The sequence below is a fragment of the Rubrivivax gelatinosus genome, from assembly GCF_004340905.1.
Taxonomy (GTDB): Bacteria; Pseudomonadota; Gammaproteobacteria; order Burkholderiales; family Burkholderiaceae_C; genus Rubrivivax; species Rubrivivax gelatinosus.
Genome location: NZ_SLXD01000002.1, coordinates 449,288 through 504,690, shown reverse-complemented (window position 1 = coordinate 504,690; position 55,403 = coordinate 449,288). Strand labels below are relative to the sequence as shown.

General features: G+C 72.4%; 50 protein-coding genes and 2 riboswitches (2 of these 52 running past the window's edge). Of the genes, 26 read left to right on the top strand and 24 right to left on the bottom strand.

What is annotated here, in order from left to right:
* Nucleotides 1–489 carry the 3' portion of a hypothetical protein gene (locus tag EV684_RS05490; RefSeq protein ID WP_132645187.1) on the top strand. Its footprint begins 216 nt before the window's first position, so the window shows 489 of its 705 coding nt (coding positions 217–705); its start codon lies beyond the left edge, outside the window; the stop codon is at nt 487–489.
* Here the strand turns inward: EV684_RS05490 and EV684_RS05485 are convergent.
* From EV684_RS05485 to EV684_RS05475, 3 genes are all read right to left on the bottom strand, one after another.
* Nucleotides 480–1,706, bottom strand: a complete 1,227-nt coding sequence (locus tag EV684_RS05485) for an acyl-CoA dehydrogenase family protein (protein WP_132645186.1) — start codon at nt 1,704–1,706, stop codon at nt 480–482. The genes EV684_RS05490 and EV684_RS05485 overlap by 10 nt on opposite strands.
* 14 nt (nt 1,707–1,720) lie before the next feature.
* The gene (locus EV684_RS05480) at nt 1,721–2,770 is read right to left on the bottom strand and encodes a phosphotransferase (protein WP_132645222.1); all 1,050 of its coding nucleotides are present in this window, start codon (nt 2,768–2,770) and stop codon (nt 1,721–1,723) included.
* Nucleotides 2,771–2,841: 71 nt separating this feature from the next.
* Nucleotides 2,842–3,546, bottom strand: a complete 705-nt coding sequence (locus tag EV684_RS05475; RefSeq protein WP_132645185.1) for a Crp/Fnr family transcriptional regulator — start codon at nt 3,544–3,546, stop codon at nt 2,842–2,844.
* A 371-nt stretch (nt 3,547–3,917) separates the two neighbouring features.
* Here EV684_RS05475 and EV684_RS23945 point away from each other — a divergent pair, with 371 nt between their 5' ends.
* On the top strand, nt 3,918–5,762 hold the full coding sequence (locus tag EV684_RS23945; RefSeq protein ID WP_165908403.1) for a hypothetical protein: 1,845 nt from the start codon (nt 3,918–3,920) through the stop codon (nt 5,760–5,762).
* A gap of 161 nt (nt 5,763–5,923) precedes the next feature.
* Here EV684_RS23945 and EV684_RS05460 read toward each other — a convergent pair whose 3' ends face one another.
* The 5 genes from EV684_RS05460 to lptF are packed head-to-tail and all read right to left on the bottom strand — an operon-like array spanning nt 5,924 to nt 10,622.
* Nucleotides 5,924–7,084, bottom strand: coding sequence for a pyridoxal phosphate-dependent aminotransferase (locus tag EV684_RS05460; RefSeq protein ID WP_132645183.1), 1,161 nt, complete (start codon nt 7,082–7,084; stop codon nt 5,924–5,926).
* Nucleotides 7,084–8,028, bottom strand: a complete 945-nt coding sequence (locus EV684_RS05455) for a CysB family HTH-type transcriptional regulator (protein WP_132645182.1) — start codon at nt 8,026–8,028, stop codon at nt 7,084–7,086. Before EV684_RS05455 ends, EV684_RS05460 begins: the two co-directional genes overlap by 1 nt.
* A gap of 16 nt (nt 8,029–8,044) precedes the next feature.
* Nucleotides 8,045–8,416, bottom strand: coding sequence for a sirohydrochlorin chelatase (locus EV684_RS05450; RefSeq protein WP_132645181.1), 372 nt, complete (start codon nt 8,414–8,416; stop codon nt 8,045–8,047).
* Nucleotides 8,413–9,531 (bottom strand): LPS export ABC transporter permease LptG, encoded by a 1,119-nt coding sequence (gene lptG / locus EV684_RS05445; RefSeq protein WP_132645180.1) that lies wholly within the window; start codon nt 9,529–9,531, stop codon nt 8,413–8,415. The genes EV684_RS05450 and lptG overlap by 4 nt, the downstream gene beginning before the upstream one ends.
* Entirely contained in the window at nt 9,528–10,622 is a 1,095-nt protein-coding gene (lptF, locus tag EV684_RS05440; RefSeq protein WP_132645179.1) for an LPS export ABC transporter permease LptF, read from the bottom strand. Before lptF ends, lptG begins: the two co-directional genes overlap by 4 nt.
* 27 nt (nt 10,623–10,649) lie before the next feature.
* On the opposite strand from lptF, the gene EV684_RS05435 reads away from it, so the two are divergent.
* From EV684_RS05435 to EV684_RS05425, 3 genes are all read left to right on the top strand, one after another.
* Nucleotides 10,650–12,119, top strand: a complete 1,470-nt coding sequence (locus tag EV684_RS05435; protein WP_132645178.1) for a leucyl aminopeptidase — start codon at nt 10,650–10,652, stop codon at nt 12,117–12,119.
* A 14-nt stretch (nt 12,120–12,133) separates the two neighbouring features.
* On the top strand, nt 12,134–12,568 hold the full coding sequence (locus EV684_RS05430; protein WP_132645177.1) for a DNA polymerase III subunit chi: 435 nt from the start codon (nt 12,134–12,136) through the stop codon (nt 12,566–12,568).
* A gap of 176 nt (nt 12,569–12,744) precedes the next feature.
* Nucleotides 12,745–13,887, top strand: a complete 1,143-nt coding sequence (locus tag EV684_RS05425) for a branched-chain amino acid ABC transporter substrate-binding protein (protein ID WP_132645176.1) — start codon at nt 12,745–12,747, stop codon at nt 13,885–13,887.
* Nucleotides 13,888–13,956: 69 nt separating this feature from the next.
* Here EV684_RS05425 and malQ read toward each other — a convergent pair whose 3' ends face one another.
* The 4 genes from malQ to EV684_RS05405 form a co-directional block, all read right to left on the bottom strand.
* A complete protein-coding gene (gene malQ, locus EV684_RS05420) occupies nt 13,957–15,456 on the bottom strand; it encodes a 4-alpha-glucanotransferase (protein WP_132645175.1) in 1,500 nt (499 codons plus the stop codon).
* A 13-nt stretch (nt 15,457–15,469) separates the two neighbouring features.
* Nucleotides 15,470–17,533, bottom strand: a complete 2,064-nt coding sequence (glgX, locus tag EV684_RS05415; protein WP_132645174.1) for a glycogen debranching protein GlgX — start codon at nt 17,531–17,533, stop codon at nt 15,470–15,472.
* Nucleotides 17,521–19,692 (bottom strand): 1,4-alpha-glucan branching protein GlgB, encoded by a 2,172-nt coding sequence (glgB, locus tag EV684_RS05410; protein WP_132645173.1) that lies wholly within the window; start codon nt 19,690–19,692, stop codon nt 17,521–17,523. The genes glgX and glgB overlap by 13 nt, the downstream gene beginning before the upstream one ends.
* Before the next feature lie 63 nt (nt 19,693–19,755).
* The gene (locus EV684_RS05405; RefSeq protein ID WP_132645172.1) at nt 19,756–22,200 is read right to left on the bottom strand and encodes a glycogen/starch/alpha-glucan phosphorylase; all 2,445 of its coding nucleotides are present in this window, start codon (nt 22,198–22,200) and stop codon (nt 19,756–19,758) included.
* A gap of 353 nt (nt 22,201–22,553) precedes the next feature.
* Here EV684_RS05405 and glgC point away from each other — a divergent pair, with 353 nt between their 5' ends.
* Both glgC and glgA read left to right on the top strand, forming a co-directional pair.
* The gene (gene glgC, locus EV684_RS05400) at nt 22,554–23,819 is read left to right on the top strand and encodes a glucose-1-phosphate adenylyltransferase (protein WP_132645171.1); all 1,266 of its coding nucleotides are present in this window, start codon (nt 22,554–22,556) and stop codon (nt 23,817–23,819) included.
* Between the two features lie 11 nt (nt 23,820–23,830).
* Complete coding sequence (glgA, locus tag EV684_RS05395) at nt 23,831–25,306, top strand: glycogen synthase GlgA (protein ID WP_132645221.1); 1,476 nt, start codon at nt 23,831–23,833, stop codon at nt 25,304–25,306.
* Between the two features lie 9 nt (nt 25,307–25,315).
* Here glgA and EV684_RS05390 read toward each other — a convergent pair whose 3' ends face one another.
* On the bottom strand, nt 25,316–25,618 hold the full coding sequence (locus tag EV684_RS05390) for an ATPase with chaperone activity (protein WP_132645170.1): 303 nt from the start codon (nt 25,616–25,618) through the stop codon (nt 25,316–25,318).
* Nucleotides 25,619–25,770: 152 nt separating this feature from the next.
* On the opposite strand from EV684_RS05390, the gene EV684_RS05385 reads away from it, so the two are divergent.
* A complete protein-coding gene (locus tag EV684_RS05385; protein WP_243651053.1) occupies nt 25,771–28,386 on the top strand; it encodes a PAS domain-containing hybrid sensor histidine kinase/response regulator in 2,616 nt (871 codons plus the stop codon).
* A 23-nt stretch (nt 28,387–28,409) separates the two neighbouring features.
* On the opposite strand, the gene EV684_RS05380 is transcribed toward EV684_RS05385, so the two are convergent.
* Nucleotides 28,410–29,027 carry a UPF0149 family protein gene (locus EV684_RS05380; protein ID WP_132645168.1) on the bottom strand — a complete coding sequence of 206 codons (618 nt, stop codon included), beginning with the start codon at nt 29,025–29,027 and terminating at the stop codon, nt 28,410–28,412.
* 183 nt (nt 29,028–29,210) lie between these two features.
* Between EV684_RS05380 and EV684_RS05375 the strand changes: the two genes are divergently transcribed.
* Genes EV684_RS05375 through EV684_RS05365 form a run of 3 tightly spaced genes read left to right on the top strand, consistent with a single transcriptional unit; the run spans nt 29,211 to nt 32,888 of the window.
* Nucleotides 29,211–30,884: a formate--tetrahydrofolate ligase gene (locus EV684_RS05375; protein WP_132645167.1), complete on the top strand. Its 1,674-nt coding sequence runs from the start codon at nt 29,211–29,213 to the stop codon at nt 30,882–30,884.
* 13 nt (nt 30,885–30,897) lie between these two features.
* Nucleotides 30,898–31,911, top strand: coding sequence for a helix-turn-helix transcriptional regulator (locus tag EV684_RS05370; protein ID WP_132645166.1), 1,014 nt, complete (start codon nt 30,898–30,900; stop codon nt 31,909–31,911).
* Nucleotides 31,908–32,888, top strand: coding sequence for a 2-dehydropantoate 2-reductase (locus tag EV684_RS05365; RefSeq protein ID WP_132645165.1), 981 nt, complete (start codon nt 31,908–31,910; stop codon nt 32,886–32,888). Before EV684_RS05370 ends, EV684_RS05365 begins: the two co-directional genes overlap by 4 nt.
* Before the next feature lie 61 nt (nt 32,889–32,949).
* On the opposite strand, the gene EV684_RS05360 is transcribed toward EV684_RS05365, so the two are convergent.
* Nucleotides 32,950–33,114 (bottom strand): DUF3149 domain-containing protein, encoded by a 165-nt coding sequence (locus EV684_RS05360; RefSeq protein WP_132645164.1) that lies wholly within the window; start codon nt 33,112–33,114, stop codon nt 32,950–32,952.
* 152 nt (nt 33,115–33,266) lie between these two features.
* Here EV684_RS05360 and EV684_RS05355 point away from each other — a divergent pair, with 152 nt between their 5' ends.
* The 3 genes from EV684_RS05355 to EV684_RS05345 all read left to right on the top strand — a co-directional run bounded on the left by EV684_RS05355 (nt 33,267) and on the right by EV684_RS05345 (nt 35,582).
* Nucleotides 33,267–33,743, top strand: a complete 477-nt coding sequence (locus EV684_RS05355; RefSeq protein WP_132645163.1) for a thiosulfate oxidation carrier protein SoxY — start codon at nt 33,267–33,269, stop codon at nt 33,741–33,743.
* 12 nt (nt 33,744–33,755) lie between these two features.
* The gene (gene soxZ / locus EV684_RS05350) at nt 33,756–34,070 is read left to right on the top strand and encodes a thiosulfate oxidation carrier complex protein SoxZ (protein ID WP_132645162.1); all 315 of its coding nucleotides are present in this window, start codon (nt 33,756–33,758) and stop codon (nt 34,068–34,070) included.
* A gap of 103 nt (nt 34,071–34,173) precedes the next feature.
* A riboswitch (glycine riboswitch) is annotated at nt 34,174–34,273 on the top strand.
* Between the two features lie 166 nt (nt 34,274–34,439).
* Nucleotides 34,440–35,582, top strand: coding sequence for a branched-chain amino acid ABC transporter substrate-binding protein (locus tag EV684_RS05345; RefSeq protein ID WP_132645161.1), 1,143 nt, complete (start codon nt 34,440–34,442; stop codon nt 35,580–35,582).
* A gap of 42 nt (nt 35,583–35,624) precedes the next feature.
* Here the strand turns inward: EV684_RS05345 and EV684_RS05340 are convergent, their stop codons facing one another.
* From EV684_RS05340 to EV684_RS05330, 3 genes are read right to left on the bottom strand one after another with little or no spacing between them, the layout of a single operon-like run.
* A complete protein-coding gene (locus EV684_RS05340; protein WP_132645160.1) occupies nt 35,625–36,911 on the bottom strand; it encodes an NAD(P)/FAD-dependent oxidoreductase in 1,287 nt (428 codons plus the stop codon).
* Nucleotides 36,912–36,921: 10 nt separating this feature from the next.
* Complete coding sequence (locus EV684_RS05335; protein WP_132645159.1) at nt 36,922–37,260, bottom strand: c-type cytochrome; 339 nt, start codon at nt 37,258–37,260, stop codon at nt 36,922–36,924.
* A gap of 38 nt (nt 37,261–37,298) precedes the next feature.
* Complete coding sequence (locus tag EV684_RS05330) at nt 37,299–38,414, bottom strand: YeeE/YedE family protein (protein ID WP_242478589.1); 1,116 nt, start codon at nt 38,412–38,414, stop codon at nt 37,299–37,301.
* A gap of 151 nt (nt 38,415–38,565) precedes the next feature.
* Nucleotides 38,566–38,800: riboswitch (cobalamin riboswitch) on the top strand.
* 70 nt (nt 38,801–38,870) lie between these two features.
* On the opposite strand from EV684_RS05330, the gene EV684_RS05325 reads away from it, so the two are divergent.
* The 7 genes from EV684_RS05325 to EV684_RS24515 all read left to right on the top strand — a co-directional run bounded on the left by EV684_RS05325 (nt 38,871) and on the right by EV684_RS24515 (nt 45,392).
* Entirely contained in the window at nt 38,871–40,712 is a 1,842-nt protein-coding gene (locus EV684_RS05325) for a TonB-dependent receptor domain-containing protein (protein ID WP_132645157.1), read from the top strand.
* Between the two features lie 11 nt (nt 40,713–40,723).
* Complete coding sequence (locus EV684_RS05320; RefSeq protein WP_132645156.1) at nt 40,724–42,040, top strand: cobyrinate a,c-diamide synthase; 1,317 nt, start codon at nt 40,724–40,726, stop codon at nt 42,038–42,040.
* Entirely contained in the window at nt 42,040–42,921 is an 882-nt protein-coding gene (locus EV684_RS05315) for an ABC transporter substrate-binding protein (protein ID WP_132645155.1), read from the top strand. Before EV684_RS05320 ends, EV684_RS05315 begins: the two co-directional genes overlap by 1 nt.
* Nucleotides 42,918–43,838, top strand: coding sequence for an adenosylcobinamide-phosphate synthase CbiB (cbiB, locus tag EV684_RS05310; protein ID WP_132645154.1), 921 nt, complete (start codon nt 42,918–42,920; stop codon nt 43,836–43,838). The genes EV684_RS05315 and cbiB overlap by 4 nt, the downstream gene beginning before the upstream one ends.
* A complete protein-coding gene (locus EV684_RS05305) occupies nt 43,826–44,830 on the top strand; it encodes an aminotransferase class I/II-fold pyridoxal phosphate-dependent enzyme (RefSeq protein WP_132645153.1) in 1,005 nt (334 codons plus the stop codon). Before cbiB ends, EV684_RS05305 begins: the two co-directional genes overlap by 13 nt.
* A 103-nt stretch (nt 44,831–44,933) precedes the next feature.
* A complete protein-coding gene (locus EV684_RS05300; protein WP_132645152.1) occupies nt 44,934–45,245 on the top strand; it encodes a hypothetical protein in 312 nt (103 codons plus the stop codon).
* 12 nt (nt 45,246–45,257) lie between these two features.
* A complete protein-coding gene (locus tag EV684_RS24515; RefSeq protein ID WP_259375513.1) occupies nt 45,258–45,392 on the top strand; it encodes a hypothetical protein in 135 nt (44 codons plus the stop codon).
* A 13-nt stretch (nt 45,393–45,405) separates the two neighbouring features.
* Here the strand turns inward: EV684_RS24515 and EV684_RS05295 are convergent, their stop codons facing one another.
* Both EV684_RS05295 and murI read right to left on the bottom strand, forming a co-directional pair.
* Nucleotides 45,406–46,029, bottom strand: coding sequence for a YitT family protein (locus tag EV684_RS05295; protein ID WP_132645151.1), 624 nt, complete (start codon nt 46,027–46,029; stop codon nt 45,406–45,408).
* A 117-nt stretch (nt 46,030–46,146) separates the two neighbouring features.
* Entirely contained in the window at nt 46,147–46,971 is an 825-nt protein-coding gene (murI, locus tag EV684_RS05290; RefSeq protein WP_242478590.1) for a glutamate racemase, read from the bottom strand.
* A gap of 156 nt (nt 46,972–47,127) precedes the next feature.
* Here murI and EV684_RS05285 point away from each other — a divergent pair, with 156 nt between their 5' ends.
* Genes EV684_RS05285 through EV684_RS05275 form a run of 3 tightly spaced genes read left to right on the top strand, consistent with a single transcriptional unit; the run spans nt 47,128 to nt 51,627 of the window.
* Nucleotides 47,128–49,197, top strand: coding sequence for a c-type cytochrome (locus tag EV684_RS05285; RefSeq protein WP_132645150.1), 2,070 nt, complete (start codon nt 47,128–47,130; stop codon nt 49,195–49,197).
* A 52-nt stretch (nt 49,198–49,249) separates the two neighbouring features.
* On the top strand, nt 49,250–51,007 hold the full coding sequence (locus EV684_RS05280) for a sensor histidine kinase (RefSeq protein WP_132645149.1): 1,758 nt from the start codon (nt 49,250–49,252) through the stop codon (nt 51,005–51,007).
* Nucleotides 51,004–51,627, top strand: a complete 624-nt coding sequence (locus tag EV684_RS05275) for a response regulator transcription factor (RefSeq protein WP_132645148.1) — start codon at nt 51,004–51,006, stop codon at nt 51,625–51,627. Before EV684_RS05280 ends, EV684_RS05275 begins: the two co-directional genes overlap by 4 nt.
* A 1-nt stretch (nt 51,628) precedes the next feature.
* Here the strand turns inward: EV684_RS05275 and EV684_RS05270 are convergent, their stop codons facing one another.
* From EV684_RS05270 to EV684_RS05255, 4 genes are read right to left on the bottom strand one after another with little or no spacing between them, the layout of a single operon-like run.
* Nucleotides 51,629–51,991 carry a hypothetical protein gene (locus tag EV684_RS05270; protein WP_132645147.1) on the bottom strand — a complete coding sequence of 121 codons (363 nt, stop codon included), beginning with the start codon at nt 51,989–51,991 and terminating at the stop codon, nt 51,629–51,631.
* A 54-nt stretch (nt 51,992–52,045) separates the two neighbouring features.
* Complete coding sequence (locus tag EV684_RS05265) at nt 52,046–52,747, bottom strand: glutathione S-transferase N-terminal domain-containing protein (RefSeq protein WP_132645146.1); 702 nt, start codon at nt 52,745–52,747, stop codon at nt 52,046–52,048.
* 60 nt (nt 52,748–52,807) lie between these two features.
* Nucleotides 52,808–53,737, bottom strand: coding sequence for a ZIP family metal transporter (locus EV684_RS05260; protein ID WP_132645145.1), 930 nt, complete (start codon nt 53,735–53,737; stop codon nt 52,808–52,810).
* Nucleotides 53,730–54,680, bottom strand: a complete 951-nt coding sequence (locus EV684_RS05255) for a manganese catalase family protein (RefSeq protein WP_132645144.1) — start codon at nt 54,678–54,680, stop codon at nt 53,730–53,732. The genes EV684_RS05260 and EV684_RS05255 overlap by 8 nt, the downstream gene beginning before the upstream one ends.
* A gap of 120 nt (nt 54,681–54,800) precedes the next feature.
* Here EV684_RS05255 and EV684_RS05250 point away from each other — a divergent pair, with 120 nt between their 5' ends.
* Together EV684_RS05250 and EV684_RS05245 are read left to right on the top strand one after the other, a co-directional pair.
* Nucleotides 54,801–55,079, top strand: coding sequence for a hypothetical protein (locus EV684_RS05250; RefSeq protein WP_132645143.1), 279 nt, complete (start codon nt 54,801–54,803; stop codon nt 55,077–55,079).
* A gap of 165 nt (nt 55,080–55,244) precedes the next feature.
* On the top strand, nt 55,245–55,403 hold the 5' portion of the coding sequence (locus EV684_RS05245; RefSeq protein ID WP_243651051.1) for a sensor domain-containing diguanylate cyclase. Its footprint extends 1,866 nt past the window's final position; only the first 159 of its 2,025 coding nucleotides appear in the window; it begins with the start codon at nt 55,245–55,247; its stop codon lies off the right edge, out of view.

Here is a 55,403-nt window from a genome sequence, read left to right as displayed (position 1 = left end):
CGCCTGCGCTCGGATTGCGGCCTGCCGCCGGACCTGCAGGCGCTGGTGATGGGCCGCGAGCTGCAGCAGCGGCTGGAGAAGCAGGTCTTCGACCAGTACGTCGAAGGCGTGCAGACACGCATCGACGACCAGACGCCGCCCGAGATGCGCTGGCTGGTGATGTTCCCGCGCCTGACCGGGCTCGAGCTCGGTGACCTGCGCGAGCGCTACGTCGCGATGGCCAGCGCCAAGCCCTGGCTGATGCAGTGGCTGGCCGGCCCGCTGGGCGAGCGCCTGGCCGCCGCGCCCGGCGGCGAGACGCCCTTCGTGCTGATGGCCGCGCGCGGCCGGCTGACGCTGCGTGTGGCCCAGGCCGAGCCGGACAACGCCGCGCTCGAGCGCTGGCTGGCGCTGTTCGAGGTCGCGGTGCACGAGGCGCTGCGCGCCGGCTCCGAAGCCTTTGGCGCGGAGCCGGCCCCCGCGGCCGCGCCGCGGCCGCCTCAGCCCTGACGCGGCGCCCAGCGCCCGAGCTCGATCTTCGCGATGGCGTTGCGGTGCACCTCGTCGGGCCCGTCGGCGAAGCGCAGCGTGCGCGCGTTGGCCCAGGCGTAGGCCAGCGGGAAGTCGTCGCAGACCCCGGCGCCGCCGTGGGCCTGGATCGCCCAGTCGATCACCTGGCCGGCCATCGTCGGCGCGACGACCTTGATCATCGCGATCTCGGCCTTGGCCGCCTTGTTGCCGACGGTGTCCATCATCCACGCCGCCTTCAGCGTCAGCAGCCGCGCCTGCTCGATGCGGCAGCGCGCCTCGGCGATGCGTTCCTGGGTGACGGTCTGCTGCGCGATCGTGCGGCCGAAGGCGCTGCGCGCCAGCGCCCGCCGGCACATCAGCTCCAGCGCCCGTTCGGCCAGGCCGATCAGGCGCATGCAGTGGTGGATGCGGCCCGGGCCTAGCCGGCCTTGGGCGATCTCGAAGCCGCGGCCTTCGCCGAGCAGCAGGTTGGCCGCCGGCACGCGCACGTCGACGAAGTCGACCTCCATGTGGCCGTGCGGCGCGTCGTCGTAGCCGAAGACGCCCAGCGGGCGCAGCACCGTGACGCCCGGCGCGTCCATCGGCACCAGGATCATCGACTGCTGCGCGTGTTTCGCCGCCTGCGGGTCGGTCTTGCCCATGAAGATCAGGACCTTGCAGCGCGGGTCGCCGGCGCCGCTGGTCCACCATTTGCGGCCGTTGACGACGTAGTCATCGCCGTCGCGCTCGATGCGCGCCTCGATGTTGGTCGCGTCCGACGAGGCGACGGCCGGCTCGGTCATCGCGAAGCCGCTGCGGATCTCGCCGCGCAGCAGCGGCTCCAGCCACTGGCGCTTCTGCTCGGGCGTGCCGTAGCGCACCAGCACTTCCATGTTGCCGGTGTCCGGCGCCGAGCAGTTGAAGACCTCGCTGGCCCAGGGCACGCGGCCCATGATCTCGGCCAGCGGCGCGTACTCGGAGTTCGTCAGCCCGGCGCCGTATTCGCTCTCGGGCAGGAACAGGTTCCAAAGGCCCGCGGCCTGGGCCTCGGGCTTCAGGCGTTCGATCGTCTGCAGCGGCGTCCAGCGCCGGCCGGCCTCGGTGTTGGCGCGGATCTCGGCCGCGAACTCGGCTTCGGCCGGCTCCACGTGTTCGGCCATGAAGGCCGAGAGCCGGCTGCGCAGCGCCTGGGTGCGTTCGGAATAGGCGAAGTCCATCGTGTGCTCCGGTCTCAGGCCTGCGAGGCGAAGCGCCAGGCCAGTTCGGCCAGCGGCCGCGTCGCCGCGCCAGTGGCCTTGGCCTGCGCGCTCGACGCCGTGCCGTCGACGACCCGCTTGGCGATGCCCTGCGTGATCGAGGCCAGGCGGAACAGGTTGTAGGCGAGGTAGAAGTTCCAGTCGGCCATCAGCGCCTCGGGGTCGGCGCGGCCGGTGCGTTCGCAGTAGCGGCGCACGTAATCGGCTTCGGACGGGATGCCCAGCGCCGCCAGATCCAGCCCGCCGAGGCCGCGGAACATTCCCGGCGGGATGTGCCAGGCCATGCAGTGGTAGCTGAAGTCGGCCAGCGGGTGGCCCAGCGTCGACAGCTCCCAGTCGAGCACCGCGACGACGCGCGGCGCATCGGGTGCGAAGACCAGGTTGTCGAGGCGGAAGTCGCCGTGCACGACGGCGACCTGGCGCTCGTCGCGCGCGCCGGCGGGCAGGTGCTGCGGCAGCCAGTCGATCAGCCGGTCCATCTCGGCGATCGGCCCGGTGACCGAGGCCTGGTACTGCTTGCTCCAGCGGGCGATCTGGCGCTCGAAGTAGTTGCCCGGGCGGCCGTAGTCGGCCAGGCCCACTGCCGCCAAGTCGACGGTGTGCAGCGCGGCGATGACGCGGTTGGCCTCGTCGTGGATCGCGCCGCGTTCGGCCGGGCTCATGCCGGGCAGTGCCGGGTCCCAGAGCACGCGCCCGGCGACGAAGTCCATCAGGTAGAAGGCGCGGCCGATGACGGCCTCGTCCTCGCACAGCGCGACCATGCGTGGCACCGGCACCGCGGTGGCCGCCAGCGCCTGCATCACGCGGTACTCGCGTTCGATCGCGTGCGCCGAGGGCAGCAGCCTGGCCCCCGGCCCGGGCTTGGTCCGCATCACCCAGGCGCCGCCGGGTGTGACGAGCTTGTAGGTCGGGTTGGACTGCCCGCCCTTGAACTGCTCGACCGAGAGCGGGCCCTGGAAGCCGGGCAGTTCATGCGCCAGCCAGCGCTCGAGCGCGGCGACGTCGAAGGCGTGGCTGGCCGCCATCGGGCGGGTGCCGGTGTACGAATCCAAGGTCTGTCTCCTGTCGTTGTCTTCGTCGCCGGCGCGGCCTGGACCTAGCGTTCGGCGATCTCCATCAGCTTCCCGCGCGCCAGCACGACCAGGCGCGTCGGCTCGACGCGGATCGCGCCTTCGCGCTCGAAACCCTTCAGCTCCTGGTTGACACGCTGGCGCGAGGCGCCCAGCAGCTGCGCCAGGTCTTCCTGCGCCAGCTGCAGGCCGATGCGCAGCTCGCCGCCTTCCTCGACGCCGTAGCTGCGCGCCAGCAGCAGCAGCTGGCGCGCCAGGCGGGCCTGCAGCGGGCGCGTGTTGACGTCCTCGAAGTGGTCGAACATCAGCCGCAGGCGGCGGCAGTTCAGGCGCAGCAGCGCCTCGTAGAGCTCGACGTGGCGCGCCAGCAGCTCGCGGAAGTCGGGCTTGCGCACGACCAGCAGCGTGGTCTCGCCGTGGGTGTCGGCGTCGTGGGTGCGCGGCAGGCCGTCGAACAGCGCGATGTCGCCGAACCAGACGCCGGGCTCCGCGTAGGTCAGCGTCACCTGCTTGCCGCCCAGCGAGATCGTGCTGATGCGCACCGCGCCGCGCGCGACGCCGCACCATTCCTCGGCGCGTGCGCCGCGGGCGACCAGCGGCGCCCCGTCGGGCAGGCGGCGCACGTGAGAACGTTCGAGGATGTCATCGCGCAGGGCAGGGGAGAGCTTGGCGAACCATGCGCCGTTGTCGATGTTCTGGCGCTCTTCGAGTGTAAGAACCGGGGTGGTCATGTCTTGTCTCGGCGGCGACAAAGGGGTCGCGACACGATTCTTGCGCGCCTTGGCGCCGGAGCTGCGCCCGCGCCGACATCCGGTGGCCGTCGGCCGCCGCTGGGGTGCGCGACGGCGGCGGCATCGTGCACTCGCCTGCCGAGGACGGCGTGGCGTCCGGTTCGTGACATCGGTGCGCTGGGCAGCGCCCACGAACACGGGCCGAGGGGCTCGCAGGCCCGGCCCTGGGCTAGGATGCGGGCGACCGTGCCGGGCCTCTCCGGCGGCTTCGGACGGTCATCGTGCATCGGCAGCCCGGTGGCGAGCTTGAAACCGAAGTTGTAACCCTTCGTGATAGAGTGCCCCGCGCCGTGCCGACGACGATTCCAAGAATGCAACAGAAGCGGCCACCGTCAACGCTCTGGATCGCCATCACCCTGCTGTTCGCGAGCCAGAGTGCCGATGCGCTCGGCTGGGCGCGTGCCGACCAGGCCGCGGTGCTCGGGCGTCCGCTGGCCTTCTCCGCGACGCTGCGCCTGGATCCGGGCGACGAGATCCCCCCCGAGTGCGTGCGCGCCGAGGTGGCCACCGGCGAGCGGGTGCTGCCTTCGGCGCTGGTGCACGTGCACGCCGACGTCAGCGCCGAGTCGCTGACGATGCGGGTCCTGACCGAGCCGACGATCGACGAGCCGGTCGTCACGGTGACCTTGGCGGTCGGCTGCCCGATGAAGCTGTCGCGGCGCTTCGTGCTCTTTGCCGACCCGGCGCCGATGGCGACCGCTCCGCTCGCCGCGGCGGTGCCGTCCTCGCGCCCGGTCGACCTGCCTCCTGCGGCTGCGCCGGCGGCGTCGGTTCCGCTGGCGGCCGCGCTGCCGCCGCCGCCGCGTCCGGCCACGGCCCCCCGCGCCGAGGACCGGCCGCGGGCGCCGTCGTCCGGCGTGATGCGCCCACGCGCCGTGCCGCGCAGCAGCGCCCCGGCGCCCCGTCTGAAGCTCGATCCCGTCGAGCCGCTGCCCTCGCGTGCGACGGCGACCGCCGCCGCGGCCAGCGCCGTGCAGGACGCGATGGCCGCCGTCTCGCGTGCCGCCAGCGCGGCCGAGGCTGCCGCCTCGGCGGCCTCGGCGGCCGAGGCTCGGGTCGCCACGCTCGAGCAGAGCGTGCGGCAGCTGCGTGCCGATGCCGACCAGAGCCGCCAGCTGGTGACCCAGCTGCGCCGCGAACTCGCCGAGGCGCGCGAGGACCGCTGGCGCCTGCCGCTGGTCCTGACCATCGCCGCGCTGCTGGCGCTGGCCGCTGGCCTGTGGTGGCGCCTGCGTGCGTTGCAGCAGGAGCGCCAGCGTGCCTGGCGCCGCGCGGCCGCAGCCGATGCCCCGCCGCGGCCGCCGACACCGACTTCGCAGCTGCCGCTGATGACCAGCGAGATCCCGATGCCGCCGGTCGTGCCGCCGACGCGGCCGCCGATCGTGCCGCCGACGCCGGGGCCCGAGGTGCACGAGATCCACAGCGAACGCACCCAGATCCTGCCGACCGGTTCGCGTGCCGACGAAGGCGCACCGCGCGACGTGACGATCGAGGAACTGCTGGACCTGGAGCAGCAGGCCGAGTTCTTCATCGTGCTCGGCCAGGACGACGCCGCGATCGACCTGCTGGTCGAGCACCTGCGCGACACCGGCGGCGGCAGCCCGCTGCCCTACCTGAAGCTGCTGGAGATCTACCGCCGGCGCGGCGAACGCGAGGCCTACGAACGCACGCGCGAGCGGTTCAACCGCCGCTTCAACGCCTACGCGCCCGAGTGGGACGCCGACCTGCAGCACGGTCGCTCGCTCGACGACTACCCCGGCGTGCTGCCGCGCCTGCAACAGGTCTGGGGCAGGCCGCTGGACGCGATGGCCGAACTGGAGGCGCTGCTGTTCCGCAAGTCGCGTGGCGAGCTCTTCGACCTGCCGGCCTATCGCGAGGTGCTGTTCCTGTACTCGCTGGCGCGCGACCTGCTCGACCGCGAGGCCGCGGAGAGCGGCACCGTCGACCTGCTGCTGCCGCTGGCCGAGGAAGGCGACTTCGGCATGACTTCGCCGCATCCGTACCTGACGCTGGAGCGCGACTCGGTCTTCGACCCGGGCATCGCCGAACCCGCGGCGGTGGTGTCGATCGACCTGGACCTGAGCGAACCGCAGCCCGACCCGGGCCCGCCGACGGCGCCCGACGGCGGCCTGAACCTGATCCCGCCGCGCGGCTGAGCGCGGCGCCGGCTCAGCCCTCGCGCGTGAAATCGCGCCCGGGCCTGATCCTGGCGTGCAAGGCCTTCCGGCCTCGCACGTCCCGGTTCAGCCCTCGCGCGTGAAATCGCGCTCGGGCCTGATCCTGGCGTGCAAGGCCTTCCGGCCTCGCACGTCCCGGCTTAGAGGCGGGCCAGGCGCTCCAGCGCGCGTTCGAGCGTGTCGTCGCGCTTGGCGAAACACAGCCGGGCGATTCGCTGCTCGAAGCCGCCGTCGTAGAAGGCCGAGATCGGGATCGCCGCGACGCCGACCTCGCGCGTCAGCCAGCGGCAGAAATCGGCTTCGGGCAGGTCGGAGACGGCCGAATAGTCGACGCTCTGGAAGTAGCTGCCTTCGCAGGGCAGCAGCTTCAACCGGCTGCCGGCCAGCCCGGCTCGGAACAGGTCGCGCTTGCGCTGGTAGAAGGCCGCGAGGCCCAGGTAGGGCGCCGGGTCGGCCAGGTAACGCGCCAGCGCATGCTGCATCGGCGTGTTCACCGTGAAGACGTTGAACTGGTGCACCTTGCGGAACTCGGCGCTCAGCGCTGCGGGTGCGGCCACCGTGCCGACCTTCCATCCGGTGACGTGGAAGGTCTTGCCGAAGCTGGAGACGACGAAGGCGCGTGCCGCCAGCTCCGGTATCGACGACGCGCTGACGTGCTCCGCGCCGTCGAACACCATGTGCTCGTAGACCTCGTCGGCGATCAGCAGCACCTCGGTGGGCGCCAGGATATCGGCCAGGCGCTGCATCTCGGCGCGGGTCCAGACCACCGCCGCCGGGTTGTGCGGCGTGTTGACGATGATCGCCCGGGTGCGCGGCCCGATCGCCGCGGCGATGCGCACGAAGTCGGGGCGGAACGTGCCCGGCGTCAGCGGCACGCGCACGACGGTGCCGCCGGCGAGCTCGATGTTCGGCGCGTAGCTGTCGTAGCAGGGCTCGAGCACGACGACCTCGTCGCCCGGGTGCACGCAGGCCAGCACCGCGGTGAGGATGGCCTGGGTGGCGCCGGCGGTGACGGTGATCTCGCGCTCGGGGTCGTAGCGGTGGCCGTACAGCGCCGCGATCTTGGCGGCGACGGCCTGGCGCAGCGCCGGCACGCCGGCCATCGGCGGGTACTGGTTCAGGCCCTCGCGCATCGCGTCGTCGACGCGATCCAGCAGTGCCGGGTCGCACTCGAAGTCGGGGAAGCCCTGGCCCAGGTTGACGGCGGCGCATTCGGCGGCCAGCGCCGACATCACGGTGAAGATCGTCGTGCCGACGTTCGGCAGCCGGCTGGGCAGTTGCGGGGTGCGGGGTTCGGTCATCAGAGGTCGTAGTCGGTGCCTTCGCCGGCCATCGCGCGCTGCACCAGCGACGCGGACAGGCGCTCGGAGAGCTGCTCGGCAAAGGCGTAGACGAAGTGGCGCAGGTAGGCGCCGCGCTTGAACGCGACGCGCGTGACGTTGCTGCCGAAGAGCTGGCCCAGCGGGCGCCAGACGAGGCCGGAGTCGGGCGGATCGTCGCGCACCGCGGTCTCGGCGACGATGCCCACGCCCAGCCCCAGGCGCACGTAGGTCTTGATGACGTCGGAGTCGATCGCCTCCAGCGCCACCGAGGGCTTGAGACGGGCGCGCGCGAAGGCCTGGTCGATGCGCGTGCGGCCCGAGACGGTGGCGTGGTAGAGCACCAGCGGCTCGGCGGCCAGCTGTTCCAGGGTGATGCGCTCCACGGTGGCCAGCGGATGATCCGGCGGCACCACCATCACGTGCTGCCACTCGTAGCAGGGCAGGGTGACGAGCTCCTCGTAGTGCGACAGCGCCTCGGTCGCGAGGCCCACCTCGGCGACGTCGTCCAGCAGCATGCGCGCCACCTGCTCGGGCATGCCCTGGTGCAGCACGACCTGCACCTTGGGGAAACGCTTGCGCAGCTGGGCGACCGGCCCGGGCAGGAAGTAGCGCGCCTGGGTGTGCGTCGTGGCGATCGACAGCGTGCCCGCGTCCTGCTTGGAGAACTGCTCGCCGATGCGCTTGAGGTTGCTGACCTCGCGCATGATGATCTCGATCGACTTCAGCACCTCCTGGCCGGGCTCGGTGACGCGGCGCAGGCGCTTGCCGTGGCGGGCGAAGATGTCGACGCCGAGCTCCTCCTCGAGCTCGAGGATCGCCTTGCTGATGCCGGGCTGCGAGGTGAACAGCGCCTTGGCGGTCTCGGTGAGGTTCAGGTTGCGGCGCACCGCCTCCTGGACGAAGCGGAACTGGTGCAGGTTCATCCGGGCCTCGCGGGGGTCAGGGGTCGAGCGCGCGGGCCGCCGCGGCGGCCATCGCGGCGACGACTTCGGGCGCCGCGCCGACGGCCTGCCGCAGCACGAAGCGCGTGGCCGGGTGGCGCGCCGCCAGCGTGTCCAGCAGCCCCGGCACGTCGCGGCGCACGTGGCCGCCCGCCCCGAGGAACAGCGGCACGACGGCGACCTCGGTGCAGCCGGCAGCGGCCAGCTCGTCACCGGCGGCGGCGAGGTCGGGCGTCATGAACTCGAGGAAGGCCAGGCGCACGGCGAGTTCGGGACGCGCCGCCCGCACCTGCTCGACGACCGCCTGGAAGGGATCGGCCCAGCGCGGGTCGCGTGCGCCGTGGGCGAAGAGGATCAGGCCGCGGCTCATCGGTAGCGCACCAGCCAGGCGAACGCGCCCAGCGACAGCAGCAGGAACAGCAGGCTGGGCGTGGCCGCGGCGATCCACGGCGTCCAGTTGCGCAGCAGGCCGACGTGGCCCGCGAGGTTGTTCAGCAGCACGAAGGCGATGCCCAGCATGATGCCGCCGAAGACCTTCAGGCTGACGCTGCCGGCACGCGCGTGCAGGTAGGCGAAGGGCAGGGCCAGCGCCATCATCACCAGGCAGGCCAGCGGGTACAGCGCCTTCTTCCAGAACAGGATCTCGTAGCTCTGCGCCGCCTGCGCCTGGTCCGACAGGTGCGCGCTGTAGCGCCACAGCTCGGCCGTCGTCATCGAGTCCTGCGGCAGCACGGCGGCGGCCACGACGTCGGGCGTCAGCGTGCTGGCCCAGTGCAGTTCGGGCACCCGCTCCTCGTCGACGCGGGTGTCGGTCTGGCGCTGGTCGGCGTCGGGCCAGTGCGTGACCTGGGCGTCGACCAGCGTCCAGGTGCCGTCGGCGGCGACCGTGCCGGTCGCCGCCATGATGCGCACCGACAGCCGGCCGTCGGCGTCGAACTCGAAGATGCGGATGCCGCGCAGGTGGCCGTCGCGCGTCGTGCCGGCGAGGTTCACCGACCAGCTGTGCTCGCCGGTGGGCGTCATGCGCCTTTCCTTCAGCCAGGCGCCGGTGCGGCCGCCCAGGCGCATGCCGCCGGCAGCCTGGGTCTTGACCGCGACGGCCTTGCGTTCGGCCGCCGGCACGACGTAGTCGCCGACGACGAAGGTGATGGCGGCGAAGAACACGCCCAGCGCGGCCAGCAGCGACAGAGCGCGCCCGGGGCCCAGGCCGCCGGTGCGCAGGATCGTGAACTCGGAGGACTGGGCCAGGCGCGCCAGCGAGTAGATCGTGCCGATCAGCACGGCGATCGGCATCAGCTCGTAGAAGTGGCCCGGCAGCTCCAGCAGCGCGGAGAGCACCGCGAGGCCGGTCGTGCGGCCGGCGCGGCCGACGTTGTCCAGCTTCTCGACCAGGTCGATGAAGAAGAACAGCGACAGGAAGGCCAGCGCGACGAAGACGACCGAGGCGACGATGTCGCGGTACAGCAGGCGGCGGACGGTCCTCATGCACGTGCTCCCCGGCGGCGGCCCCAGCTGAACACCGCGGCATGGTCGCGCCACCACAGCAGCGCCAGCGCGACGGCGAAAGCCGTGCCGTGCACGCCCGCCAGCGCCGCGCCCATGCCCACGCGCCCGCTGGCGACCCAGGCCTGCGACAGGTTGATCAGGTTGAAGTAGACGACGAAGCCCAGCAGCGCCAGCAGCAGGTTCCAGTTGCTGGCGCGCCGCGGGTTGGCCGCGGCCAGGCCGATGCCCAGCAGCAGCATGTTGCCGGCGCCGGTCAGCAGGCCGAAGCGCCAGGCGAGTTCGCCCTGGTTCTGGCGCGTCGGGTCGTTCAGCAGGTCCAGCGTGTCCATCGCCTTGGGCGGCTGGCGTTCGGCGTCGCGGGCGCGTTTCTCGTCGACGAGCACGCGGTAGGTCTCGAAGCTCGACAAGGCCTTCTCGCCGGTCTTCAGGTCGACGTCGTTGCGCTGGCCGCGCTCGAGCACCAGGAAACGGTCGCTGCCCTCGCGTTCCAGGCGCCCGCTGCGCGCGGACGTCACGGCCTCGGTCTCGGCGGTCTGCGCGACGATGAAGACGTTGCGCGCGTCGGCGCCCTCGCGCTTGTCGCGCTCGATGAAGAAGACGCGGCTGCCGTCGCTGGAGGTCTGGAACACGCCCGGCGTCACGCGCGACAGGTCCGAACGCTGCTCGTAGCGCTGGCGCAGCTCCAGGCTGTTGCGGTTGCCCCAGGGCCAGACGAAGAGCAGCAGCGCGGCGATGACCAGCAGCACCGGCCAGCTCGTGCGCAGCACCGGGCGCACGAAGCGCGCCAGGCCCACGCCGCCGGCGAACCAGATCACCATCTCGCTGTCGCGGTACATGCGGCCCAGCGTGATGACGATGGCGACGAACAGCGACAGCGTCAGCATCGTCGGCAGGTGGCCCAGCGCGACGTAGCCCAGCAGCAGCACGACGTCCTGCGGGGCGACGACGCCGCTGGCCGCCTGGCCGATCGTGCGGATCAGGAACATCGTCAGCACGATGGTCAGGATCACGACGAGCGTGGCGCCGAAGGTCCGCGCGAGTTCGCGGCGCACGGTTGAATCGAATAACATCTTCGGCTCTTCTGAATGGGGGTAATTATGGACTTCAAGACGCAGGTGGCGGGCACGGCAGGCTGGGGCGCCACGAGCGCCGACGCGCTGTTGGTCGTGCTGGCTGGCGCGTCGCTGCCGCCGGGGCTGCCCAAAGCCGTCGCGGCGGTGCTGGAGAGCGCGGTCGAAGCCGGTGACTTTGTCTTCAAGCCGGGCCATGTGTTCTACGCCCACCGCGTGCAGGGGCTCAAGGCCGCACGCCTGGCCGTCGTCGCCGCCGGCGAGGCCGCCAGCGCCAAGGCACTGCGCAAGGCGGTGGCCGCCGGCGTCGCCGCGCTCAAGAGCGGCGGCACGAAGGACCTGGCGATCGCCGCGGTCGGCTTCGAGGCGCTGGACGCTGCGCACGGCGAGGCCGTCGTCACCGCCGTCGCCGAGACGCTGTACGTCTACCGCGCGACCAAGCCGAGCGCCCCGGCGGCGCCCAAGCTGGCGTCGGTGACGCTGGTCTGCACCAAGGCCGAAGCCGCCGCCGTCGACGAAGGCCTGCGCGTCGGCCGTGCCGTCGCCGCCGGCGTCGAGCTGGCGCGCGAGTGCGCCAACCGCCCGGGCAACCACTGCACGCCGACCTACCTGGCGCAGACCGCCAAGTCGCTGGGCAAGGAGCACGGCCTGAAGGTCGAGGTGCTCGAGCGCAAGGACGTCGAGAAGCTCGGCATGGGCGCCTTCCTCGCGGTGGCGCAAGGTTCGGACGAGCCGCTGAAGTTCATCGTCGCGCGCTGGCAGGGCGCGGCCAAGGCCGAGGCGCCGGTGGTGCTGGTCGGCAAGGGCATCACCTTCGACTCCGGCGGCATCTCGATCAAGCCCTCGGCCGAGATGGACGAGATGAAGTTCGACATGGGCGGCGCGGCCAGCGTGCTGGGCACGATGCGCGCCGTCGCCGAACTCGGCCTGAAGCTCAACGTCGTGGCCATCGTGCCGGCCTGCGAGAACCTGCCCAGCGGGCGCGCGGTCAAGCCGGGCGACGTCGTCACCAGCCTGTCGGGCCAGACGATCGAGATCCTGAACACCGACGCCGAAGGCCGGCTGATCCTGTGCGACGCGCTGACCTACGCCGAGCGCTTCAAGCCCGCGGCCATCGTCGACGTCGCGACGCTGACCGGCGCCTGCGTCATCGCGCTGGGCCACCACCGCTCGGGCCTCTTCAGCCCGGACGACGCGCTGGCCGCCGAGCTGCTGGCCGCCGGCGAGGCCGCGCTCGACCCCGCCTGGCGCCTGCCGCTGGACGAGGAGTACGACGAGGGCCTGAAGAGCAGCTTCGCCGACATGGGCAACGTCGGCCCGCGCGCCGGCGGCTCGATCACCGCGGCGATGTTCCTCAAGCGCTTCGCCGCCCAGCAGCGCTGGGCGCACCTGGACATCGCCGGCACGGCCTGGAAGTCCGGTGCCGCCAAGGGCGCCACCGGCCGCCCGGTGCCGCTCTTGACGCACTTCCTGCTGCAGCGCGCCGCCGCGCGCTGATCCGGCGCGGGGCCGTGGCCGAGGTCGTCTTCCACACCGGCATCGCCGAGCCGCTGGGCTTCGCGTGCCGGATGCTGCGCAAGGCCTGCCGCCAGGGCGCGCGTGTCGTCGTCACGGCGCCGGGGCCTGCGCTCGCGGCGCTGGACCGCGCGCTGTGGACCTTCGACGAACGCGACTTCGTGCCCCATCTGCGCGTGAGCGCGGCCAACGCCGGGACGGCGCAGGCCGCGCGCACGCCGATCTGGCTCGTCGACGGCGAGCCCCCGGCCGAGGCGCCGGACATCCTCCTGAACCTGGGCGCCGAAGTCCCCGTGTCGGCTGCACGCTTTGTGCGCGTCATCGAGATCGTCGGCGACACGCCGGACGAAGCCGGTGCGGCGCGCGAGCGCTGGCGCACCTGGAAAGCGCATGGAATGGTGCCGACGCACCATTCGGCGGCGAATAACTAGGCACTTACCCTGTCTCTTCAGGGCACGGCTGTTGCGTTGTAGCGGCACCGAAACGCCGCTTGTCGTCCGCGGGCTGTCACGGAGTCGGCGACAGGTGCTTTTCGAGTATTGTTGTTCCAAGCGCTTACATCCTTAGTGTCGAGTCAATCGACAACCTTCACCGGAGGCTTTCCAGCATGCAATTCAAGCTCAATGTGGTCGTCGGCGCGGCCGCCATCCTGATGACCGGCGCGGTGTACGCCCAGGACATGGTCGTCAAGATCGGCCACGTCGGTCCGACCAGCGGTGGCATCGCGCACCTGGGCAAGGACAACGAGAACGGCGCCCGCATGGCCATCGACGAGCTCAACGCCAAGGGCGCGACGATCGGCGGCAAGAAGGTCAAGTGGGAACTGCTGGCCGAAGACGATGCGGCCGACCCGAAGCAAGGCACCGCCGCGGCGCAGAAGCTCGTCGACAGCAAGGTCAACGGTGTCATCGGCCACCTGAACTCGGGCACCACGATTCCGGCCTCGAAGATCTATTCGGATGCAGGCATTCCGCAGATCAGCCCGTCGGCCACCAACCCCAAGTACACGCGTAACGGCTACAAGACGACCTTCCGCGTCGTCGCCGACGACGTGCATCTGGGCGGCACGCTGGGCAAGTACGCCGTCACCGAACTCAAGGGCAAGAACATCGCCGTCATCGACGACCGCACGGCCTACGGCCAGGGTGTCGCCGAGGAGTTCGCCAAGGGCGTGAAGGCCGCCGGCGGCAACGTCGTCGGCCGCGAGTTCACGAACGACAAGGCGACCGACTTCACCGCCATCCTGACCGGCCTGAAGGCCAAGAAGCCCGACGTCATCTTCTTCGGCGGCATGGACGCCGTGGCCGGCCCGATGCTGCGCCAGATGAAGCAGCTGGGCATCACCGCCAAGTTCATGGGCGGCGACGGCATCTGCTCGGGCGAGCTGCCCAAGCTGGCCGCCGGCACGATGGCCGACAGCCAGGTCTTCTGCGCCGAAGCCGGCGGTGTGGACGGCGCGGGCAAGGTCAAGCTCGACAAGTTCAAGGCCGACTTCAAGAAGAAGTTCAACGCCGACGTCCAGATCTACGCCCCGTACGTCTACGACGCCACGATGGTGATGGCCGACGCGATGGTCAAGGCCGGTTCCGCCGACCCGGCCAAGTACCTGCCGGTGCTGGCCAAGACCAGCGGCTACGACGGCGTGACGGGCACGATCTCCTTCGACGAGAAGGGCGACATCAAGAACGGCGCCCTGACGCTCTACACCTACAAGGCGGGCAAGCGCGAGCAGATCGCCGTCGTGCGCTGAGTCTTCGGCACACGAGACACGAAGGGCGCCCTCGGGCGCCCTTTTTTCTCGGCCGTGGCCGCCGGCTCCTCAGGCGGCCGGCAGTCGCCCGTAGAGGCGGCAGAACTCCTGCAGCCGGCGCCCGTGCCAGGGCTGCACGTCGTGCCACTGGAAGCGCCAGCGCCAGCAGCCTTCGTCGGCGCCGGGGCGGTTCATGCGGTGTTCGCCGCCCAGGCCGAGCACGTCCTGCATCGGGTGGATCGCGGTGTCGGCCACGCTCATGCAGGCGGCGCGGATCAGCGTCCACGGCATGTCGTGGCCGTCGACGCCGAAGTAGCCGCGGGCGAAATGGCGTTCGCGGTCGGACGCACCGGCCCACCAGCCCGTCACCGTGTCGTTGTCGTGCGTGCCGGTGTAGACCACGGCGTCGTGCTCGTGGTTGTGGGGTAGGTAACGGTTGGCCGCGTCGCCGCCGAAGGCGAACTGCAGGATCAGCATGCCGGGGAACTCGAAACGCCGGCGCAGCGCCTCGACGTCGGGCGTGATGACGCCCAGGTCCTCGGCCAGCAGCGGCAGCACGCCCAGCGCCTGCTCCACGGTCTTGAACAGTGCTTCTCCCGGGCCCGGCACCCAGCGGCCGTTGACCGCCGTCGGCTCCGACGCCGGGATCTCCCAGTGAGCGGCAAACCCGCGGAAATGGTCGATGCGCACCAGGTCGAAGAGTTCGAAACTGCGCCGCAGCCGCTCGATCCACCAGGCGTAACCGTCCGCGGCGTGCGCGCTCCAGCGGTACACCGGGTTGCCCCAGCGCTGGCCGGTGGCGCTGAAGAAGTCCGGCGGCACACCGGCGACGACGGTCGGCCGGCCTTCGGCGTCGAGCTCGAAGAGTCCCGGCCGGGACCAGACGTCGGCGCTGTGGTGGGCGATGAAGATCGGCGCGTCGCCGACGATCCTCACGCCCTTGCGCGCCGCGTACTCGCGCAGCTGCGCCCACTGGCGGAAGAAGTTCCACTGGCAGAAGCGCCAGAAGCCGATGCGCTCGGCATGCGCGCGGCGCGCCGCGCCGAGCGCGCCGGGGCGGCGCAACGCCAGGCCGGGGGCCCAGTCGCACCAGTCGACGCCTTCGTGGGCCTCGCTCAGGGCCATGAACAGCGCGTAATCGTCGAGCCAGTCGCGGTGCGACTCGCAGAAGGCGTCGAAGGCCGCGCGCGACGTCTCGCTGGCCGACGCGGCGAATCCTGCCGCGGCGCGCGCCAGGCGTTCCATGCGGAAGCGGGTGACGGCCCGGTAGTCGACGTGGGTGGCGAACAGCCCGGGAGCCGGCTCCAGGTCGGCCGTGTCGAGCCAGCCCTGGCCGTGCAGCTCGCCCAGGTCGATCAGCAGCACGTTGCCGGCAAACGCCGACGGGCTCATGTAGGGCGAGTCGCCGGGGCCGATGCCCCCCAGCGGCAGCACCTGCCACAGGCGCTGGCCGGCGCTGGCGAGCCAGTCGACGAAGTGGTAGGCCGCCGGCCCCAGGTCGCCCGACCCGTGCGGGCCGGGCAGCGAGGTGGGGTGCAGCAGGATCCCGCTCGATCGGGGAAGTCGCATCGTGCCCTCCGGGTCAGGCCGCGGCGTTGCGCAGCAGGACGAGGCTGCGTGCGCGCAGCGGGAAGTCGACGTTGCTGCCGCGCCAGCGGCTGCGGCCGTCGGGCTCGGCGGTGTCGAGTTCGGCGTGCCAGTCGCCCGGCGGCAGCCGGAATCCGGTGTCGGCATCGACGGCGTTGACCAGCAGCAGCAGCGGCGAGTCGGTGCGCCCGGGGGCGCCGATGTAGGCGCCGAGCACGCGCGAGACGCGGTCGTTCCAGTCGGCCAGCGACATCACCTGCCCGTCGCGGCGCAGCCAGCTCAGGTCGTGGCGGCCGCGCATGTCCTGCAGCCCGGTGTACCAGCGCTGCGACAGCGGCAGGTAGCGCCGCCGGAGCGCGATGACGTGGGCGGTGAAGGCGATCAGGGCCTCGTCGGCGCGGCTCCAGTCGATCCACGTCGTCTCGTTGTCCTGGCAGTACGGGTTGTTGTTGCCGTGCTGGGTGTGGCCGAGCTCGTCGCCGGCCGCCAGCATCGGCGTGCCCTGCGACAGCAGCACGGTGGCCAGCAGCGCGCGCTGCAGGCGCTGGCGCAGGCGCAGCACGTCGGGGTCGTCGCTCGGGCCCTCGACGCCGCAGTTCCAGCTCAGGTTGTGGCCATGGCCGTCGCGGTTGCCCTCGAGGTTGGCCTCGTTGTGGCGGAAGTCGTAACTCACCAGGTCGGCGAGCGTGAAACCGTCGTGCGAGACGGCGTAGTTCACCGACTCGGTGGGCGGCCGGCGCCGCGCCTGGAAGATGTCCGACGAACCCGCCACGCGCAGCGCGAGTTCGCCACGCGTGCAATCCCCGCCGAGCCAGAAGGCACGTGCGCAGTCGCGGAAGCGGTCGTTCCACTCCAGCCAGTCGCTCGGGAAGTGGCCGAGCTGGTAGCCGCCGGGGCCGAGGTCCCAGGGCTCGGCGATCAGCTTGGCGCCGGCGAGCACCGGGTCCTGCGCCAGCGCCTTGAAGAAGCCGCCCGAGGCCTCGAAACCCCAGTCGCCGCGCGCCAGCACCGGCGCGAGGTCGAAGCGGAAGCCGTCGACGTGCATCTCCTGCACCCAGTAGCGCAGGCTGTCGAGCACCATCTGCAGCACGCGCGGTTGGCGCAGGTCCAGCGCGTTGCCGGTGCCGGTGATGTTCTCGTAGGCCGAGCGCTGCTCGGCGGGCAGCCGGTACCAGCTGGCGTTGTCCAGGCCGCGCCAGCTGATCGTCGGCCCGTGTTCGTCGCTCTCGGCGGTGTGGTTGAAGACGACGTCGAGGATGACCTCGATGCCTGCGGCGTGCAGTCGCCGCACCATCGTGCGGAACTCGTCGCGCGGGTGGCCGGTGGCGGCGTAGCGTGGCTCGGGGCAGAAGAAGCCGACGGTGTTGTAGCCCCAGTAGTTGCCGAGCCCGCTGGCGGCCAGCCGCTGCTCGTCCAGGTGCTGGTGCACCGGCAGCAGCTCGACGGCGGTGACGCCGAGCCGGCGCAGGTGGGCGATGGCCGCATCCGAGGCCAGCCCGGCGTAGCTGCCGCGCAGCGCCTCGGGCACGCCGGGCATGCGGCGCGTGAAGCCCTTGACGTGCAGCTCGTAGATCACGGTGTCGGCCAGCGGCGTGCGCGGATGGCGGTCGCCGTGCCAGTCGACGTGGTCGTGCACGACACGCGCCTTCAGCGCCTGGCGGGCGTTGTCGTGCAGGTCCAGGTCCAGCGGATGTTCGCGGTCGTTGGCGAAGTGCGGGCCGTTCCAGTCGAAGCTGCCGACGATCTCGCGTGCCCAGGGGTCCAGCAGCAGCTTGTGCGGGTTGAAGCGGTGGCCACGTTCCGGACGCCAGGGGCCGTGGGCGCGCAGGCCGTAGATCAGCCCCGGTTTGGCGCCGGGCAGGTAACCGTGCCAGACGTCGGCGCTCTGCGCCGGCAGGGCCGCGCGGGCGATCTCGTGCGCGCCCTCGGCGTCGAACAGGCACAGCTCCACGGCCACGGCGTGTGCCGAGAAGACCGCGAAGTTGACGCCGTGGCCGTCCCAGCTCGCGCCCAGCGGCCACGAGCGGCCGGCCTGGAGCATGCCGTTCAGGCGGTCCATTCGAAGAACACCGTGGCCAGCGGCGGGATCGTGACGACGATCGACTGGTCGCGGCCCTGCCAGGGCTGCGGCTCGCTGGCCGCGGCGCCGTACGGCGTGCCGACATTGCCGCCGCCGTAGTAGCCCGAGTCGGTGTTCAGGCGTTCGATCCAGCGCCCGGCCGCCGGCACGCCGACGCGGTAGCCGTGGCGCACGACCGGCGTGAAGTTGCTGACCACCAGCATCAGCTGGCCGTCGCGGCCACGGCGCACGAAGCTCAGCAGGCTCTCGTCGGCGGCGTCGTGGCAGATCCACTCGAAGCCGTCGCCGCTGAAGTCGCGTGTGTACAGCGCCGGGCTGCCGCGGTACAGGCGGTTCAGGTCGCGCACCAGGCGCTGCGTGCCGGCGTGCTGCTCGTCACCGAGCAGGTGCCAGTCCAGGCTCTGGTCGTGGTTCCACTCGGCTTGCTGGGCGAACTCGCCGCCCATGAACAGCAGCTTCTTGCCCGGGTGGCCCCACATGAAGCCGTAGTAGGCGCGCAGGTTGGCGAACTGCTGCCAGCGGTCGCCCGGCATCTTGCCCAGCAACGAGCCCTTGCCGTGCACGACCTCGTCGTGCGAGAGCGGCAGGATGAAGTTCTCGTGGAAGGCGTAGATCAGCCCGAAGGTCATCTCGCCGTGGTGGAAGCGCCGGTGCACCGGTTCGCGCGCCATGTACTTCAGCGTGTCGTGCATCCAGCCCATGTTCCACTTGAAGTGGAAGCCCAGGCCGCCGGCGTAGGTCGGGCGCGAGACCGAGGGGAAGGCGGTCGACTCCTCGGCGATCGTGATCGCCTGCGCGCGTTCGTTGCCGATGACCTCGTTGGTGCGCTTGACGAAGGCGATGGCCTCGAGGTTCTCGCGGCCGCCGTGCACGTTGGGGATCCACTCGCCGGCCTTGCGGCTGTAGTCGCGGTACAGCATCGAGGCCACCGCGTCGACGCGCAGGCCGTCGACGCCGAAGCGCTCGAGCCAGTACAGCGCGCTGCCGACGAGGAAGTTGCGCACCTCGGTGCGGCCGTAGTTGTAGATCAGCGAGTTCCAGTCGTTGTGGAAACCTTCGCGCGGGTCGGCGTACTCGTAGAGGTGGGTGCCGTCGAACTGCGCCAGCCCGTGGGCGTCGCCGGGGAAGTGCGCCGGCACCCAGTCCAGCAGCACGCCGACGCCGGCCTCGTGCGCCCGGTCGACGAAGCGGCGGAAGCCTTCGGCGTCGCCGAAACGCGAGGTCGGCGCGTACATCCCGAGCGGCTGGTAGCCCCAGGAGCCGTCGAACGGGTGCTCGCTGACCGGCAGCAGCTCCAGGTGCGTGAAGCCCATGTCCTGGGCGTAGGCGATCAGCTCGTCGGCGAGTTCGTCCCAGTTCAGCCAGCGGTTGCCGTCCTCGGGCTTGCGCCGCCAGCTGCCCAGGTGCACCTCGTAGATGGACAGCGGCGCGTCCAGCGCGTTGGCGTGCTGGCGTTGCGACGACGGTGGCACCGGCAGCGGCATCTGCGCGACGACGCTGGCCGTGGCCGGGCGCAGCTCGGACTGGCGCGCATACGGGTCGGCCTTCAGCGGCAGCAACTCGCCCGAACGCGACAGGATCTCGAACTTGTAGCGCGAGCCCGTGCCCACGCCGGGCAGGAACAGCTCCCAGACGCCGCATTCGCGGCGCAGCCGCATCGGGTGGCGGCGGCCGTCCCAGAAGTTGAAGTCGCCGACGACCGAGACACGTTCGGCGTTCGGTGCCCAGACCGCGAACGCGGTGCCGGCGACGCTGTCGAAAGTGCGCGGCGTCGCGCCCAGCACCTCGAAGGGCCGCAGGTGCGAGCCTTCGCCGAGCAGCCAGACGTCCATCTCGCCGAGCACGGCCCCGAAGCGGTACGGGTCCTCGAGCACCGACGTGCTGCCGTCGTGCCAGGTGACGCCCAGGCGGTAGGTGCCGCCGGTGCGCAGCCTGCCCTCGAAGAAACCGTCGGGGTGGCGCTGTGCGAGCTTGCCGCGCCGGCCGCCCTTGACCCCCAGCGCCTCGACCGCCGCCGCGCCCGGCAGGAAGGCCCGGACCCAGGTCGCGCCGGTCTCGTCGGCGTGCGGCCCGAGCACCGAGAACGGATCGCCGTGGCGCCCGCTGCAGACCAGATCGACGACATGGGGCTCGAGCATCAAGACGCGTTCTCCTCGGACGGGCAGGGCGGCGGGGCGATCATCGCGCCCCTCGGTGACGGACTATCGGTCGGTCGGCAGCCGCCAGACCTCCCGTGCGTACTCGGCGATCGTACGGTCTGACGAGAACATGCCCATCCCGGCGACGTTGGCGATCGCCTTGCGCGCCCAGGCGTCGCGGTCGCGGTACAGCGCGTCGACCCGGGCCTGCGCCTCGCAGTAGGCGTCGAAGTCGGCCAGCAGCAGGTAGTGGTCGCCGCCCCACAGCAGCGAGTCGACCAGGCCGCGGTAGCGTGCCGGCTCCTCCGGCGAGAACGTGCCGCCGGCGATCGCGTCGAGCACCGCCTTGAGCTTCGGGTTGCTTTCGTAGATCCGCAGCGGCTGATAGCCGGCGGCACGCGTGGCTTCGACCTCGGGCGTCTTCAGGCCGAAGATGAAGATGTTGTCGTCGCCGACGTTCTCGCGGATCTCGATGTTCGCGCCGTCGTCGGTGCCGACGGTCAGCGCGCCGTTCATCGCCAGCTTCATGTTGCCGGTGCCCGAGGCCTCGGTGCCGGCGGTGGAGATCTGCTCGGAGACGTCGGCCCCGGGCATGATGACCTCGGCCACCGAGACGCCGTAGTTCGGCACGAACACCACCTTGAGCCGGCCGCGCAGGCGGGAGTCGTGGTTGACGACCGCGCCGACGTCGTTGATCAGCCGGATGATGTTCTTGGCCATCGCGTAGCTCGACGCCGCCTTGCCGGCGAAGATCGCGGTGCGCGGCACCCAGTCGCGGTCGGGCTCGGCCAGCATCGCCTGGTAGCGCGCGACGATCTGCAGCACGTTGAGCAGCTGGCGCTTGTACTCGTGGATGCGCTTGACCTGAACGTCGAACAGGCTGTCCGGGTCGACGACGACGCGCGTGGCGGTGCGGATGTGGTCGGCGAGGCGGACCTTGTTGGCGTGCTTGACGGCCAGGAACTCGCGCCGGAACGCGGCGTCCGCGGCGTGCGGCGCCAGCTTGGACAGCTGCTCCAGGTGCAGCCGCCAGCCGTCGCCGATCGTGCGGTCGAGCAGCCCGGCCAGCCCCGGGTTGGCCTGCGCCAGCCAGCGCCGCGGCGTCACGCCGTTGGTGATGTTGATGAAACGCTCGGGCCACAGCGCCGCGAAGTCGGCGAAGATCGTCTCGACCAGCAGCCGGGAGTGCAGCGCCGAGACGCCGTTGACCTTGTGGCTGCCGACCACCGCCAGGTGCGCCATGCGCACGCGGCGCTCGCCGCTCTCGTCGATCAGCGACAGCCGGCGCAGGAAGGCGTCGTCGCCCGGGCGCGCCTTGGCTGCCGTCACGAGGAACTCGTGGTTGATGCGGAAGATGATCTCCAGGTGGCGCGGCAGCACGTGCTGGATCAGCGCCACCGGCCAGGTCTCCAGCGCCTCGGGCATCAGCGTGTGGTTGGTGTAGCTGAAGACCTGCCGCGTCAGCGCCCAGGCCTCGGCCCAGGGCAGGCGCTGCTCGTCGACGAGCAGGCGCATCAGCTCGGCCACGCCGATCGCGGGATGGGTGTCGTTGAGGTGGATCGCGACCTGTTCGGCGAGGTTGTCGAGCCGGCCGTGTTCGGCCAGGTGGCGCGCGACGATGTCCTGGATCGAAGCGCTGGTGAAGAAGTACTCCTGGCGCAGGCGCAGCTCGCGGCCGGCCGGCGTGCTGTCGTTCGGATACAGCACCCAGGAGATGTTCTCGAACTGGTTCTTGTACTCGGCCGCGCGCTGGTAGTCGCCGCTGTTGAAGGCGTGCAGGTCGATCTGCGCCGGGGCCACCGCCTTCCACAGCCTGAGCGTGCTGACACGCTCGGTGCCGTGGCCGGGGATCACCATGTCGTAGGCCTTGGCGCTGACCTGGCCGGCGTGGCGCCACACCGGCGCGGCGGCCGGCGACTCGGGGTGCTCGACCCAGCCGCCGAAACGCACCGGGTAGGCCACCGCCTGGCGCGGGAACTCCCACGGCGTGCCGTCCTCGACCCAGGGGTCCGGGTGCTCTACCTGGCGGCCGCCGGCGATCGCCTGCGCGAACATCCCGTACTCGTAGCGGATGCCGTAGCCGAACGAGGGTAGGCCCAGCGTGGCCATCGAGTCCAGGAAGCATGCGGCCAGCCGGCCGAGGCCGCCGTTGCCGAGCGCGGCGTCGAGTTCGGCGCCGGCGACGTCCTCGAACGATGCGGCGTGCTGGCGCGCCGCGGCGGCGGCCTCGCCTTCCATGCCGAGCGCGGCCAGGGCGTTGCCCAGCGTGCGTCCGATCAGGAACTCCATTGACAAGTAACAGACGCGGCGGGCACGCGCTTTGCGATCTGTCGCATCCGAGGCGACCCAGCGGCGGGACAATGCTTCGCGAGCCACCTGCGCCACCGCATGCATGATGTCGGAGTGCGAGGCATCGGCCGGCGCGACGCCGACGGTGGAAAGCAGATGGCGGTCGACCTGGGCCTCGAATCGGTCCGGGGCGGTCAGGGCGGCAGTCGAGGTATTCATGGCGGTCTGCAGCGGTTGGGCGAACACGGGGCCGGTGGCCGGCACCGATGCATGCGCCGTGCCGTGCCGCGCCGTCCCCGATTTCCGGGATGCTTGCGCGAGCGACGACGCCGGATGTCGGTATCGTCGTGTAGTAAAACTACAGAAAATGCCGGCCTGCTTTCGGTGTCCGACAACGATTCTAGCCACGCACACGCGCCGAACTGCAGTCGCGACAGCACGTTGGCGTCATTTCCTCCCCCCATCTTCGCGCCCTGGCGTGACGTCGCGTTGGCCATGCGACGGCACGGGGCGTGTTCCTGCTTTGTAATTCCGTTGCTTCAACCGAACGTCATACCGGCCAGGAGACAGTCATGAAACCCATCGATCCCGCCTCAAGCTTCGACCTCCCGCGTCGTTCGATCGCGCTGGTCCTTGCCGGGGGGCGCGGCACGCGTCTGAAGAACCTCACCGACAACCGCGCCAAGCCCGCGGTGTACTTCGGTGGCAAGTTCCGCATCGTCGATTTCGCGCTGTCCAACTGCCTGAACTCGGGCATCCGCCGCATCGGCGTCATCACCCAGTACAAGAGCCACAGCCTGCTGCGCCACCTGCAGCGCGGCTGGGCCTTCCTGAAGTCCGAGATGAACGAGTTCGTCGACCTGCTGCCGGCGCAGCAGCGTGTCGACGAGGAAAGCTGGTACCGCGGCACCGCCGACGCGGTCTACCAGAACCAGGACATCCTGGCGGCCTACAAGGCGGACTATGTGGTCGTCCTGGCCGGCGACCACGTCTACAAGCAGAACTACGCGCTGATGCTGGCCGACCACGTGGCCCAGGGCCGCGAATGCACCGTCGGCTGCATCGAGGTGCCGCGCATGGACGCCACCGCCTTCGGTGTCATGCACGTCGACGAGAGCCGCCGCATCCTGGACTTCGTCGAGAAGCCGGCCGACCCGCCGTGCATGCCGGGCAAGCCCGACCGCGCGCTCGCCAGCATGGGCATCTACGTCTTCAACGCGCGCTACCTGTACCGCGAGCTCGAGCGCGACATGGCCGACCCGAACTCGAGCCACGATTTCGGCAAGGACATCATCCCCAAGATGGTGCGTGCCGGTGTCGCGGTGGCACACCCGTTCGAGCTGAGCTGCGTCGGCACGCGTGCCGGCACCGGCCCGTACTGGCGCGACGTCGGCACGATCGACGCGTACTGGGACGCCAACATCGACCTCACGGCGACCGACCCGCTGCTCAACCTCTACGACACCAACTGGCCGATCTGGACCTACCAGCCGCAGCTGCCGCCGGCGAAGTTCGTGCACAACCAGGACGACCGGCGCGGGCTGGCCATCGAGTCGATGGTCTCCGGCGGCTGCATCGTCTCCGGCGCGGTCTACCGCTCGGTGCTGTTCTCGCAGGTGCGCGTGCACTCCTACGCCGCGGTCAACTGGGCGGTGCTGCTGCCCGGCGCGCAGATCGGCCGGCACGCGCGGGTCACGCGTGTGGTGGTCGACCGCGACTGCGTGATCCCCGACGGCATGGTCATCGGCGAGGACCCGGCGGCCGATGCGGCGCGTTTCTTCCGTACCGAATCCGGCATCGTGCTCGTCACGCGGGAGATGCTGCGCGCGCTGCAATGACGACTCACGCGATGAAGGTGCTGCACGTCGCGGCCGAGGTGTTCCCGCTGGTCAAGACCGGCGGCCTGGCCGACGTGGTGGCCGCGCTGCCGGTGGCGCAGGCACAGCAGGGCGCCGACGTGCGCCTGCTGCTGCCCGGCCTGCCGGCGATCCTGGAGCAGGTCAGCGGCCTGCGCTGCGTGATCGACATCGGCGCCTGCTTCGGCGCGCTGCGCGTGCGCCTGCTGCGCGCGCGGCTGCCCGGCGACGGGCTGATGGTCTACGTCGTCGAGGCGCCCTACCTCTACAAACGCGGCGGCAGCCCCTACCAGAACGCGCACGGCGAGGAGTGGCCGGACAACCTGCAGCGTTTCGCGCTGCTGGGCTGGATCGCCGCGCACCTGGCCGCCGGCGACGCCGACCCCGAATGGGCGCCCGACGTCGTGCACGCGCACGACTGGCACGCGGCGATGAGCTGCGCCTACATCGCCGACCACGCGGCGACGCCGGCGGCGTCGATCTACACCGTGCACAACCTGGCCTATCAGGGCCTGTTCCCGATGCACGACTGGGCGCCGCTGGGGCTGGCTTCCCGGCTGATGTCGCCCGCCGGGCTGGAATACCACGGCCAGCTGAGCTTCATGAAGGCGGGGCTGAAGTTCTCCGACCGAGTGACGACGGTCAGCCCGACCTACGCGCGCGAGATCTCGACGATCGAGTTCGGCTGCGGCCTGGACGGCGTCGTGCGCTCGCGCTCGGCGCACGTGCGCGGCATCCTCAACGGCATCGACACCGCGGTCTGGAATCCGGCCACCGACCCGGCACTCGCCGCGTCCTACGACGCCGCGCGTCCCGACGGCAAGGCCGCCTGCCGGCGTGCCCTGCAGGCCGAGGCCGGGCTGGACCTCGACGACGCGGCGCTGGTGGTCGCGATCGTGTCGCGCCTGACCTCGCAGAAGGGCCTGGACCTGGTGCTCGCGGCGCTGCCCGAGCTGCTGGGGCAGGGCGTGCAGTTCGCGATCCAGGGCACCGGGGATGCGGTGCTGGAATCGGCTTTCCGCGCTGCGCAGGCGCAGTTCCCGGGACGGGCGCAGGTCTTCACCGGCTACGACGAGGCGCGCGCGCACCGGCTGATCGCCGGCGCCGATGCGATCGCCGTGCCTTCGCGTTTCGAGCCCTGCGGGCTGACCCAGCTCTACGGCCTGCGCTACGGCACGCTGCCCATCGTGCGCCGCGTCGGCGGCCTGGCCGACACCGTCGTCGATGCCAGCGCCGCGGCCGTGGCCGAGGACCGCGCCACCGGCTTCGTCTTCGACGCACCCAGCCCGCAGGCCTTTGCGCAGGCGGTGCAGCGGGCGCTCGAGGCGCGGCGCCAGCCCGCGCTGTGGGCCCGGCTGCGCGCGCGTGCGATGGCCCAGCAGCACTCCTGGGAAGGGCCGGCGCGCGAGTACCTCGCGCTGTACGAGGAAGCCCTGGCGCCGCTTCGCGCCGACGGCCTGGTGCGCTGAGCGCCCGATTCAGGCGCCCGGATCCGGCCAGCCCAGCACCTCGGCCAGCCGGCGCACGACCCAGCCGGCTTCGGCCGGCTGCAGGCCCGTGTCCTCGGCGCCGGCCACGGCGCGCATGCGCTCGAGCACGTCGGCTTCGGTGATGCCCAGTGCCAGCGGCAGCATGCGTGCCGGCTCGGCCAGCATCTGGGCCATGTCTTCGCAGAGTTCGTGGCGCTCGGCGATCTCGCGCAGCGGCCGCTCGGGCCGGGTGCGGCCTTCGGGCAGGTACAGCGCGACGAAGGACGGCGGCAAGGTGATGGAGTCGTTCACTCGGGGGATGTCGGTCTCGGGATACGGGATGCGCCTGAGCCGCCGGCGGCCCAGGCCCTGCCTATGATCGGCCGCAACCGCCGTCCATGTCGAGCGACCCTGCCCCCGACGTTTCACCGGGCCGCGCGCCGGCCGCGGGCAGGGCCTTGCCGTTGCGCGTCTACCTGCGGCGCCTGATCTGGCTGTGCGTCGGGCCGATGCTGCTGCTGGGCGCCTGGCTGGCCGTGCACCGCATCCAGTCCGGCCTCGAACAGCGCCAGCAGGCCGCCGAGCGCATCGTCGCGCGGCTGGCACTGCTGAGCGACCAGATGCTCGATTCGCGCATCGGCGGGCTCGTGATGATGGCCCAGGGTGTCGAGCCGTCGGTGTCGCTGGGCCAGTTGCGCCGCCTGGGCGAAAGCTACGCCCGCGGTTTCGGCAGCCACGTGCTGCTGGCAGACGCCGAGGGGCGCGTGCTGCTCAACAGCCGGCTGCCGCAGGAGGTGCTGCAGCCCGCGTTGCCACGCCCCGCGGCGATGGACACGGTGCTGCACGCGCTGCGCGACGCTCGCCCGGTCGTCGGCAACCAGTTCCTGGGGCCCATCGCCGGCCTGCCCATCGTGATGGTCGCCGTTCCGATGCCCGAACAGCCTGGCCTGCCGCCGCGGGCGTTGCTGACGACGATCGAGGCGCGCCAGTTCCAGCCGCTGCTGGACCGCCTGCTGCTGCCCGCGGGCTGGTCGCTCGAGCTGCGTGATGCGGCGGGCGGCGTCGTCGCACGGCGCGGCGAACCCATCGGCGACGACGGCGGCTGGCGGCGCCATGCGCCGTTGCAGCGCGTGGGCTGGGAGGCCGTGGCGCGCATGCCGCCGAAAGTGCTGTACGACGCGGTGCTCGCCGAGGCGCTGCCGCTGGTTGCCGGCATCCTCGGTGCGACGCTGATCGGCGTGCTCGGCGGCACGCTCGCCGGCCGTCGGCTCGGCCGCGACGTCGGCTCGCTGGCCGCGCCGGCCGGTTCGCCCGACGCGGTCAGCCGCGTGGCCGAGATCGCCGCGGTGCGCCGTCTGCTCGACGACGCCGCCGCGCGCCGGCGCGCTTCCGAAGACGCGCTGCGGCGCAGCCAGATCGAGGCCCAGCAGCTGATGCAGGACGCGCTGTCGGCGCGTGCCCGCGCCGAGGCCGCCAACGCCAGCCTGCGCGAGCTGTCGCTGGCCGTCGAGCAGAGCTCCAGCAGCATCCTGATCACCGACGCCGAGGGCCGCATCCAGTACGTCAACCGCGCCTTTCTCGCGCACACCGGCTACACGCGCGAGGAGGTCATCGGCAGCACGCCCGCGCTGGTGCACTCCGAGAGCACGCCGGCGTCGACGATCGATTCGTTGTGGCGCACGCTGCAGGCCGGCGAGACCTGGCGGGGCGAGTTCATCAACCGCCGCAAGGACGGCACCGAGTTCGTCGAGTCGGCGGTCATCACGCCGCTGCGGCGCGAGGACGGCCGCGTGACGCACTACGTCGCCGTCAACGAGGACGTGACCGATCGCCGCCGCCTCGAACGCGAGCTCGACGGCCACCGCCACCACCTGGAGATGCTGGTGGCCAGCCGCACCGCCGAACTCGAGGCCGCGCGCGAGCAGGCCGATGCCGCCAACCAGGCCAAGAGCGCCTTCCTGGCCAACATGAGCCACGAGATCCGCACGCCGCTCAACGCCATCCTCGGCTTCACGCACCTGCTGCGCCGCGACGCCCACGATCCAGTGGCGGCCGAGCGCCTGGCGCGTGTCGACGGGGCGGCCCAGCATCTGCTGGTGCTGCTCAACGACATCCTGGACCTCTCCAAGATCGAGGCCGGCCGGCTCGAACTGCACGAACACGACTTCTCGCTGCGCGAGCTGGTGCAGCGCTGCACCGCGCAGATCGCCGAGCGTGCCGCCGCCAAGTCGCTGCGGCTGCAGGTCGACGTCGGCGACGTGCCCGACGCCCTGCACGGCGACGCGATGCGGCTGTCGCAGTCGCTGCTGAACCTGCTCAGCAACGCGGTGAAGTTCACCGAGCGCGGCGGTGTCTCGCTGGAGGTGCGGCTGCTGGAGCGCGAGGGCAAGTCGATGAAGCTCGAGTTCGCGGTTGCCGACACCGGCATCGGCATCGAGCCGGGCAAGCGCGAGCAGCTCTTCACCGCCTTCGCGCAGGGCGACGCGTCGATGGCGCGGCGTTTCGGCGGCACCGGGCTGGGGCTGGCGATCACGCGGCGTCTGGCGACGCTGATGGGCGGCGATGTCGGCGTCGACAGCGGTCCCGGCGAAGGCAGCCGGTTCTGGTTCAGCGTCCGGCTGTCGGCCGGGGTGCCGGTGGCCGCCGCCGGCCCCGCGCCGCTCGACGGCGAGGCCGAGCTGCGCCAGCGTTTCGCCGGCGCGCGGGTGCTGCTGGCCGAGGACAACCCGGTGAACCAGGACGTCGGCCGCGAGCTGCTCGAGATGGCGGGGCTGCAGGTCGACGTTGCCGACGACGGCCAGGCGGCGGCGGCGCTGGCCGCACGCGGTGACTACGCCGTGATCCTGATGGACATGCAGATGCCCGGCGTCGACGGGCTGGAGGCCACGCGCCGCATCCGGGCGCTGGCGGCGCACGCGGCCACGCCGATCATCGCGATGACGGCCAACGCCTTCGGCGAGGACCGCCGGGCCTGTCTGGCTGCCGGCATGGACGACCACGTCGCCAAGCCGGTGGAGCCGGCCCAGCTGTACACGGTGCTGCTGAACTGGCTGGGCCGCCGGGCGGCCCGGCGCGGCTGAGCGGCCGCGCGCGTCGGCCGGAGTCAGAGCGCGGCGGCGAACTCGCGGATGCGCGGCACGACCTCGGCGACCGCACGCGACAGTTCGTCGCGTTCCAGCGGGTCCGCCAGCCGCTCGCGGTCGGCGGGCGCCAGGGCCTCGTCGTCGCCACCGAGCAGGGCCAGCGGCTGCAGCGCCGGGCCGTAGGCCGCGTCGTCGAACAGCGGCTCCCAGGCCGCGGCGTCCAGGCCGACCGCGGCCAGGAAACCGATGCACCAGTCCTCGGCGTCGATGATCTCGCCGTCCTCGGTCTCGGCGACGCTGAACACCGGCTGCCATTCGTCGGGCCGCGTCTTCAGCACGCTCTCGATCGCGTGCAGGTGTCGCAGCACGAGGAAGACGACGCGCTTGCGGCGCTTGCCGCTGGCAAACGGTGCCGGCCCGTCGCCGTCGCCGCCCCAGATCACCGGCATCCACTGCCGGGTGTGCAGCCGCACGAGGCTGCCGGGGCCGACCGCCAGCGCGGTCAGGTAACCGTCGAGCGCCTCGACGTTCATCGCCTCGTCGGCGGGAAGTTCCTGCAGCAGCGCGTCCAGTTCGTCGAGTTCGTCGTCGGCGAGCGGCGTGGTCTGCAGGGAAGGGTCGTATTCAGGATAGTCCACACTAGGGATTGTCCTATGTTGTGAGCGGTTTTTGGCGTTGTCGATCAAGCCGCCGGGCGGAGGACGGGTGCAGGCGTCGTGCCCGCCCGACGCCGGGCCCCGGCAAAGGGGCGCGGGCGGGGCAAAAACAGGCCTGCGGCAGCACAATCGCCCGCTTTGCCCGTCCTCTGATCCGGAGAGCCCGTGCCGAGCGACATCGACATCGCCCAGAAAGCCCGCCTTCAGCGCATCACCGACCTGGCCCGCGAGCGCCTGGGCATCGCCGACGAGCACCTCGTGCCCTACGGCCACTACAAGGCCAAGCTCACGCTGGACTACATCCGCGGCCTGGAGTCGCGCCCCGACGGCAAGCTGGTGCTGGTGACGGCGATCACGCCGACGCCCGCCGGCGAGGGCAAGACCACGACCACCGTCGGCCTGGGCGACGCGCTCAACCGCATCGGCAGGAAGACCATCGTCGCGCTGCGCGAGCCCTCGCTGGGTCCGGTGTTCGGCATGAAGGGCGGGGCGGCCGGCGGCGGCCACGCGCAGGTGGTGCCGATGGAGGACATCAACCTGCACTTCACCGGCGACTTCGCCGCCATCGCGCTGGCCAACAACCTGCTGGCCGCGGCGATCGACAACCACGTGCACCACGGCAACGCGCTGGACATCGACGTGCGCCGCATCGGCTTCAAGCGCGTGATGGACATGAACGACCGCGCGCTGCGCGAGATCACCGTCGGCCTCGGCGGCCCCGGCAACGGCGTGCCGCGCGAGGACGGCTTCGACATCGTCGTCGCCAGCGAGGTGATGGCCATCTTCTGCCTGGCCACGTCGCTGGCCGACCTGAAGCAGCGCCTGGGCAACATCGTCGTCGCCGAGACCCGTTCGCGCCTGCCGGTGCGCGCGCGCGACCTCAAGGTGCACGGCGCGATGGCGGTGCTGCTCAAGGACGCCTTCGCGCCCAACCTCGTTCAGACGCTGGAGCGCACGCCGGCCATCCTGCACGGCGGCCCGTTCGCCAACATCGCCCACGGCTGCAACTCGGTGCTGGCGACGAAGACGGCGTTGAAGCTCGCCGAGGTCGTCGTCACCGAAGCCGGCTTCGGCGCCGACCTGGGGGCCGAGAAGTTCCTCGACATCAAGTGCCGCAAGTCGGGGCTGCGGCCCGACGCGGCGGTCGTCGTCGCCACCGTGCGCGCGCTCAAGCACCACGGCGGCGCGCCGCTGGCCGAACTCGGCCGCGAGGACCTGGGCGCGCTCGAGCGCGGCCTGGACAACCTGCGCCGCCACGTCGACAACGTGCGCGGCGTCTACGGGCTGCCCTGCGTCGTGGCCGTCAACCACTTCAGCGCCGACACCGAGGCCGAACACGCGCTGCTGCGCGAGCGTGTGCAGGGCTGGGGCGTGCCAATCGCGCTGGCGCGCCATTGGGCCGAGGGCGGCGCCGGCGCCGAGGACCTGGCGCGCGAGGTCGTGCGACTGTTCGAGCAGCCGAGCGCGCCGCGTTTCGTCTACGACGACGAGGACACGCTGTGGGAGAAGCTGCGCAAGGTGGCCACGCGCGTCTACGGCGCCGCCGGCGTCGAGGCGCCGGCGGCGGTGCGCGCGCGCATCGAGCATCTGCAGGCCGAGGGCTACGGCCGCTGGCCGATCTGCATCGCCAAGACGCAGTACAGCTTCTCGACCGACGCCAAGCGCCGCGGCGCGCCCGAGGGCCACGTGCTCGACGTGCGCGAGGTGCGGCTGGCCGCCGGCGCCGAGTTCATCGTCATGGTCTGCGGCGACGTGATGACCATGCCCGGCCTGCCCAAGACACCCGCGGCCGAGGTGATCGACCTCACGGAGGACGGGCGCGTCGTCGGTTTATTCTGACCGTCGCCGCCCCATGTCCAACGCCGAACGCCTCTACAAGATCGAGCGCCTGATCCGCCAGCGCGGGCACGTCGCCTTCCAGACGCTGCTCGACGAGCTGGAGGTCTCGCGCGCCACGCTCAAGCGTGACCTGGAGTACCTGCGCAGCCGGCTGGGCGCGCCCATCGTCTACGACCGCGAGCTCAACGGCTACCGGCTCGACGAAGGCGCGCGCGGCACGCGCCACGAGCTGCCCGGCCTGTGGTTCGACGAGCGCGAGCTGTACTCGCTGCTCGCCGCGCACCAGCTGCTGGCCAGCCTGGACGACGACGGCACGCTGGCGCGCCACCTGCAGCCGCTGCTCGAACGCGTGCGCGAGATGATCGGCAGCGCCGAGGATGCGACGCTGATGCAGCGCGTGCGGATCGTCGCCGCGGCGCGGCGTGCGGTGCCGGCGCGCCATTTCGAGCGTGTCGCCGAGGCGCTGCTGGAGCGCCGCCGGCTGCACCTGCGCTACCTGACGCGCACACGCGGCGAGGTCGGCGAACGCGAGGTCTCGCCGCAGCGCCTGGTGCACTACCGCAACACCTGGTACCTGGACGCCTGGTGCCACCGCGCCGAGGGCCTGCGCCGCTTCGCGCTCGACGCGATGGAGCAGGCCGCGGTGCTGGAGGCCAAGGCGCTGGAGCTGCCGCTGGCGCGTGTGCAGGCCGAGATGGATGCCGGCTACGGCATCTACGCCGGCGGCACGCGGCGCTGGGCGACGGTGGCCTTCGCGGCGTCCGCGGCCGCCTGGGTGAGCCGCGAGGCCTGGCACCCCGAGCAGCAGGGGCGCTGGCTCGCCGACGGCCGCTACGAGCTGCAACTGCCCTACACCGACGACACCGAGCTCGTGATGGACCTGATGCGCCACGGCGCCGACGCCGAGGTGCTGTCGCCGCCCGAACTGCGCGCCAAGGTCGCCGCCCGCCTGCGTGCCGCGGCCGCGGTCTACGCCGGCGACGCCCCGTCTTCCACCAGCACCGCCGCCGGCGGCTCGACGACATGAAGGTCTGCATCCTCGGCGCCGGCGCGATCGGCGGCTTCATCGGCACCCGGCTCGCGGCGCGCGGCCAGGCCCAGGTCTCGGCCATCGCACGCGGCGCGACGCTGGAGGCGCTGCGGCGTCACGGCTGGCGGCTGCAGCAGGGCGGCGAGTCGATCCAGGCGCCGTGCGTGGCGGCGTCCGACGACGCCGCCGGACTCGGCGTCCAGGACCTCGTCGTCATCGCCGTCAAGGGCCCGGCGCTGACGCAGGTCGCGCGGGGCATCGCGCCGCTGATCGGGCCGCAGACCGTCGTGCTGCCGGCGATGAACGGCGTGCCGTGGTGGTTCGGCCACGGCGTCGCGGCGCTGGGTGACGCGCCGCTGGAGTCGGTCGACCCGGGCGGCGTCGCCGGCGCGGCGATCCCGTTCGAGGCCGTGCTCGGCTGCGTCGTGCACGCCGCGGCCTTCACCGCCGAGCCCGGCTTCGTCGTTCACAAGATGGGCGCCGGGCTGATCGTCGGCGAGCCGGCCGGCGGCGCCAGCGTGCGCGTCGACACCGTGGCGGCGCTGCTGCGCGACGCCGGTTTCGACGTCACGGCCTCGGCCGACGTGCGCCGCGACGTCTGGTACAAGCTCTGGGGCAACCTGACGATGAACCCGGTCAGCGCGATCACCGGCGCCAGCGCCGACCGCGTGCTCGCCGACCCGCTGGTGCGGGCGTTCTGCTCGCAGGCGATGCAGGAGGCCGCGGCGATCGGCGCGCTCGTCGGCTGTCCGATCGGGCAGACGCCGGAGGACCGCCACGCCATCACCGCCAGGCTCGGCGCCTTCAAGACCTCGATGCTGCAGGACGTCGAGGCCGGCCGGCCGATCGAGCTCGACGCCATCGTCGGCGCGATGCGTGAACTCGGCCAGCGCCTGGGCCGGCCGACGCCGGCGATCGACGCGCTGTTCGGCCTGACGCGGCTGTTCGCCCGCCAGCGCGGGCTGTACACGTGAAAACGCCGGCCCGGGGCCGGCGTTCTGGCTGCTGAGGCGCCCCGGTTGGCGCCGCCCGGGCTCAGCGGCGAGCCTGGGCCGCTTCGGCAGCAGCGCGTGCGCTGTCTTCGCGCATGTGCTTGAGGAAATAACGCAGGTAGAACGCACCCATTCCCAGCGTCACGACGATCACGGCCAGACTCATCAGGCCGACGTCGGTGGAAAAGAGGACGGTCATCGCAGTCATGTCAGGGGCTCCTCGGCGGGCTTGATCTGTATCGATCGGTGGCATTGGGCGCCCGACACAAGGCAAGAAACTTGTCGTAACTCAAAGAATGGGCCCAGGGCTCGGACTCGGTCCAGAACGTGGCGGGCGCCGGGCTGGGCCACAATGTTTCGATGGACCGCCCCCCGCCCGACCCGCGACGCCGAGAGGCGCTGAGTGCCTCCGCCGCCGTCGCGGCGCTGCTGCTGGCACAGGGGCTGTGGCCGCGCGAAACCAGCGCGGCGTCGCTGTCGCAGGCCTTCGAGGCCCGATCGCTGGCCGAGCTGAATGCCGCGCTGGGCTGGACAGCGCCGCTGCCGAGCCCGGCGGTCACGCTCGCCGGCCCGGACATCGCCGAGAACGGCGCCGCCGTCGAACTGACGCTGGCCACGACGCTGCCCGGCGCGCGCCGCCTGCTGCTGCTGGTCGAGAAGAACCCGGCGGTGCTGTCGGCGCTGTTCGAGCTCGGCGAGGACGTGGTCCCGGAGTTCGTCATCCGCGTCAAGATGGCGCAGTCGTGCAATGTCTGGGCGGTGGCCACCACCGCCGACGGCCGCGTGTTCTACGCGCGCCGGGACATCCGCGTGACGCTCGGCGGCTGCGCCGCCTGAAGGGGACACGCCATGGCCGCTGCCCCGATCCTTCTTCGCGCCCAGCAGCAGGGTGATCGCACCGTCGTGCGCGTGCTGATGGCCCACGAGATGGAGTCCGGCCAGCGCAAGGACGGCGACGGCCGGCCGATCCCGGCCTGGCACATCCAGGACGTCGCCGTGACGCTGGAAGGCCGTCCGGTGCTGACGCTGCGCTTCGGCCCGTCGGTGTCGAAGAACCCGTTCCTGCGTTTTGCGCTCCGGGGCGGCAGGGCCGGCCAGCGGGTCGCTGTCTCCTGGGTCGACACGCGGGGTGAACGCCGCAGCGCCGAGGCCGTGATCGCCTGATCCGGTGTGGGAGCTTGCTGCGGGTTTCCACCGGGTTCGCAGGCATAATCGACTGCTTCTAACCCGGCTGGTGGTGATTCCGCCGCCGGGCAGGCCAAAAGCCCGAATGGCATCGGGAGAGACCGCGCGTCCACCCTTTTCGCGCGGCGCCGAAGGAGCAACCACCCCGGAAACTCTCAGGCACCATGGACCGATGCCCTGGATGAACTCTGAAGAAGCGCCGGCTGCGTGACGTCCGCCGGTGCGCCGAAGGAGCAAACGGCGCCGGGCGGCCGCTGTGAATCTCTCAGGTTCCAGGACAGAGGGGGTGACGCTGCGCAAAGGGCGCGGCGCCGGCATGCCTACGACGTCCTGCTGAGAGACCCGAACATGACTGCCTTCCATCCGCGCCTTTCCCTGCTCGCCCTGGCCTGCGTGGCCGTTTCCGCGTCGGCCGCCGAGCCGATCGTCGTCAAGATCGGTCACGTCGCCGCGCTCAGCGGCCCGGCCGCCCACCTCGGCCGCGACAACGAGAACGGCGTGCGCATGGCGATCCAGGAGCTGAGCGCCAAGGGCGTGCAGATCGGCGGCCGCCCGGTGAAGTTCGAGCTGCTCGCCGAAGACGACGGCGGCGACCCGAAGCAGGGCACCGCAGCCGCGCAGAAGCTCGTCGACAGCAAGGTCAACGGCGTCGTCGGCCACCTGAACTCGGGCACCGCGATCCCGGCCGCACGCATCTACAGCGACGCCGGCATCCCGCAGATCGCGCCGTCGGTCACCAACCCGCGCTTCACCCGCCAGGGCTTCAAGACGACCTTCCGCATGGTGGCCGACGACGCCCAGCTCGGCGGCACGCTGGGCCGCTACGCGGTGAACACGCTGAAGGCCAAGACCGTCGCCGTGATCGACGACCGCACCGCCTACGGCCAGGGCGTGGCCACCGAGTTCGAGAAGGCCGCCAAGGCCGCCGGCGCCAACGTCGTCAAGCGCGAGTTCACGAACGACAAGGCGACCGACTTCACCGGCATCCTCACCGGCATCAAGGCCGCCAAGCCCGACGTCATCTTCTACGGCGGCATGGACGCCGTCGGCGGCCCGATGCTGCGCCAGATGAAGCAGCTGGGCATCACGTCGAAGTTCATGGGCGGCGACGGCGTCTGCACCGCCGAGCTGCCCAAGCTCGCGTCGGGCCAGGTGCCTGACGGCCAGGTGGTCTGCGCGATCGCCGGCGGTGTCGAAGGTGCGCAGAAGCCGGTGATGGACAAGTTCAAGGCCGACTTCAAGAAGAAGTTCGGCACCGAGGTCCAGATCTACTCGCCCTACACCTACGACGCGACCAAGGTGCTGGTCGAGGCGATGGTCAAGGCCGGCTCGGCCGACCCGGCGAAGTACCTGCCGGTGCTGGCCAAGATCAGCATGCCCGGCGTCACCGGCACGATCGCCTTCGACGAGAAGGGCGACATCAAGAACGGCGCGCTGACGCTCTACACCTTCAAGGGCGGCCAGCGCGAAGAGATCGCCGTCGTTCGCTGACGGCGGCGGCGGGCGGCACCCCCGCGGGTGCCGCCCGCAAGCTCACAGCGCCAGCGCGTCGGCCCAGATGTTCTCGGCCCAGGCTTGCGCGTACAGCGCCTCGGCGGTGTTCCAGTCCCTGGACACGCCGACCGAGGCCGGCACCGCCTTGAAGGTCTTCTCGGCGGCGTCGTAGGGGTGCACCGAGGCGACGTGCACCGCGTGCGTCGCCGACAGGTAGCTGTAGCAGGTGTTCATCACCAGCGGCGCCGGGTTCACCGGCTCGCCGCGCAGCCGCTGGATCACCGCCGCCGCCACCACCTTGGCGTGCTGGTTGGCCATGTGCCCGCTCTTGGGCATCAGCGGCGCCGAGAAGGTGGCGTCGCCGAGCACGTGCACGCCCGGCAGCGCCTGCGACTCCAGCGTCAGCCAGTCGACACCCACCCAGCGCCCGTTGACCGTCACCAGCCCCGCGTCCTGCGCCAGCCGGCCGGCCCGCTGCGGCGGGATGACGTTGAGCACGTCGGCCTTGACGTCCTCGAAGTCGAAACGCGCCAGGCGGCCGTGGACCTCGCGCAGCTCGGCGTCGGGGCGGTACTCGACGATGCCTTTCAGGTGTTCGCCGAAGGCGCGCTGGAACAAGGCCTTCTTCGACTGGATCTCGGTGTTGGCATCGAGCAGCAGCAGCTTGGCGCGCGGCCGCGCCTGCTTCAGCCAGCTGCCGATGACGGCCGCGCGTTCGTAAGGCCCTGGCGGGCAGCGGAACGGCGCACGCGGGATCGTGATCGCGACGACACCGCCGTCGGGCAGGGCCTCGAGCTGGCGGCGCAGCGCCAGCGTCTGCGGGCCGGCCTTCCAGGCGTGGGTCACGGTGCCGGCGTCCAGCGCCGGCTGCAGCCCCGGGATGCCCGCGGTGTCGAAATCGATGCCGGGCGCGACGATCAGCCGGTCCCAGGGCAGGGTGCTGCCGTCGGCCAGATGCAGCAGCCGGCGTTCGGTGTCGATCGCCACCGCTTCGCCGCGCACGAGCTTGACGCCGGCGGCGGCCAGGCCGTCGTAGCCGCGCGTGATGTCGGCCAGCGTGCGCCAGCCGCCGAGCACCAGGTTGGAGATCGGGCAGGAGACGAAGGCCGCCTCGCGTTCGACCAGCGTGACCTCGACACCGCCCCACAGGCGCAGGTAGCGCGCCGCGGTGGCGCCGCCATAACCGCCGCCGACGACGACGACGCGCCCGGGTGTCGGCTTGGCGACGCGGCTGCCGGCGCAGCCGGCCAGCGCCAGCGTGCCACCGGCCAGCCCGGCGCCCAGCAGGCGGCGGCGCGACAGGGCGAAACGTTCGGGATGCTGCATCGCCGCGCTCCTAGCGGGCGCCGGCCGGCCGGGCCGGCTGCGCCGCGAACCAGTGCGCCGCCAGCCGCAGCTGCTCGTCGCTGTAGCCGCGCAGGATCTGCGCCATGATCGTCGACGGCTGCGCACCGCTGCGGTAGTCGGCGATCGACTGCAGGATGCGCTCGGCCGGCTGCCCCGCCAGCGACTTGATCGCGGTGCGCGAGCGGCCGTCGGTGCCGTGGCAGTTGGCGCAGGTGGCGGCCACCGAGCGCGCGGCCAGCGCCTCGTCGGCTCGCAGCTCGGCGGCGGCCGGCAGTGCCAGGCTCGCGGCGCCCAGCGCGACCAGCAGCGGTCGCATCGGCGATCTCATGTTCGGTTCCTCCGGTCGTGGATCGGGGTGTCGGGCCGTCAGGCGCCGCGCTCGACGCGCCAGCGCTGGAACTGCAGGCCCGCGAAGCCGCCGAGGACCATCGCCGAGACGGCGATGGCGCTTTGTGCGCAAAGCGTCGACAGGCCTGCGATGCCTTGCCCGACGGTGCAGCCTAGCGCGGTGACCCCGCCGGTCCCCATCAGGACCGCCCCGCACAGGTGCAGCGCCGTGTCCTCGGTGCCGGCGAAACCCTCCCAGCGAAAGCTGCGTGTGGCCATCGCGGCCAGGGCCGAACCGGCGACGATGCCGGCGGCGCTGCAGATGCCGACCGTCAGCGTCTTGCGGCTGTCGCTGAAGAACAACAGCCAGTCCAGCCCCCAGGCCAGCGGCGCGACCAGGCTCAGCGACTCCATGCGCCGCGAGTTCGTCGCCAGGAAGGCCGGCTCCAGTGTCTCGGGGTGTTCGGGCACGAAACCCAGCCGGCCCGACAGCCACCAGGCGGCGACCACCAGCGCACCGATGGCCGCGCCGCCGGCGACCTCGCGGCCGCGGCCTTCGGGCCGTGCCAGCACCCAGGCCAGCAGCGCCGCGGCCACCGCCGCGCCGAGCCAGGGGGCGAGCGTCTGCAGCGGCAGGCCGGTGGCGACGGCCAGCGCACCGGCCGCGTCCTGGCCGGCCGGCAGCTCGAAGGCGACGCGGTCGACGCTGGCCACGCGCAGCACGGCGCTCACGCCCTTCATCGCCGCGAAGCCGCTGGCGCCGACGACGAAGACGACGACCAGCGACTTCAGGCTGCCGCCGCCCAGGCGCACCAGGTTGCGTGCCGCGCAGCCCGATGCCAGCACCATGCCGACACCGAACATCGCGCCGCCGGCCAGCGCCGACAGCCAGCCCACGCGCGGGCCGCCGTACTGGCTGTCGCCTGCGCGCACCCAGCCCAGGCCCACCATCAGGTGAAAGCCCAGCACCGCGACGGCGACGGCCGCGACCCAGGCCCGCAGCCGCGTGTGGTCGCCGAAGGCGAAGACGTCGGCCAGCGCGCCCATGGTGCAGAACCGGGTGCGCTGCGAGACGGCACCGAAGGCCGCGCCGATGACGAAGGCGCCGGCCAGCAGCAGGCGCAGGTGGGCGTCGAGTTCTTCCGCAGTGGGCATGGCGGCATTGTCGCGGCGGCTGCCGGTCGTCCCGGCGCACGGCTCTTGCGCGATGCGCATGAGCTTGGGCGCCGGGCGAGGAAGACGGCCGAGGCGCGCTTGATTGTCGTCAAGGAAACGCGCAACGTGTCCCGACGCCGGCGAGGCCTTGCCTATCATGCGCGCCGTTGGTGCTCGTCCCCGGCGTCGTCCGGGACAGTTCAACGGGAATCAGGAAGGGGCGACACGGCGTCGCGCCGCGCCCCCAACCTGAGCTGCCCCCGCAACGGTAAGCGGTCGGAGCCTTCGCAGGCTTCCGCTCGTGTCGAATCCACTGGGTGAACACCTGGGAAGGGCACACGAGTCGCACCGCCAGCCCGGATACCGGCCAACGAGGGGGTGCGTGCGCAGGCTGCGCGTGCACCGTACAGCGGCGGCTGCGGGGAGGTGGTCGGCCGCGCCGACTCTGACTTTTCCATGTCGACTTCCGTCCCGGGCGGCAACGCCCCGCCGCGCTGCTGCGCTCTTGCTGCCCGTCTCGTGCTTGCCGCTGCCGTCTGTCCGGCCGCCTTCGCCCAGGCCGGCGAAGACCCGATCGTCATCACCGCCAGCCGCCTCGAAGAGCGGCTGTCGCAGACGCTGGGCGACGTTTCGCTCGTCGAGCGCAGCACGATCGAGCGCAGCGGCGCGAGCAACGTCGCCGACCTGCTGGCCCGCCTGCCGGGCATCGAGATCGCGCGCAACGGCGGCCCGGGCACCAGCACCAGCGTCTACGTGCGCGGCGGCGAGACGCGCCATACCGCGGTCTACGTCGACGGCGTGCGTGTCGACTCGCAGAGCACCGGCGGTGCGCCCTGGGAGCAGATCCCGCTGGAGCGCATCGAGCGCATCGAGGTGCTGCGCGGGCCGGCGGCGGCGGTCTACGGCTCGGACGCCGTCGGCGGCGTCGTGCAGCTCTTCACGCGCCGCGGCCAGGGCGCGCTGCGCACCCGCGGCGGCCTGGGCTGGGGCAGCCGCGGCACGCGCCAGGCCGACGCCGGCCTGTCCGGCGCCACCGGCAGCGTCGACTACGCGCTGTCGGCCGGCTGGAGCGACAGCAACGGCTTCAGCGCCCGGGAAGGCCAGAACCCCGACGCCGACGGCTGGCGCCGCGGCTCGCTGCAGGCGCGCGCCGGCTGGCAGTTCGCGCCCGAGCACCGCGTCGAGGCCTCCTTCCTGGAAAGCCATCTGCACGCGCAGTACGACGGCAGCACCACCGACGACGACCTGTCGCACCACGAGCTGCGCACCGGCGCGCTGGCCTGGCGCGGCCAGTGGAACGACGACGCGCTGAGCAGCGCCCGCCTGTCCGAGTCGCAGGGCAGCTACGAGACCGAGCCCAGCCCCTACCGCACCGAGACCCGGCTGCGTGACCTCGTGCTGCAGCACGAGCAGCGTGTCGCCGCCGGCCAGCGCCTGTCGCTGACGCTCGAGCGCCGCGAGGACCGGCTGGAGAACCCGGCGACCGCCCGCAGCGCGCGCCTGGCCGGCGAGCGCGCGCAGAACGGCGTCGCCGTCGGCTGGCGCGGCGAGTTCGGCGCGCACTCGCTGCAGGCCCATGCCCGCCACGACGACGACAGCGAGTTCGGCACCAAGAGCACCGGCAGCCTGGCCTGGGGCTGGCGCTTCGCGTCCACCTGGCGGTTCACGGCCTCGGCCGCGACCTCGTTTCGCGCGCCCACGCTCTACCAGCGTTTCAGCCAGTACGGCAACCCGGACCTCGTGCCCGAGACCGGCCGCAACCTCGAGTTCGGCCTGCGCCGCAGTGCCGGCGACGACGAACTGGGCCTCGTCGCGTGGCGCAACAAGGTCGACGAGCTGATCGCGTTCGGCGCCGCCGGGCCCTGCACCTCGACCTCCGGCTGCTACGAGAACGTCGGCAAGGCGAGCTACGAGGGCCTGACGCTGTCCGGCCGCACGCGCGTCGGCGCGCTGGCGCTGCGCGGCTCGCTCGACTTCCACGAGCCGAAGAACGAGCTGACTGGCACGCTGATCGCGCGCCGCGCCCGCCGCCTGGCGACGCTGGGCGCCGACACCGAGCTCGCCGGCTGGCAGCTCGGCGCCGAGGTCCAGGCTGCCGGCCAACGCTGGGACGACGCCGCCAACACCCGCCGCCTGGGCGGCTACGGTCTCGTCAACCTGAGCGCCGAACGCCGGCTCGGCGAGGGCCTCAAGCTGCAGGCGCGCATCGACAATGCCGGTGGCAAGGACTACGCGCTGGCGCGCAGCTACGCGGTCGCCGGGCGCAGCGCGTCCGTCGCGCTGCGCTGGACACTTTGAGGGGAGGGAAGATGGCCGCCGTCGTGCTCGTCGCCGCTCCGGCCTCCGGCCAGGGCAAGACCACCGTCGCCTGTGCGCTGGCGCGGCTGCACGCGCGCCGCGGCGCGTGCGTGCGGGCCTTCAAGTGCGGCCCCGACTTCCTGGACCCGCAGTGGTTGGCGCTCGCCAGCGGCCACCCGGTCGACCCGCTGGACCTGTGGATCAACGGCCCGGCCGACTGTGCCGCGCGCCTGGCGCGCGCGGCGGCCGGAGCCGATCTCGTCGTCGTCGAAGGCGTGATGGGGCTTTACGACGGCGAGCCCAGCGCCGCCGACCTGGCGCTGCGCTTCGGCCTGCCGGTGCTGGCGGTCGTCGACGCCTCGAAGATGGCGGGCACCTTCGGCGCCCTCGTGCACGGCTTGCGTCGCTGGCGCGACGTGCCCTGGGCCGGCGTGCTGGCCAACCGGGTCGGCGGCGAGCGGCATGCCGCGATGCTGCGCGAGTCGCTGGCCCCGGACGAGGGCTGGGCTGGCGCGTTGCCGGCCGACGCCGGCATCACGCTGCCCGAACGCCACCTCGGGCTGACGGCCGCCGGCGAGCTGCCCGATGCGCTGGCGCGGCTGGACGCCGCGGCCGACGCGCTGGCCACCACGCCGCTGGGCGCACGCACCGCGGCCGACTGGCCGCAGTGGGTGCCGCCGGTGGTCGCTGCGCCCGGCGCACCGCGCCGCCTTCTGCAAGGCCGGCGCATCGCCGTCGCGCGCGACGCGGCGTTCGCGTTCATCTATCCGGCGAATCTGCAGACCCTGCACGCGCTGGGCGCCGAGACGGTGTTCTTCTCGCCGCTGGCCGGCGACGCGCTGCCGGCCTGCGACGCCGTCTGGCTGCCCGGCGGCTACCCGGAGCTGCATGCCCAGGCGCTGGCCGCGCGCACCGACCTCGCGGCGCAGCTCGCGGCGCACGTCGCCGCCGACCGCCCGGTCTGGGCCGAATGCGGCGGCCTGATGGCGCTGGCCGAGACCCTGGTCGACGGCCAGGGCCGGGTGCACCGGCTCTGGGGCCTGCTGCCGGGCAGCGCGGTGCTGGGCCGGCGTGTCGCCGCGCTCGGCCCGCATCGCCTCGTCTTCGGCGGCGGCGAGCTGCGGGGCCACAGCTTCCACTGGTCGCGCTTCGAAACCGGCCTCGTGCCGACGCTGCACACCGAGCCCGCGCGCACCGCGGGCGGGCGGCTGCCGCCGGGCGAGGCGGTCTACGAACGCGGCGCGCTCAAGGCGAGCTGGTTCCACCCCTGGTTCGCGTCCTCGCCAGAGCTGGCGGCGCGGCTGTTCTCGCCTGGAGGGCTTGTCTGATGCTGCGGGGGTGCTGGGCGCTGGCCCTGATGCTGTTCGCCGCCGTGGCCGGCGCGGAGCCGATCGTCGTGCACGACGCGCGGGGCAAAGAGCTGTGGCTGGAGCCCTCGCCGCAGCGCATCGTCTCGCTGCTGCCGTCGCTGACCGAGACCGTCTGGGCGCTGGGTGCCGGCGATCGCCTGGTCGGCGTCGACCGCTATTCCAACTGGCCGCCGGCGCTGGCCGGGCTGCCGCGTGTCGGCGGCATGGAGGACGCGGTCGTCGAGGCCGTCGTCGCGCTCAAGCCCGGCCTGGTGCTGAGCTCGGACCTGTCGCGTGCCAGCGACCGCCTGGAGGCGCTGGGCCTGCGTGTGCTGCGCGTGCATGCCGAGCGCCACGCCGACACCGTCGAGGTCGTGCGCACGCTGGGCCAGGTGCTGGAGCGCCGCGCCGAGGCCGAACGCCTGCTGCAGCGCCTGGACCGGGAACTCGCCGCCGCGGCCACCCGCGTGCCGGCCGCGCTGCGTGGCAAACGCGTGTTCTTCGAAGTGCACGGCGGCTGGGGCGCGAGTGCCGGCTCCTTCGTCGGCGACACGCTGGCGCGGCTCGGGCTGGTGAACATCGTGCCTGCCGAACTGGGCGCCTTCCCCAGGCTGAACCCGGAGTTCGTCGTGCGTGCCGACCCCGACCTGCTGCTGGTGCAGCAGCGCGACGTCGCGACGCTGGCGGCGCGGCCCGGCTGGGCGGCGATGCCGGCGCTGCGCGCCGGGCGCGTCTGCGGCTTCGCGCCCGAACGTTTCGAGATGCTGATCCGCCCCGGCCCGCGCCTGGGCGAAGGCGCCGCGGCGATCGTCGACTGCCTCCAGCGGCTGGCCCCCGAGGCCGCCGCCGCACGCCGATGAACGCGGCACTCGTCTTCGCCGCCGCGCTGGCGCTGGCCTGGTGGATCGACCGGCGCTTCGGCGAGCCGCGCGACGCCTGGCACCCGGTGGCCTGGCTGGGCCACGCCATCATGCCGCTGCACCGCCGGCTGCCGACGCTGGCGCCGCGCGCGGCGCTGGTCGCCGGCACGCTGGCCTGGTGGGCGGTGGTCGGCGGCGTCGCCACGATCGCCTGGGCGCTGCAGGCGGCGCTGTTCATGCTGCCGGCCTGGGCCGCGGTGCCGCTGCTGGCGCTGGCGCTCAAGCCCTCGTTCGCCTGGCGCATGCTGCGCGACGAGGTTGCCGCGGTCGACGCCGCGTTCGGCACCGGCGGCCTGCCGGCGGCGCGCCAGCGCCTGCGCAGCCTGTGCAGCCGCGACGTCGAGCGGCTCGACGCCCGCGAGGTGCGCGAGACCGCGATCGAGACGCTGGCCGAGAACCTCAACGACTCCTTCGTCGCACCGTTGTTCTGGTTCTGCGTTGCCGGGCTGCCGGGCGCCTGGGCCTGGCGCGCGGTCAACACGCTGGACGCGATGTGGGGCTACCGCGGGCGCTGGGAGTGGGCCGGCAAGTGGTCGGCGCGCGCCGACGACCTGCTCGGCTGGCTGCCGGCGCGGCTGACCGCCGCGCTGCTGTGGCGGCCGGCGCTGGGCTGGGCGCCGCTGGCGCGCGAGGCTGCGCGCACGCCGTCGCCCAACGGCGGCTGGCCGATGGGCGCAATGGCGCTGCGCCTGGGCGTGCGCCTGGGCAAACCGGGCGTCTACACCTTGAATCAAGACGGTGTCGAAGCCGACGCCGCGGCGCTGACGCGCGCCCTGTCGATCGCCGGCGGCGGCGCGCTGGGCGCGCTGCTGGCGGCGCTGCTGTGGCACCTGGCGGAGTTTGCATGGACCTCCTGAGATCGGATCCGGCCGCGGGCCGGGTGCACGGCGGCCCCGACCGCCACGGGCCTGCGGCCTGGGACTTCTCGACCTGCGCCAACGCCGCCGGCCCGTGCCCGGCCGCCGTCGCCGCGCTGCAGCGCGTGGATCCGACGCGTTACCCCGACCCCGGCTACCACGCGCTGCGCGAGCGCCTGGCCGCATGGCACCGGGTCGAGCCCGCCCGCGTCGTGCTGGCCGCCAGTGCGAGCGAGTTCATCCAGCGCATCACCGCCGTCGGGGCGCGGCTGTCACCCGGGGCGGTGGCGCTGCCGGCGCACGCCTTCGGCGACTACGCCGCAGCGGCCCGCGCGGCCGGCCGGGCCGTCACCGTCGGCGCCGACCCCGCGGCGACGCTGCGCTGGATCGGCGAGCCGTCCAGCCCGCTGGGCCAGGACGCGCCGCCCCCGCGCGACCTGTCGCGTGTGCCGACCGTGCTCGACTCGGTCTACGCCCCGCTGCGCCTGGGCGGCGCGAGCCGCTGGAGCACACCCGACCGCCACGCGGCTTTCGTGCTCCATGGCCCGAACAAGGCGCTCGGGCTGTGCGGGCTGCGCGGCGCCTACGCGCTTGCCCCCGAGCCCGAGGCGGTCGACTGGGACGTCAGCGCCTGGACCGACGCGCTGGCCGCGGCCGAACCGTCGTGGCCGCTGGGCGCACACGCGGTGGCGATGATCGAGACCTGGACCGAACCGGCGACCCAGCGCTGGCTGGCCGGTGCCCGGCTGACGCTGGGCGGCTGGCTGACGGAGTTGCGGGCGATGCTGGAGGATCTGGGTTTCGAGATCCTGCCCAGCGCGGCCAACTTCCTCTGCGTGCGCCCGCCCCCCGGGGCTCCGGACGCCGCGGCGCTGCGCCGGCACGGCGTCGCGGTGCGCGACACCACCTCGTTCGGCCTGCCCGGCCACTGGCGCCTGTCGGCGCAGCCGTCGGCGGCGGTGGCCGCCTTGCGCGCCGCGCTGCGCGGCTGAACGCGGCGCCGCGCGGCGTGGAACCCGCCACGGGGTCATGGACACCGTTGTAGTTGAGAACGATTCTCAATACGATGGGATCGTCGTTTGCTCCCTGACCACCATGCAACACGCCGATCCTCTTGCCGATCCCGACGTCGCCGACGCCCTGCTGGCCTCCACCTCCGTGCTGATGGCGACCTGGGTCGCGCTCGGCCGCTGTGCGAGCGCCGCGCACGGCGGCGAGCGCGAACTCGTCGCTTCCCGTGTCGTCGAGAACCTCGCGCTCGTCGACTCGCGCGCGGCGGCGCTGGCGCCGCCGGTGCGCAGCTCGGTCCGGCGTGCGCTGGCCCAGTGGCGCGAGATCGCCGCGCGCCCGCCGGTGTCACCTCCGCTGCCGTCCGACCCCAGCGGCCTTGCCGCCCGCATGCACTGATCGGAGGCGGCGATGAACGACCCGATCCGCCTGGCCCTGCAGCGCCGGGAATGGCGCCGCCGCCAGCGCCGCCTGGACCTGACGGCCGCGGTGCTGCTGTGCCTCGTCGTCAGCCTGGTCTACTGGACCGTGCCGCTGGTGGCGTGAAAGGGCCGCCGGGTCAAACGCCCAGGTAGCGCCCGGGCCGGTGGTTCAGCGTCAGGAAGGCGCCGATCGCCACCGCGCCGACCGCCGACTGCAGCACACGCTCCGGCGAAACGGTCGCCAGCGCCGCGAGCACGACACAGACGTCGACCGACATCTGCACCTTGCCGGCGCTGAAGCCGCGTTTCTGCTGCAGGAACTGCGCGAGGATGTTGACGCCGCCGACGCTGGCGCGATGGCGCAGCAGCGCCAGCAGGCCGAAGCCGATCAAGAGCCCGCCGACGACCGACGCCACCCACGGGTCCAGCAGCTCGAAACGCACGAAACGCGGCGCCGCCGCCGTGAAGGCCGACACCAGCGCGACGGCGATGAAGCTCTTCAGCGTGAACTCGCCGCCCAGCTGGCGCCAGGCCAGCCAGTAGAACGGCAGGTTCAGCACGAAGAAGGCGAGCGAGAGGTCGACGCCGAAGGCGTAACGCAGCAGGTAGGCGACGCCGGCGACACCGCCGGTCAAGAGCCCGACATGGGCGAACATCGTCATGCCCAGCGCGACGAACAGCGAGCCGGCGATCAGCGCGTGCGCGTCGTCGAGCCGGCTGTGGGCGACGGGGGGATGGGGAGCGGAGGAACTGGCGGCCATGTGCGGAGGTGGGGCACGTGTTCACCGCCTTGGGGCTCGTGACCCCCGGCGGCGCGAAAGGACGGGATTGTCCCGATTTCCGGCGAGCAGGATTTGCGCCAGCGGCGGCGGCGCCGGTCAGCTGTCTTGCGGCAGCGTGTGCACGACGGCGCCAGGCCGTCCCATGAGCTCGAGAAAACGGCGCAGCGCCTCGGTGTCGCCCGAGCTGTAGTAGCAGGTCGACGCCCCGGCGGCGCCGGCCGGCGCCAGCGCCGGGCCGAGCCGGTGCACGAGCTGGCGCGCCACGGCATCCGACGGCTCGATGACCTGCACCGCGGGCCCGGCCAGGCGCCGGATCTCGTCCTGCACGAAGGCGTAGTGGGTGCAGCCCAGCACCACCATGTCGGCGCCGGCGTCCAGCGCCGGGCGCAGATAGCGCTCGAGCAGCGCACGCGTCGCCGGGTCGGCGAAACGCCCCTGCTCGATCAGCTCGACGAGGCCGGGGCAGGGCTGCAGCAGGATCTCGACCTCGCGCCCCCAGATGCGGCACAGGCGCTCGACCGCCGGGCTGTGCACCGTCGCGGTGGTCGCCAGCACCAGCACGATGCCGCTGCGCGTGGCGGCGACGGCGGGTTTGATCGCCGGCTCCATCGCGACGATCGGCAGCGCGTGCTGCGCACGCAGCGTCTCGGCGGCGACGACGCTGATCGTGTTGCAGGCCAGCACCAGCGCCTTGGCGCGCTGGGCGACGAAGAAGCCGGCGACCGCGCCGGCGCGGCCCAGCAGGTAGGGCCGCGGCCGGTCGCCGTAAGGCGCGTGGCCGCTGTCGGCGACGTAGACGAAACGTTCGGCCGGCAGGCGCGCACGCAGCGCACGCAGCACCGACAGGCCGCCGACACCGGAGTCGTAGACCCCGATCGGCGCGTCGTGGGTGGGCAGGGAGGAGGAGGGCGGGACAGGCAAGACGGGCGCGATCTTAGGCCAGCACGGCGGCCGATCGCCGAGCACCGGGCTCGGGAAACCCGGGGAAACCCGGGTTCGGCGGCGTGGAAGCCCGGCTCGCCGCGACTCAGGGTGAACCCTAGGCTCGAACCCACGAGAACCAGAACGTCCATCCCCATGACTTCCTCCACCTCCCGACTCCCGCGGCGCCTGGCGCTGGCCGCCGCGGCGATCGTGCTCGCCGGCGGCGCCGCCGCGGCCTGGATCGCGCGCGCCCCGGCCGTCGTCGAAGGCGCCGCCGTGCCCTTGCACGACGCCGCGCTGATCGAACGCGGCCGCTACGTCGCCCAGCTCGGCGACTGCGTCGCCTGCCATACCGCGCCCGGCGGCGCCGCACTCGCCGGCGGGCGGGCGCTCGAATCGCCGTTCGGCACGATCTGGTCGACCAACATCACGCCCGACGCCGCCACCGGCCTGGGCGGCTGGAGTTTCGGCGCCTTCGAGCGTGCGATGCGCCACGGTGTCGCCGCCGACGGCCACCGCCTGTACCCGGCGATGCCTTACCCGTCCTACGCCAGGCTCAGCGACGAGGACATGCGCGCGTTGTGGGCCTTTCTGCGCGACGAGGTGACGCCGGTGGCCGCGCCGAACCGCGAAGCGACGATGCGCTTCCCGTTCAACCTGCGTGCCGGCCTGGGGCTGTGGAACGCGGTCTTCGCCGACACCACGCCCTTCGTGCCCGACACGACGAAGGACGCGCTGTGGAACCGCGGCGCCTACCTCGTGCAGGGCCCGGGCCACTGCGGCGCCTGCCACACGCCGCGCGGCCTGGCCTTCCAGGAGAAGGCGATGGGCGACGGCGGCGCGGGCGGCCGGCGGTTCCTCGCCGGTTCGGTCGTCGAGGACTGGCACGCCGTCGACCTGCGCGGCCTGGGCCCGGTGGCCGACACCGTCGAGCTGCTGAAGACCGGCCAGAACCGTTTCGGCACCGTCTCGGGCAGCATGACCGAGGTCATCCTGCATTCGACGCAGCACTTCGCCGACGAGGACCTGCTGGCCATCGCCACCTACCTGGCGGCGCTGCCCGGCGAGCGCCCGGCGCCGGCCGAACGCAGCGCCTCGCGCGGCACGCCCGAGACGAGCTACACCACGCGCGGCGGCCTGGGGTACACGCAGTTCTGCACCGACTGCCACCGCGCCGACGGCCGCGGCGTGAAGGGCGTGTTCCCGGCGCTGGACGGCAACCCGACGGTGGCCGCACGCGACCCGGCGACGCTGCTGCACCTGACGCTCACCGGCTGGAAGACCGCCGGCACCGAGCGCCACCCGCGCGTCTACACGATGCCCGGCTTCGCCCGCCTGGGCGACGACGAGATCGCCGAGATCCTGAGCTTCGTGCGTGCCAGTTGGGGCGAGGGTGCCGGTGCGGTCAGCGCCGCCCAGGTGAAGCAGGCGCGTCTGCGCCTGGACCCGACGGTCGACAGCACGAAGTTCGAGACCCCGCGCCTGGCCGCGTTGCTGGCCGAGCCCAACGCCGGGCAACTGGTGCGCGGCATGCGGCTCAACGCCCAGACGCGCGAGCTGCTGCCCGAGCATGTCGGCGCCGACATGAACTGTTCCTCGTGCCACCTGAACGCCGGCACGGTGGCCGGCGGCTCGCCGTACGTCGGCGTCAGCGCCTTCTTCCCGTCGTACGCGCCGCGTGCCGGCAAGGTCATCACGATGGAAGACCGCATCAACGGCTGCTTCCGCCGCTCGATGAACGGCAAGCCGCTGCCGGCCGACTCTCCCGACCTGAAGGCCATGGTCGCCTACTTCGACTGGATGCGCGGCGCGACGAAGAAGGGCGACCAGGTGCCCGGCCGCGGCATCGGCAAGATGGACCCGAAGCTGGTGCCGGACCCGGTCAACGGCGAGAAGGTCTACGCCGCGCAGTGCGCGGTCTGCCACGGCGCCGACGGCGAAGGCCTGAAGGACGAGGCCGGGCGTATGGTCTACCCGCCGCTGTGGGGCGAACGTTCGTTCAACCTCGGCGCCGGCATGGCGCGCACCTACACGGCGGCCGCCTTCGTCAAGCGTAATATGCCGGTCGGCTTCCACGAGAAGTTCCCGCTGGGCCAGGGCGGGCTGTCGGACCAGGAGGCGCTGGACGTGGCCGAGTACTTCTCGCACCAGCCGCGGCCCGACTTCCCCGACAAGGTGAAGGACTGGCCGAAGGACCCGAAGCCCAGGGACGCACGCTACTGACCTGCGGGGCCGGCTCGACGAGCCGGCCTTTTCGTTTCCGCCTTCCTCCGCCGTGCGCCTGCTGATCGTCCTCTGCTGCCTGCTCGCCGCCGCCGTCGCCCGTGCCGACGAGGTGCGCATCGGCGTGCTCGCCTACCAGGGCTCGGAGCGGGCGGCGCGGGACTTCGAGCCGACGGCCGCGCAACTGCAGCGCACGCTGCCCGAGCACCGCTTCACGCTGTGGCCGCTGGACGCGGCCGGCCTCGCCGCCGCCGTCGCGCGCGGTGAACTCGACTTCGTCGTCACCAACCCGGGTTATTACGTCGAGCTGGAGTCGGCGCACGGCGTCACGCGGCTGGCGACGCTGGAAAGCCGCGAGCACGCGGTGCCCACCGACAGCGTCGGCTCGACCGTCGTCGTGCCCAACCGGCCGGGCCACGCCGAACGTTTCGAGGACCTCGCCGGGCGCCGCGTCGCCGTCGTCGCGGCCGATGCCTTCGGCGGCTGGCGAGTCGTCTGGCGCGAGATGGCCGAAGCCGGCGTCAAGCCGACGCGGCTGGCGGCGCTGGTCGAGACCGGTTTCCCGATGGAACGCGTGATCGACGCGCTGCGCGCCGGCCGCGCCGACGCCGGCGTGCTGCGCACCTGCCTGCTCGAAGAGCTGATCGCCGCCGGCCGCGTGCACGCCGACGAGTTCGCCGTCGTCGGCGAACGCCCGGCCGGCGCCTTCCCGTGCCGGCTGTCCTCGCGCCTGTACCCGGACTGGCCGTTCGCGCGCCTGGCCGGCACCTCGCCCGACCTCGCCAAGGCGGTCACCGCCAGCCTGCTGACGATGGCCCCGGTCGACGGCCGCGCCTGGACCGCGCCGCAGGACTACAGCTCGGTGCACGCGCTGTTCCGTACGCTGAAGATCGGCCCCTACGAGTACCTGTCGCAGACGACGCTGCGCGGCCTGGTCGCCGGCTACTGGCCCTGGTTCGCCGCGGCCGCGGCGGCGCTGGCCTGGTGGCTGGTGCACGTGGCGCGTGTCGAAAGCCTGGTGCGCCGGCGCACCGCCGAGCTGACGCGCGAGATCCAGGAGCGCGAGAAGGCCGAGCAGGCCGCGCGCCTGCACCGCGAGCAGCGCGACCAGTTCTCGCGCCTGGGCATCCTCGGCGAGATGGCCTCGAACATCGCCCACGAGCTGAACCAGCCGCTGGCGGCGATCACCAACTACGCCGAAGGCATGACGCGCTACATCGACGCCGGCCGCAGCGACACCGCCTTCCTGCGCGACGGCGCACGCGGCATCGCCGGCCAGGCCGAACGCGCCGCGGTCATCATCCGCCGCATCCGCGGCTTCGTGCGCCGGCGCGACGCGCGGCGCGAGCCGCTGGACCTGGATGTCGTCGTCGGCGAGACCTTGCCGCTGTTCGCGCACGCCGCCGCGCGCCGCGCGATCCCGCTGGTCTGGCGCCCGCACGGCGCGCTGCCGGCGGTCAACGCCGACCGCATCGAGATCGAGCAGGTGCTGTTGAACCTGCTGCAGAACGCGCTCGACGCGACGCCCGACGGCGTGGCGCACGAACACGGCATCGTCGTCACGACGGCGCAGGGCGAGGCCGGCGTCGAGCTCGCCGTGCGCGACCACGGCAGCGGCCTGCCGCCCGAAGTCCAGGCGCGGCTCTTCGATGCCTTCTTCACGACCAAGCCGCAGGGCCTGGGCCTGGGGTTGTCGATCTGCCGGACGATTGTCGAGAGCCACGGCGGCCGGCTGACGGCCAGCGCCGAACCCGACGGCGGCGCGACGATGCGCGTCGTGCTGCCGCCCGCCACCGAGGAGCCGAGATGAGCCTTGCCGACACGCCGCTGATCCTGGTCGTCGACGACGACGACGCGATGCGCCGCTCGATGCAGTTCCTGTTCGCCTCGGTCGGCCTGGACTCGGCCTGCCACGCCGGTGCCGACGAGTTCCTCGCCGCGCTGCCGCCGCGCGAGGCGCAGCGCCCCGGCGCGCTGGTGCTGGACGTGCGCATGCCGGGCATGAGCGGGCTGGAGCTGCAGCGCCGGCTGGCCGAACGCGACTTCCCGCTGCCGATCCTCGTCGTCACCGGCCACGGCGACGTGCCGATGGCGGTGGAGGCGCTGAAGGCCGGCGCCTACGACTTCATCGAGAAGCCGTTCCAGGAGCAGTACCTGCTGGACCGCGTCGCCGCGGCGATCGAGCTGTCGCGCGAGACGCTGGCGCGGCAGACGCGCCGGCGCACGATCGAGGAGCGCCTGGCGCGCCTGGGCCGGCGCGAACGCGAGGTGCTGGGCGGCATCCTCGCCGGCAAGCTGAACAAGACCGTGGCCTGGGAGCTGGAGCTGTCGGTGAAGACGGTCGAGGCCTACCGCGCGTCGATCATGGCCAAGATGGAAGCCGGCTCGGTGGCCGAGCTGGCGCGCATGGTGGCGTCGGTCGAGGGCTGATTCAGTCCTCGATGACCAGCCGCTGCCGCCCGCGGTCGTCCTGCTCGAAGCTGAAGCGGCCGTCGGCGACCACCTTGCCGCCGACACGCGCCGACCAGCGGTAGGCGCCCGGCGCGAGGTAGCCGCCGAAGTCGCCCGGGTAGTGCACGACCCCGAAGGCGCCGCCTTCGACGGTGATCGTCTTGGTCTCGCGCCGGCCTTCGGGGCCGACGACGACGAACTCGGCGCGGAACGGCGTCTCGCCGTATTTGTCGCGCACGCCGAGCTCGACCTCGGCGCTGGCCGACTGCTGCCAGATCGGCGCCGCCGTCGCCGCCAGCGGGGCAGCGCAGAGCAGGGCGGCGAACAGTTGGCGCGGCGACATGGCGGGCTCGGCGAGTGGTGGTGTGCCGATGCTAGCGCCCGCGGGCGCCGCGGGTCAGCGTGTCGCCGGCACCTTCATGCCGCGCGCCACGCCCGGCCGGTTCATGAAGGCCTCGAGCACCCGCTGCACGTTGGCGAAGCCGCTGAAGCCGACCAGGTCGCCGGCGTCGTAGAAGCCGACGAGGTTGTTGACCCACGGGAAGATCGCGATGTCGGCGATGCTGAACTCGTCGCCCATCATCCAGGCGCGGGCCGCGAGGTGGCCTTCGAGCACGGCCAGCAGCCGGCGCGACTCGCTGGCGTAGCGTTCGCGCGGGCGCTTGTCTTCCCAGTCCTTGCCGGCGAACTTGTGGAAGAAGCCGAGCTGGCCGAACATCGGCCCGACCCCGCCCATCTGGAACATCAGCCACTGCACGGCCTGCCACTTCGCGGCCGGGTCGCGCGGCAGGCACTGGCCGGTCTTCTCGGCCAGGTACAGCAGGATCGCGCCCGACTCGAACAGCGCCAGCGGCCTGCCGCCCGGGCCGTCGGGGTCGAGGATCGCCGGGATCTTGTTGTTCGGGTTCAGCGACAGGAACTCGGGCGAGAGCTGGTCCTGGTTGTCGAAGGACACGCGGTGCACCTCGTAGGGCAAGCCGGTCTCCTCGAGCATGATCGAGACCTTCACGCCGTTGGGCGTGGGCAGCGAATACAGCTGCAGCCGCTCGGGGTGCCGGGGCGGCCACTTGGTGGTGATCGGGAAGTCTTGCAGCGTCATCTCGGGGTCTCCGGTTTCGCGCCCGATTCTGGCGCTGCCGCGCAAGACCGCGTCCGCCGCTCAGCCCAGCGTCGTGTCCAGCAGCATCATCAGCGCGAAGCCGAGGATCAGGCCGCAGGTCGCCAGCCGGGCATGGCCGCCGCGGTGAGACTCGGGCACCACCTCGTGGCCGATGACGAAGAGCATCGCCCCGGCGGCAAAGGCCAGGCCCCAGGGCAGCAGCATGGCCGCGTGCACGACGAGCAGCGCGCCGGCCACCGCGGCCACCGGCTCGACCAACCCGGACAGAGCCCCCAACAGCACCGCGAAGCCGGGCCGGTAGCCGACGCCGCGCAACGCCATCGCGATCACCATGCCTTCGGGAACGTCCTGGATCGCGATGCCGGCGGCCAGCGCCTGGCCCTCGGCCAGGCCACCGCCGAACGCGGTACCGATCGCCAGTCCCTCGGGAACGTTGTGCAGCGCGACCGCGGCGACGAAGAGCCAGACACGTTTGAGCTGGCGCGCGTCGATCACGCCGGCGGCGCTGGGCGATGCGAACTCGAAGTAGTCGTGCGGCAGCCAGCGCTCCAGCGCCATCAGCGCCCCGGCGCCGACGAGCAGCGCCGCCGCCACCTGCAGCCCCGAGCCGCCGACGCCGGCGCCGGCGGCACGCGCCGCGGCCAGCGCCGGCACGATCAGCGAAAACGAACACGCGGCCAGCATCACGCCGGCGCCGAAGCCCAGCATCGCGTCGCGCATGCGCGGCTCGGCACCGTGGCGTAGCAGCGCCGGCAGCGCGCCCAGCGCCGTGGCCAGGGCCGCGAACAAGCCACCGAAGAACGCGTGCTCGACCGCCGCCCGGCCCGAGATCACCTCGCGCCAGACGGCTTCGAGCGTGAACACCGCCCCGGCGGCGACGATGCCGATGCCGATCGCCCGGCGCAGCGGACGCCGCGCCGGGCCCGCAGGGCGGCCGGCGTCGAGCGCCGGACGCTCGGCCTCAGACACCGCTGGTGCGCGACTCGTCGTCGTCCAGCGTCGCCGTGCCGCCGCCGCGCTGGCGTGCGGCGGCGGTGTTCGCACCGGCCGCGCCGCCGGCCCCCAGCATCGCCCCGGTCTGCGGGTCGCTGTCGGGGTCCGAGCGCAGGCGTTCGGCCGCCTGCTGCACGCAGGCCGCCTCGTCGGCGTCCAGCGTCACTTCGCCGTTGCCCGAGCCGCCGTCGACCGCGGTCTCGGCCTGGCGGTACTCGAAGGTCGGCTCCTTGTTCCAGGGGCCGCGCGTCGGCGTGTCGCCCTGCGACATGTCGAAGTAGACGTTGGCGAACTTCGCCATGCCCGGCAGCTTGCCCGGCGGGAAGTTCGGCTGCAGCGAGTACAGCGCCTTCTCGAAACTCTGCTGGTGCGCGATCTCGCGCGTCATCAGGAAGCCCAGCGCCTCCTTGACGCCGGGGTCGTCGGTGGCGTTGATCAGGCGCTCGTAGATGATCTTGGCGCGCGCCTCGGCGGCGATGTTGCTGCGCAGGTCGGCGGTCGGGTCGCCGATGGTGTCGACGTAGGCCGCGGTCCAGGGCACGGCGCCCGAGCTCGTCAGCGCCGGGCCGCCGCCGTAGAGCAGCTGCGTGACGTGCGAGTCGTTGCCGGCGCCCGAGATCGAGCGGTACATGTCGGCCTCGGCGTCGACGCCTTCGGCGATGCGGCCCTTGGCGCCCTTGTTCAGCATCGCGACGATGGTGCCGATGATCTCGAGGTGGCTCAGCTCCTCGGTGGCGATGTCGATCAGCATGTCGCGGCGGCCCGGATCGTCCTCGGCGAGGTACTGCGTGAAGTAACGGGTGGCGGCCGCCAGCTCGCCCTGCGGGCCGCCGAACTGCTCGAGCAGCAGGTTGGCCAGCCCGGGGTTGGACTCGTTGACGCGCACGGTGTACTGCAGGCGCTTGGTGTGGGCAAACATCGGTGGGATCCTCTCGGTGTCGGGTGTGCGGGCCTGCCGGCAAGCGCGATGCCGCGCCGCGGCGGGCACGACGCCTGCCACGCGGCCCGGCCCGCCGCCGCGGGTACACGAGGACATCCGATGACCGCCCGACGCAAGAGCCCGGCACCCGAGCGCCCCGATCCGGCCGCCGCGCCCCAGGACAGCCCTGCCACCTACCAGCAGGTGCTGGACGAGGCGCTGCAGGAGACCTTTCCCGCCAGCGACCCGATCTCGCCGAGCGCGGCGATGCACGCCGAGCGCCGCGCCGAGGACGCCGCCGGCCAACCCGACTGGACGCTGGAGCCCGGCTCCGAGCGTGCGCTGCCGGCGCCCGGCACGCCGGCACCGCCGCCGCCACGCCGCCGCCGCCCGGCCTGAACGCCGCCTCGCGGCGCCACGAGATGGGCCCGTAGCCCCGGTCTTTTCGGCGCCGGTGCGGCCGCCGATGTCCGCAGAATCGTGCTCGTGCGTGCGCCGTGCCGGCGCGGCGAAGGCGCAGGCGAGGCCACGAGGAAGCAGGTGCGGGATTCGGCGGAACATCCGGTGAGCACGGACGGGCAGACGGCGCTTTCGCGCCGTCCGGGTCCGCTCGCGCGCTGGCTGCCGACCTTGAAGGCACGGCTGGCCGTCGGCTCGACGCTGATGCTGTTCGCGGCCATCGCGCTGACGCTGACGCAGATGGTGCGCGTGGCCGAACAATCC

Excerpts from the sequence above, each read along its gene's own strand:
- EV684_RS05485 (WP_132645186.1), bottom strand. The coding sequence starts at position 1,706 with ATGGACTTCGCCTATTCCGAACGCACCCAGGCGCTGCGCAGCCGGCTC.
- EV684_RS05480 (WP_132645222.1), bottom strand. The coding sequence starts at position 2,770 with ATGGCGGCCAGCCACGCCTTCGACGTCGCCGCGCTCGAGCGCTGGCTG.
- EV684_RS05475 (WP_132645185.1), bottom strand. The coding sequence starts at position 3,546 with ATGACCACCCCGGTTCTTACACTCGAAGAGCGCCAGAACATCGACAAC.
- EV684_RS23945 (WP_165908403.1), top strand. The coding sequence starts at position 3,918 with ATGCAACAGAAGCGGCCACCGTCAACGCTCTGGATCGCCATCACCCTG.
- EV684_RS05460 (WP_132645183.1), bottom strand. The coding sequence starts at position 7,084 with ATGACCGAACCCCGCACCCCGCAACTGCCCAGCCGGCTGCCGAACGTC.
- EV684_RS05455 (WP_132645182.1), bottom strand. The coding sequence starts at position 8,028 with ATGAACCTGCACCAGTTCCGCTTCGTCCAGGAGGCGGTGCGCCGCAAC.
- EV684_RS05450 (WP_132645181.1), bottom strand. The coding sequence starts at position 8,416 with ATGAGCCGCGGCCTGATCCTCTTCGCCCACGGCGCACGCGACCCGCGC.
- lptG (WP_132645180.1), bottom strand. The coding sequence starts at position 9,531 with ATGAGGACCGTCCGCCGCCTGCTGTACCGCGACATCGTCGCCTCGGTC.
- lptF (WP_132645179.1), bottom strand. The coding sequence starts at position 10,622 with ATGTTATTCGATTCAACCGTGCGCCGCGAACTCGCGCGGACCTTCGGC.
- EV684_RS05435 (WP_132645178.1), top strand. The coding sequence starts at position 10,650 with ATGGACTTCAAGACGCAGGTGGCGGGCACGGCAGGCTGGGGCGCCACG.
- EV684_RS05425 (WP_132645176.1), top strand. The coding sequence starts at position 12,745 with ATGCAATTCAAGCTCAATGTGGTCGTCGGCGCGGCCGCCATCCTGATG.
- malQ (WP_132645175.1), bottom strand. The coding sequence starts at position 15,456 with ATGCGACTTCCCCGATCGAGCGGGATCCTGCTGCACCCCACCTCGCTG.
- glgX (WP_132645174.1), bottom strand. The coding sequence starts at position 17,533 with ATGGACCGCCTGAACGGCATGCTCCAGGCCGGCCGCTCGTGGCCGCTG.
- glgB (WP_132645173.1), bottom strand. The coding sequence starts at position 19,692 with ATGCTCGAGCCCCATGTCGTCGATCTGGTCTGCAGCGGGCGCCACGGC.
- EV684_RS05405 (WP_132645172.1), bottom strand. The coding sequence starts at position 22,200 with ATGAATACCTCGACTGCCGCCCTGACCGCCCCGGACCGATTCGAGGCC.
- glgC (WP_132645171.1), top strand. The coding sequence starts at position 22,554 with ATGAAACCCATCGATCCCGCCTCAAGCTTCGACCTCCCGCGTCGTTCG.
- glgA (WP_132645221.1), top strand. The coding sequence starts at position 23,831 with ATGAAGGTGCTGCACGTCGCGGCCGAGGTGTTCCCGCTGGTCAAGACC.
- EV684_RS05370 (WP_132645166.1), top strand. The coding sequence starts at position 30,898 with ATGTCCAACGCCGAACGCCTCTACAAGATCGAGCGCCTGATCCGCCAG.
- EV684_RS05365 (WP_132645165.1), top strand. The coding sequence starts at position 31,908 with ATGAAGGTCTGCATCCTCGGCGCCGGCGCGATCGGCGGCTTCATCGGC.
- EV684_RS05360 (WP_132645164.1), bottom strand. The coding sequence starts at position 33,114 with ATGACTGCGATGACCGTCCTCTTTTCCACCGACGTCGGCCTGATGAGT.
- EV684_RS05355 (WP_132645163.1), top strand. The coding sequence starts at position 33,267 with ATGGACCGCCCCCCGCCCGACCCGCGACGCCGAGAGGCGCTGAGTGCC.
- soxZ (WP_132645162.1), top strand. The coding sequence starts at position 33,756 with ATGGCCGCTGCCCCGATCCTTCTTCGCGCCCAGCAGCAGGGTGATCGC.
- EV684_RS05345 (WP_132645161.1), top strand. The coding sequence starts at position 34,440 with ATGACTGCCTTCCATCCGCGCCTTTCCCTGCTCGCCCTGGCCTGCGTG.
- EV684_RS05340 (WP_132645160.1), bottom strand. The coding sequence starts at position 36,911 with ATGCAGCATCCCGAACGTTTCGCCCTGTCGCGCCGCCGCCTGCTGGGC.
- EV684_RS05335 (WP_132645159.1), bottom strand. The coding sequence starts at position 37,260 with ATGAGATCGCCGATGCGACCGCTGCTGGTCGCGCTGGGCGCCGCGAGC.
- EV684_RS05330 (WP_242478589.1), bottom strand. The coding sequence starts at position 38,414 with ATGCCCACTGCGGAAGAACTCGACGCCCACCTGCGCCTGCTGCTGGCC.
- EV684_RS05325 (WP_132645157.1), top strand. The coding sequence starts at position 38,871 with ATGTCGACTTCCGTCCCGGGCGGCAACGCCCCGCCGCGCTGCTGCGCT.
- EV684_RS05320 (WP_132645156.1), top strand. The coding sequence starts at position 40,724 with ATGGCCGCCGTCGTGCTCGTCGCCGCTCCGGCCTCCGGCCAGGGCAAG.
- EV684_RS05315 (WP_132645155.1), top strand. The coding sequence starts at position 42,040 with ATGCTGCGGGGGTGCTGGGCGCTGGCCCTGATGCTGTTCGCCGCCGTG.
- cbiB (WP_132645154.1), top strand. The coding sequence starts at position 42,918 with ATGAACGCGGCACTCGTCTTCGCCGCCGCGCTGGCGCTGGCCTGGTGG.
- EV684_RS05305 (WP_132645153.1), top strand. The coding sequence starts at position 43,826 with ATGGACCTCCTGAGATCGGATCCGGCCGCGGGCCGGGTGCACGGCGGC.
- EV684_RS05300 (WP_132645152.1), top strand. The coding sequence starts at position 44,934 with ATGCAACACGCCGATCCTCTTGCCGATCCCGACGTCGCCGACGCCCTG.
- EV684_RS24515 (WP_259375513.1), top strand. The coding sequence starts at position 45,258 with ATGAACGACCCGATCCGCCTGGCCCTGCAGCGCCGGGAATGGCGCCGC.
- EV684_RS05295 (WP_132645151.1), bottom strand. The coding sequence starts at position 46,029 with ATGGCCGCCAGTTCCTCCGCTCCCCATCCCCCCGTCGCCCACAGCCGG.
- EV684_RS05285 (WP_132645150.1), top strand. The coding sequence starts at position 47,128 with ATGACTTCCTCCACCTCCCGACTCCCGCGGCGCCTGGCGCTGGCCGCC.
- EV684_RS05275 (WP_132645148.1), top strand. The coding sequence starts at position 51,004 with ATGAGCCTTGCCGACACGCCGCTGATCCTGGTCGTCGACGACGACGAC.
- EV684_RS05270 (WP_132645147.1), bottom strand. The coding sequence starts at position 51,991 with ATGTCGCCGCGCCAACTGTTCGCCGCCCTGCTCTGCGCTGCCCCGCTG.
- EV684_RS05265 (WP_132645146.1), bottom strand. The coding sequence starts at position 52,747 with ATGACGCTGCAAGACTTCCCGATCACCACCAAGTGGCCGCCCCGGCAC.
- EV684_RS05255 (WP_132645144.1), bottom strand. The coding sequence starts at position 54,680 with ATGTTTGCCCACACCAAGCGCCTGCAGTACACCGTGCGCGTCAACGAG.
- EV684_RS05250 (WP_132645143.1), top strand. The coding sequence starts at position 54,801 with ATGACCGCCCGACGCAAGAGCCCGGCACCCGAGCGCCCCGATCCGGCC.